Source organism: Bariatricus sp. SGI.161 (genome assembly GCF_050313695.1).
Taxonomy (GTDB): Bacteria; Bacillota; Clostridia; order Lachnospirales; family Lachnospiraceae; genus JAFBIX01.
In genome coordinates this window covers 1-57671 of the sequence record NZ_JBNPLX010000009.1, presented here as the reverse complement: position 1 = coordinate 57671, position 57671 = coordinate 1, and the positions used below count along the sequence as shown (strand labels likewise).

Below are 57671 nucleotides of genomic sequence, written 5' to 3'. Positions count from 1 at the left end.
CGGCCGCTGCGATCATAACAGCCAATGCTGCAATAATAATCTGGTTCTTCTTCAAAATTCGTTTCACTGTTCATCCTCCTACCATGCCACTTATTTTTTAACTTTTCTTCATTACCCTAATCTTATGCGTGTCTATTCCAAATAATGCTTGGACAGCTTCAGTAATATTCTGTTTCACGACTGCATTATCACCACCTTCCGCAAGAACAACTACTCCTTCTACCTGAGGGCTTAATTCTTTACTTATATAGGGCTCCTGACTCTGCGTATTGTCTCCGTTATATACAGTGGTTTCTCCATGCGTACTGTTCTGCGTTGTACGTGTCCCTCCCTGACTGTCTGTCTCCGTAACCGTCTCGCTGTCCGCCTCTATATCCTTTTCCACCACTTTCTCTGCAGAAGACTCCAAAGTAATCATAACCGTGACTTTGCCAGTTCCTTCCATCTGTGATAAGACATTTTCCAGCCGCCTTTCTAGTTTCGAAAGATACACATCCTGCTCGGTATCAATTCCGCTTCCTGCAGTTGAAACCGTTTCTTCTTCATAAGTATCCGATTGTTCTTTCTTTTGTTCTGTAGGAAGAGCAATGACAAGTAAAAGAACTCCCACCAAAAAAATAATCATTAGCTGATCTTTCTTTATATTTTTTATTGAGAAATCCTTTGGAATCTTAAACCACTTCTTCTTATCTTCCAATTCTTATCTCCTCCACATCAATTTCCATATTTTCTTCACTGCCTTCTTCATTTTCGTTATCATCCTGATATTCCTTCTGAACTTCATTCAGATATTCTTCCGGATTAATTGTTTCCAGATAATCTGTGGAATTCTCTATTTTTTCAATCTGAGTCAAATATTCATCATTCTCGTATAGATTCTCCCAACTGCTCTCCATTCCCAAGAGTTTCACTATCGGCGCAGCCAGCATAATAATCAGGACCAGCCCCGTAAAGAAACGCAGATATCGTTGATATCCCTTATCAGGAATAATATGCATAACCGCTGTAATCATAACCATATAAAACGCAAGATTTTCCATCCATTGATACAGATATTCAAACATCTCATCACCTTAGATATTTCCCGTTGTTGCTGCCACTACAACGATTGTAAGAAGGAACAAAACTCCTGTCGTAAATAAGACTTTTAATAAGAGATGGCATCCTTCACTGACTGTTTCTACACACCCCACCATTCGTTTATCAGAGATTGGCTGGATCAAAGCTGCCATTAATTTGTATAAAAAGATAATACATATAATCTGAAGCATTGGCACAACACAAAGGGCAATACAGATTACTGCTCCAGTCATGCCAATACCATTTTTTACTAAAACCGCTGTCCCTAGCACAACTTCTGTGATTCCGCCGATTGCATCTCCAACTCCAGGAATTGCCTCTGCACTGCGTGTAACGACACTTCGTTTTACCGTATCAATAGCCGGATTAATCAACCCCTGAACTACATTTAACCCTATAATACACGCTAATAAAGTTTTTAAGATCCAAGATACGCCCAGTTCAATAAGCTCCGAAAACTTACTGAGATAATCTTCCTCAGACAGATAATTTAGTACTTTTACCATCATGTAGATATGTATCAATGGAAGTAAAAAATTAGCCACCAGAAGTTCTACCAGATAAATCAGAAATAAAACCAGATTATAAAAAGCAACGGATGTAACACTACCTTTTGCAATTGCAACTGCCAAAAAATACAATGGACAAAACACTCCCATAAACGAAGTCAGATTTGTAATCCCACCGCTGACCCAGTCTACTACAGCTGCAAAAGAACTTAATGTCAATGCAATCACCAGAAGATATAAGACATAAAAACTGATTTCTGCAATTTGGCGGCTTTGAAAAACTCTGGAAAAATTCGTAAATACTGCTGCAATCACAGCGATCAGAAGAATATGAATCAGATTGTCTTTGCTGACTCGAAATGCATATCCGACCTGGTCTTCCAATAACCGATTCAGCAATTCTGCAGAGAAAGTCAGATCCCCAGAAAGAATCCCCAATAATGTTTCCTTAAAATCCATCTTTTCTTCTGGAAATAAATCTTTCAGGACATCGTTGATATCCTCAAAATCAAACTGGTCTATCATTTCTTCTTTCAGTCTGCTTTGTTCTTCCTCTGTTTCCGCTGCCGATACCTGACCTCCAATCCCAATCCACACAGCCATGATTTCAAATATCGTAAGCCATATAATCAGCCTTTTTCTCATGACAAAAACCCCTTGATCGTATCCAGAAGCGCCATAAGAATCGGCATGCTTAATAACATAACTGCCAGTTTGCCGAATATTTCAATCTGCGTGGCAATCGTCTGATATCCTGAATCTTTGCAGATGCTGGAAGAGAATTCTGCCACATAAGTAATTCCTAGCATTTTCATTAATGTGCCTATATAAGACTGATCCATCTTAATATAATTTCCAATTGTTTTCACGGCATCCAAGATGATATCCAGTTGTCCAAGAATGCAGGAAAAAATAATCAGACTCAACGCAGCGCTTATATAGATACCATATTCTGATTTTCCACTTTTGAATTGTATTGCCAGAAGTGTTCCCGCAACTCCCAGAATCCCAATCTGCAGCATATTCATATGTATCCCTTCTTTCCTATAACGAAAACAGCTGCCGGATGGAAGAAAACAATTCATATATATATGGTACAATCCAAAACAGCACCAGTATCAGACCTGCCAGACTTGTCAGAAATGCCTGTTCTTCTCTCCCACTGTGTTTTAAGACCTGGCACAGTACTGATACCAATATTCCAACCGCCGCAATCTTAAAAATTAGATTTATACTCATTTATGCCTCCTTTATATCAGCAGGATCGTAACAAAGATTCCACTCATGACACCCAGACAACGATATAATCTGATTCTTGAATTCATCGTTTCATGTTGTTCTTCCATAGACAGATTCAATTCTTCCAGATAAAGATCCAGCGTCCGGACCTGCATCTCAATATCTGCAATTCCAAATTGTCCGCCCAGTGCCGATAATCTATCCAGAACATCTTTCGGAAGTCCGGCATCTGCAAGATATTTTCGTGTGTTTTCTTCCCATATGATTGAAAATACCCCTCCGGTTCTTCTTTCTGTCTGTTCCGCCAGCTGCTTCATCCAACTCTTGTACGGCTCTTTGGATGATACTGCAATCTGCTGAAATGCTTCACCCAGATATGCTCTAGAATAAAAGATCTCACTACGGAGCCGGTAGATCAACTTCTGAAGATATCTCATCTGTCCATATTGATCCCGAATGTGCTCTGCAGCCACAATTCCTCCACAGGCAGATGTCATTATAACAATCAGACTTCCTATAACTTTCAACATCATGACACTTGTAACGTCTCCCGATACAAAAGAGTTCCTCTGCTGTCATAGATTCCTTCTACCTGTCCTACATGTTCCCGGTTTTCCAGCAATACATACCGTTCAAACCGTTTTTCAGCCACCATCTGATCAAACAAAGGCTTCTTCCGTAATTCTTCCATAGAATCTGCATGCACGGTTGCCAGCATCTTACATCCACAATGCATGGCATATTCAATAGCATGTACATCCTCTGCCGTTCCAATTTCATCCACCGCAATCACTTCCGGCCCCATGGAACGAATCAACATGATCATACCCTCTGCTTTCGGGCAGCAGTCCAATACATCCGTACGGATTCCAAGCTGAGTCTGTGCTACTCCCATATAACATCCGCCGAGTTCCGAGCGCTCATCTACTACTCCAACTGACATTCCGTTTATCCATCCATTTCCATTGGAAATTTGTCGGATCATATCCCTTAGCAGAGTTGTTTTTCCACACCGCGGCGGTGATACGATCAATGTATGGTACAATTTTTTGTTATACGTTATAAACGGAAATATCGGATCCGCACATCCAAGAATCTCATGAGACATTCTCAGATTAATTGACGAAATATATCTTAAATTCTTTACTTTTCCATTTTCAATGATTGCCTGTCCTGTCATTCCAACTCTATGTCCTCCTTCAATCGTAATATATCCTTGCTTCATTTCCTGCTCATATGCATATAAAGAATAATTACTGATATATTCCAGCATTTCTCTGATGTCTTCCCTGGTAACGATATAAGGCTTGCCCCGCTGATTGCCAGGTATTATCTCCTCTCCGCGGTAAACCAGAAGCAGCGGCTTCTCCACACGCAGTTTAATCTCCTGCAAATACTCATATTGCAGATGTTCTTTACCGATCAACACCCGAATGCTGCGGGGTAAAACACTTAATATTCGATTCTCTTGCATCATTGTCCACCTCTTTAACTCAATATATGTTCCAATCCAACATTTATGCCAAAATAAAAAAAGACATAGACTTTTCGTCTAAATCTTTTCATTTGGGTACACCGCATATTGCAAATGGGGACGTAGTATTTTGCAAAAATACTACGTCCCCATTTAACACTTTTTTATTCAGCTACGTCTTTCATACTAAATGACATTCTGCCCATCTTATCTTTTCCAAGGCATACAACTTTGACTACATCGCCTAATGTCAATACGTCTTCTACATGGTTGATTCTTTCTTTGGAAATCTTTGAAATGTGCACCATTCCTTCTTTTCCTGGTGCAAATTCCAGGAATGCGCCAAATTCTTTGATGCTGACTACTTTTCCTTCTAATACCTGTCCGGCCTCAAAGTCTGTTACAATAATGTGAATCAGTCTCTGGGCTTTTTGCATATTATCTGCGTCTGTTCCGCAGATGGATACTGCTCCGTCATCGGTAATGTCAATCTTTACGCCTGTCTGTTCAATAATCGCATTGATTGTCTTACCGCGCTGACCTACAACATCACCAATCTTCTGTGGATCGATCTGCATCTGGATGATCTTCGGTGCGTATGGGCCTACTTCTGGTCTTGGCTCGGCGATTGTCTTTGACATTACTTCATCCAGAATATAGGTTCTTGCCTTCTTTGTTGCAGCAATAGCTTCTTCAATAATTGGTCTTGTCAAGCCGTGGATCTTGATATCCATCTGGATTGCGGTAATACCTTTGTGTGTACCGGCTACTTTAAAGTCCATATCGCCGAAGAAGTCTTCCAGCCCCTGAATATCTGTCAACACCAGATAATCGTCATCCGTCTCTCCTGTTACCAATCCTGCAGAGATACCTGCAACTGCGGATTTGATTGGCACACCTGCAGCCATCAGTGACATAGAAGATGCACAGATACTTGCCTGAGAAGTTGAACCATTAGATTCAAATGTCTCAGATACGGTACGAATCGCATATGGGAATTCTGCTTCGCTTGGAAGTACCGGTACCAATGCTCTCTCAGCCAATGCACCATGTCCGATCTCACGACGACCAGGTCCTCTGGACGGTCTTGTCTCACCAACAGAGTAAGACGGGAAATTATAGTGGTGCATATATCTCTTAGAAGTCTCGGATTCATCCAGTCCATCCAGTCTCTGCGCTTCTGCAAGTGGCGCAAGTGTTGTAACTGTACAGATCTGAGTCTGTCCACGTGTAAACATTGCAGAACCATGAACTCTCGGAATCAGGTCGATCTCTGCAGCAAGTGGTCTGATCTGATCGATTGCTCTTCCATCCGGACGCTTGTGATCTTTCAAGATCATCTTACGAACCGTCTTTTTCTGATACTGATATACCGCTTCACCCAGCACAGCCAGCCATTCTTCATTGTCTGCAAATGCTTCCTCTAATTTTTCTGTAATCTGTCGGATATTTTCTTCTCTTACCTGCTTCTCATCAGTAAATACAGCTTCTTCCATCGCCTCAGGCGGAACGATTTCTTTGATTGCAACAAATAATTCTTCCGGTACTGCACAGCTTTCGTATTCATGTTTTGGCTTACCGCACTCTTCTACGATTGTTTCAATAAAAGCAATAACTTTCTGATTCACTTCATGTGCAGCAAAAATCGCCTCGATCATCTGCTGTTCCGGAACTTCATTTGCTCCGGCTTCAATCATGATAACCTTTTCTTTTGTAGAAGCAACTGTTAACGCAAGATCAGATACTTCTTTCTGCTCTGCTGTCGGATTAAATACAAATTCTCCATTAACCAGACCTACCTGAGTCGTAGAGATCGGTCCGTCAAACGGGATGTCTGAGATGCATGTTGCAATAGCAGCTCCCAACATTGCTGTTAATTCTGGAGAGCAATCCTGATCTACAGATAATACAAGGTTTTCTAAAGTAACATCATTGCGGTAATCCTTCGGGAATAACGGTCTCATCGGACGGTCAATTACACGACAGGTGAGGATGGCATTCTCAGATGCTTTTCCCTCTCTCTTATTGAATCCTCCCGGAATCTTTCCAACAGAATATAATCTTTCATTATATTCAACACTTAAAGGGAAGAAGTCAATTCCTTCTCTTGGTTTTTCAGATGCTGTTGCCGTACATAATACGGTAGTATCTCCATAATGCATTAAGACTGCACCATTGGCTTGCTTTGCAACTCTGTCAACATCAACGCGCAGAGTTCTTCCAGCTAATTCCATTTCAAACTTCTTATACATATGATTCTCCTTTATCATTCTTAGATATGCATTTCTTGCAAAACAGGAGCTGCCGAAACTACTGAAAAACACATTTATCAGGCAAATGTACTTTTCAGTGGTCTCGGTCTAGATATTCCTGTTCGCAATCTTAAATATTATATCATATAGGTTTTAAATATTCTACTACCAAATTACATATTCTCACAGATTTGAACAACTTTCGATTTTTCGATTTACTTCTTCACGGTATTTACGGCTGACCGGAATTTTCTCATTTCCTTTCATCACAATGCTGTTGCCATCCCAGTAGAGGACATGATGTATATTTACCAGATAGCTCTGATGACATCGAAAAAATCCTGCTGATTTCAATACTTCTTCTGCTTCTTGCATCTTCATATAAAATTCAATGGATTCGCAGGGATATTCAACGACTGCTTTAATTTTTCGTTTATCACTCATCAGATATTTAATTGCATTTAATAGGATAAACTCTTTCCTTTTCTGCCTTTTTATTAAAAAGAACTGTCCCTGAACCTTTCTTCGTTTTTCCAGATAAGACTGCAGTATTTCTTCCAGTTTTTCTACTGCCACAGGTTTTAGTAGATATGCATACGCCTGTACTTCATATCCCTGAAATACCATATCCTTTCTTGCAGTAATAAAAATTATTGCAGAATCCACATCATTTCTCCGTAAAATATGTGCTGTTTTCATTCCATCTAATCTGGGCATCGTAATATCCATGAAGATTAGATCTGCCCAGATATGTCCGCCTCTTTCCATCACTTCCACCAATTCAGATCCGTCTTCATAACACTCAAAAGTCACTTCCTCTCTGTCAAAAAGCAGATGACTGAGTGTCTGTTTTAATTCTTCACAATCATTTATATTATCTTCACAGATTATTATTTTTAACATATGTTCTCCCCCTTTGTCATTTTCCTATTCGTTTTAAAATCAAAAACGGGGACATATTATTTATTTTTTTGTAAAAAAAGAAGCCGATTATGAAGTCGACTTCTTTTCTTTCATTATTCTTGAAGTGTAATATCAAATAAAACTTCTTTCTTCAATACATATACCGGGCTATAAAATTGTACATTCAAAGATTCCGGTATATCCTCACTCTCTACAGATAACGCATAAAACTCCCGGTCATCGATATATGGAACACTGGCATTTACCGACTGCCCATTTGATGCAGTCCCTGTCGCCTTTGCGGTCACAAACTGGAGCTCCGTTTCAGGCGATCCAGAAACCGGTTCATATAATAGTTCATAATCCCAGCGGCGGCCCTCAATGATCTCGGCCTGTCCGTTCGAGAGATTATATTGATACGTAATGGTACAATGACGTCTGATCCCTGTGATATGAAGCCCTGTCCCATCATCAAATAAAACCGTCTGGTCACACCCCAGGTAATCATCTTCTTCCGTTGGAAGATTAATCTCTACCGGCTCTGTCATAGCTTCTTTTCTCAGGCATAACTGAGGGATCCGCAGTATATATTCTCCTGGCTCTATATTCCGAAAATAAATCTCAAATCCTCTTCTGTATCCTGTTTCCGTCTCTGTATCCTGCACATTTATCCGGCAGCGTTCATAAGAATTCCCAGCCGAGTCAATTAATACAGGATGCTCTATCTCCCCTTCCTGATACCAAAAGTAACCTCTGGTTATCAGATCATCTATTTTATATTCTTCCGGATTCTCCTGATAGAGATTAACAATGGCCATTCCTTCTTTTAACGCTGTAAGCCCTGTCTTCATATAGATTCCATTCACAACTGCTGAGTTCCGTTTTACCCCTTCTGAAGTATCTTCTGAAGATTCACTATATTCTTTTACATCCAGTTTTTTCATTGTCACAAAGAATTCATTCCCCTCAGGAAGCACGATTGAGACACCGATCTTGTCGGCTCCATCCTCTTCCGGTACCCATTTTCCATAATAACTGGCTATAAATATGTACTCCTCTCCGGGACTATTAATGTGTCCCTTTTGATATTCCAAGAAAAATTTCCTATCACCTGCCGACTGCAAATATGCCTTTTCCAGATAGTGTGCTTCATTATAGCTCCAGCCATTCGGCTTATTTTGGAATAGTTCCGCCTTTTCTTCTGGTGTCAGTTCTTCATAAGAATCTATATCATCATATACTCGCTCCATATCCGAACACGTTAATCTGATATCTATCTTCCATATTCCATTTTGATAAAATACATTATCCAGTTCATATGTCACATCATCCTTCACAAATTTCTGTGTATTTTTCACCATTTCATAGGACGGAATATCGGACCAGATCAAGCCGTCCATAAGAGAAAACTGGTACTTTTTCACACCACTTACTGCTTCTTTTATAGAATGAACTGCGCCAGCCACTCCTGACTGTTTTATTTCTTCTTCCTGATTGTCTTCCGATTCCTCTTCTTTTGAACGAGTTTTTATTGGATCTTCTCCTTTCCTTTTTTGCACAGTTTCATCTTGATCCGAAGATTCTTCCGACATAATCAAATCATAGAATGGGAACCAGGATGGAAGCCAGCCATGTCTCTTCATGATATTGACTGCACTGGTTGTAATGCCGAATATCAATATACTGATCAGGATAAAATACAACAATTTCTTTTTCCCTCTCGATCCTCTTTTCTTGACATTTTCATACTTCATATCCAGCTCTTCTGCAATTTCCCCATAACTTAAGCCATTATAATAATGCATGCTCAAAATCTGCTGGTCCAAAGGCGGAAGCTGTTCCATTGCTTCTTCCAATTGTTCCGCCTGCTTTGTCTGATTAATATGGATGTCCTTTTCTTCTTTATATCTTTCCAGGACCTCATTCTCTATTTTCTGTCTTCGACAGTTTTTCCGAAATCTGTCAACGGCTCTTCGTTCAGCAATAGTACACAGATAATTTCTGAGAGTTCCCTTTGATTTGTCAAAACGACTGTGATTCAGACAGAATTCTGCAAACACATCATTCACACATTCATCAATATCTTCCTGACTCCTAAGTTTTGAGGCACAAGTACTTCGAATCAAAGACGAATACTGTCCCATCAGCACTTTTGCCCCGTAATCTTTATCTTGCTCTAATAAATCTAAAATTTCTTCGTCTGTATACATCTCAATTCCTTTTTTCTATACGTATCTTAAGATTAGAATACCAGATATACAGTAGATTGTGTCTGTTTTCGTAATATCCAGCTTGATTTTTGTAATTTTTGTCACTGCATTTCAGGTAACAAAAAGAAAACCCTGCCTGTATCCAGGCAAGGTTCTTTCGCACACAAACTATGCAATTATTTTCTTAATCCAAGTCTTTCAATTAATGTACGATATCTCTCGATATCTGTCTTCTTAAGATAAGCAAGAAGTCCTCTTCTCTGACCAACCATTTTCAAAAGTCCTCTTCTTGAATGATGATCCTTTGGATTGTTCTTGAAATGCTCTGTCAGATCATTAATTCTTGCTGTCAGAATAGCAATCTGTACTTCTGGTGAACCTGTATCCCCAGGTGTTCTTCCATATTCTGCTACAATCTGTTCTTTCTGTTCTTTAGAAATCATTTTTATTTCCTCCTTAAACTTTTATAACGCCAGACATTAAGTAACGGTTGGAGATTCCATTTACCGAACATCGGCTCTCACAGTGATATAGTATATCATAACATACACCTAATGTAAAGAAAAATCTTATTCTTATTCTTCCTCTTCATCATCCTGTTCATTCATTGGTTCCAAAATTGCAAATGCAATATTGGTCGCATGATCAGCTACACGCTCCAGACCTGATATTGTATCAGAGAATATCATTCCCGCCTCCGGCGTACATTTATTCTTCGTCAATCTCTTTACATGTGCATTCTGCAGTTTCTTCTCCATCTCATCAATCTCTTCTTCCAAATGCAGAATTTCCCTCATATGTTCATAATTGCGGTTTGTAAACATTTCAAGAGAATATTCTAATATTTTCGTAGTCTTATCCATCATATCAAGAAGCTGCTTTTTTGCCTTATCGGTCAGTTCTATCCCGCGCTCAATTCTAGTCTTCGCAGAATCCACAAAATTCTCTGCATGATCTCCGATTCTTTCAATATCATTCACCACATGAAACAAACCACCGATCAATTTTTCATCCGCAATAGGGAGCGCGATCTCATTTGCTTTTACTAAATAATCCGTAATTTTACGGTTCAAGAAATCGATATATTCTTCTGTTTCATAGACTTCTTGTATCTCTTTTTCATTCAGATTACAAAGCGCATCCATTGATTTTTTTAAATTCATGACCGCAACTTTACCCATATGCTCAATTTCATGAATGCTGTCCATTACTGCTGTTGTAGGTGACATCATAGAACCATCGCCAATATAAAGCAATTCATACTGATCCTCTGCAGTTGTATCTTTACCCGGAACAATCTTATAAGTTAATTTCACAATCCATCCCATGAATGGGAACATCATGGCTACTTCCAATACTTTCATCAGAGTATGTACATTTGCAACGGAACGTGCCAGACTACCACCAGATATATACAAAATCGCATTTGTAAACGGTTCAACTGCAACAAGCAAAATACAGAAGAATATTGCAGAACCTATCACATTGAACAGGAAATGAATCAATGCGGCACGTTTTGCATCCTTTTTTCCGCTAAGGCTCGCTACTAATGCAGATACGCAAGAACCAATATTACAGCCCAAAATCATAAACGGGCAAATGGTAAATTCCAAAAGTTTCTGGGATACCATCAACAGAATGATACCTACCGTTGCAGAAGAGCTTTGTAGTACAGCAGTAATCAAAAAACCAACCAAAATCGCTGCAAACGGATTCGTCAATGAAGCCAGGAAATTCAAAATTCTCGGCGAATTTTTAACTGCTGACATGCTGTCTGACATGATACTCAGACCCATGAATAAAATACCAAATCCCAGTATTACTTCTCCGATTTTTTTGATACTCTGTTTCTTACAGAACATGATCATAATGACACCAATAATGACAATTAATGGTGCAATATCCGATAAATTAAATGCGATAAGCTGCCCTGTTATCGTGGTACCAATATTAGCACCCAAGATTACTCCTGATGCCTGCATCAAATTCATAAGTCCCGAATTCACAAAACTTACTACCATCACAGTTGTTGCATTGGATGATTGAATAATTGCGGTAAATATAATTCCTACCACCATTCCAATAAATCTGTTCTTGGTAAAAAATTCAAGAATACTTCTCATTTTGGCTCCAGCCGCTTTTTCAAGACCTTCGCTCATCATTTTCATACCATACAGGAAAAATCCCAATCCCCCAAACAACATAAAAATTGTTGTAATACTCATTTGTATTCTCCTTATCTCTCAAGCGCAAAAAAATGTTTGCCGAATTCAATGTCTCTATCGATACAAGTCTTCATCTCTTCAATATTTTCAAATTTCTGTTCCGGACGTCGAAATTCCAACAGTTCAATAGTCACTTCTTCTCCATAGGCATTTCCTTGAAAATCAAACAGAAAGCTTTCAATCAGCACCTTATTCTCATTGCTTACCGTTGGCTTCACTCCCACATTCGAAATACCATGATACCAACAGCCATCTATTCGGACATTGCTAAAATACACTCCTCGCGGAGGAACTATTTTATCATGTGGCCATACTACATTCAATGTTGGAAATCCCAATGTTCTTCCAAGCTGTTTGCCATGTTCCACTCTGCCGCTGACGCTATACGCATACCCAAGAAGTTTTTTTGCCAGTTCCATATCTCCCTGCTTTAAAACTTCTTTGATATAAGTACTACTGATAATCCGGTCTTTATAACGTTCCTTTTCCATCACAAGCAATTCATATCCATAACGTTTTGCATAATCCGCAAGCATATGAATGTCTCCATGCTTTTCATATCCAAACTGAAAATCTGTTCCTACCACAACATACTTCGCATGAAAAATACCATTTATGATATTTTTAATAAAATCTTCTGCATGAATCTGACGAAACTCCTGAGTAAATGGACATTCTACGAGATAATCCACTTTTCCTTCCAAGTGTTCCCTTCGTTCCTCCCCCGTCATTAATACTTGCGGGAGAATACCTTTACTCTCCCATAAAGGATGCATATCAAAGGAACACACAACACTGTTCATTTTTTCTTTTTCTCCCAGCTCACGTACTTTTTCTGCCAAAATCTGATGTCCTCTGTGAAGTCCATCAAATTTTCCAAAAGTAACTGCCGTTTCTCTGCTGTCATTATAATGTGACAGCAAACTGATATATTGCATTCTATTCCCTCTAATCGTTATTTATCTTCGCAAAAAAACATCTTTATGATCTGATATTCTTTCTTTTCATCGTTCCAACTATAAATTGCAACAAAATGTCCCTGTTCATCATATAACCGCATATAATCTCCATCCACTTTTTCTCTGGATTTTTCTTCGTGCTCAAAGTACACGGCATTCATCGGCAATGAATTTCCATTCTTCGCCAAAAAATCCCAGCTCTTTTTTACCGTAATCTTTTGATATTCCTGGAACATTGCATCAATTGGAATGACCACATCCATCAAACAATCTTTCATGCATTTTTGGGAAATCTCTTCCAGAGTCATACTGTCAGCAATCCGAAAGCTACTGACTCGTGTTCGTACTAAACTTTCCATACATCCACCACATCCAAGTGTTTCTCCAATGTCATGACATAAAGTTCGGATATACGTTCCTTTTGAGCAGGACACCTCCATTTTCACGCGCGGAAGCTCCATCTTAAGAATCCTGATCTGGTATATCACAACTCTTCTTGCCTTTCGCTCTACTACTTTTCCTTCTCTGGCAAGTTCATACAATTTCTTACCATTTACTTTCAAAGCAGAATACATCGGCGGTATCTGATCATACTCTCCCACATAACTTTCTATCACTTCTGTTACTTTTTCCTCTGTAAGAGCAGACGTATCCCGGGTTGTCAAGGTTGTTCCGCTAGTATCCTGCGTATCCGTAGAACGTCCCAACAGAAGAATTGCCTCATACGTCTTATCCTTATCGGTAAGCATATCGCATAATTTAGTTGCTTTTCCCAGACAGACAGGAAGAACACCAACCGCATCCGGATCTAACGTTCCCGTATGCCCAATCTTTTTCTGTCCAACAATTCCCCTTAGTTTCGCTACGACATCATGAGAAGTATATCCTTTTTCTTTATACACATTTAAAATACCGTGTATCATCGTTTTCTCCTGTCTTTTATTCTGCCAATTCCTTCATCTGTACTTCAATCTGCTCAGAAAGATTATTAATCACATCATGCGGCCTTCCAATCATCGTCAGTCCGGCAGCTTTCTTATGTCCTCCACCGCCAAAATACTGTGCAACCTTACTCACATCAATATAATTTTTAGAGCGAAGACTTACTTTGTATGTATTTGACTCTATCTCATACATAAAAATAGCGACTTCTACACCTTTCGTAATTCTAAGCTGACTTACGATTCCATCCAGATCTTTAGCATCAACTCTATAAAAATCCATGACTTTTTTGGTGACATAAGATGCAATACAAGTACCATTCATAAATAAAATACTCTCTAACAACGCTCTTCCCAAAATCTGATTCTGAGCATAACTCTTTTCATAATATGTATCCTGTATCATTCTCGGTGCATCCACACCTTTCTCTAACAATCTGGCTGCAATTCTGAAGGTCGACGGGGTCGCACATGAATATTGGAACACACCTGTATCATGAACAATGCCAAGATAGAGAGCATTGGCAGTATCCAGAGAAATCTTCTCATCTTCCAGTAAATTATATACTAACTCTGAGGTAGAACTTGCATCCGGCACCACATAACTTTCCTGTGCAAACCCAGTATTACTGATATGATGATCAATACAATAAGTATATTTCGCATTGTCAAACAACTCACCAGAGAATCCCAGACGTTCTTTATCACCACAGTCCAGGCAAAAGAACAGATCATATTGCACTTTCTCATCCGAAATCTCATGACAAATCTCTTTCGTAGCTTTCAGACATGTGAATGCTTCTGGAATCTCTTCCAGATAGACATCCACTTTTTTTTCTGTAAAATTCTCTTTAATATACTGGTATAAACCAATACAAGATCCTACACAATCGCCATCCGGACGCACATGTCCGCTAATTGCAATTGTCCTAACATCGCTTAAAATCTTATTCAGCATCTGCATCACCTTCCGTTGTCATGCCCTTGGTCACTTCATCGATTTTTTTTGACATATTGACACCATATTCAATCGACTGATCCAACACAAATTTAATTTCTGGTGTATTTCGCATATTCAATGTACGTGCCAGTTCTCGCCGGATATAGCCTTCCGCACTCTGCAGGCCCTTAATTGTCTCTGCCTGTGCATGCGCATCCCCCAACACACTGATATATGCTTTGCAGGTTTTCAAATCCGGGGCTACTTCCGCCGCGACCACAGAAGTCCATGGAGCTACTCGCGGATCCTTAATTCCTCCGCGAATTATATTACTAAGCTCCCGCTGTACTTCTGTATTGACTCTTGTATTTTTAATACTTCTTTTTCTCATTTTACTCCCTCTTTTCTGCAGGAAGAAACACCTGAGATTATCTAGGGATTTCTACCATCTTGAATGCTTCTACAAGGTCACCTTCCTTAATGTCATTAAAGTTGGCAAACACAAATCCACATTCATATCCTGCTTTTACTTCTTTTACATCATCTTTAAAACGTCTCAGAGACGCAAGAGGTCCTTCGAAGATAACGATTCCATCTCGTGTCAGACGCACAGAACAATCTCTTTCAAACATACCATCCAACACATAAGAACCTGCAATAGTTCCTACGCCAGATGCTTTGAATGTCTGACGTACTTCTGCATGGCCTAATACCTTTTCTTCAAAAATTGGATCCAGCATTCCTTTCATCGCTGCTTCAACATCTTCAATCGCATTGTAAATAACTCGATAGAGACGAATATCTACACCTTCGCGCTCTGCCGTCTCTTTTGCAGTTGCATCCGGGCGCACATTAAATCCTATGATAATCGCATTGGATGCAGATGCAAGACTGACGTCAGACTCATTGATTGCACCGACACCACCATGGATGATCTTTACAACAACTTCATCATTAGACAGCTTTAACAGACTCTGCTTCATTGCTTCAACAGAACCTTGTACATCTGCCTTTACAACAATACCAAGTTCCTTCAGATTACCTTCCTGAATCTGAGTAAACAGATCGTCCAGAGACAGTTTTGATTTTGTCTCTTCCAATAATTTCATCTTACTCTGAGAGATGAATGTCTCTGCAAAGCTTCTTGCTTCCTTATCATTTTCACATCCCACAAATACTTCACCGGCATTCGGAACATCATTCAATCCAAGAATCTCTACTGGCATAGATGGACCTGCTTCTTTCACACGTCTTCCTTTATCATCCATCATAGCTCTTACTTTACCATAAGCAGAGCCTGCCGCAATGGAATCACCAACACGCAGAGTTCCTTTCTGTACAAGAACCGTTGCTACAGAACCTCTTCCTTTATCCAATTGTGCCTCCAATACAAGACCTCTTGCACTTCGATCAGGATTGGCTTTTAATTCCATCACTTCTGAAGTCAGGATGATCATTTCCATCAAATCTTCCAGACCTTCTCCAGTCTTTGCAGATACAGGCACAAACACTGTACTTCCGCCCCAGTCTTCTGGGATCAGCTCATATTCTGTAAGCTCTTGCTTCACACGCTCGATATTGGCACTTGGTTTATCAATCTTATTGACAGCTACCACGATCTCAACACCTGCGGCCTTTGCGTGATTGATTGCTTCAACCGTCTGCGGCATAACACCATCATCTGCAGCCACCACAAGAATCGCAATATCTGTCGAACTTGCACCACGCATACGCATTGCAGTAAATGCTTCATGTCCTGGCGTGTCAAGGAATGTGATCTTCTCTCCATTTACATTTACTACATATGCACCGATGTGCTGAGTAATACCGCCCGCCTCTTTATCAATCACATTCGTATGGCGAATGGCATCCAGAAGAGAAGTCTTACCATGGTCAACGTGGCCCATGACGCAGACTACCGGCGGACGCTTCTTCATCTTAGATTCGTCTTCTTCATCTTCTTTCAAAAGCTCTTCAATAACATCTACAACCTCTTCTTTTTCACAGAGCACCTCAAATTCCAGTGCGATCTCTTCTGCTGTCTCGTAATCAATCTCCTGATTCACCGTTACAATCTTGCCTTGCATAAAAAGCTTCTTAACGATGACAGATGGTACGATCTTCATCTTATCTGCAAGCTCTTTAATTGTAAGTACTTCCGGAATTACGATAGACTTAATCTCTTCTTCCACCTTCTGTTGTTTCTGCTGAGGTTTTTGAAGCTGCTGTTTTGGCTCATTCTTTTTCTTGCCCTTTGGCATTCTGTCATCTTCATCCTCGCGGCGATAATCTTTCTTCTTATAGTCGTCTTTTCCCTTTCCTTTGCTACGCTGTGGCTTCTGTGTCTCTACAGCTGGTGTCGGAATGCTGGTATTATTTCTTCTGTCATTATTACGACGGTCATTTCTATCCCCGGATCTGCGGTTCTGATTTCTGTCCCTTTCTCTTCCATCCCTACTGTCTCTGTCTTTATTATCCCTATCATTCGAGAATCTATCCTGACGATTTCCCTGTGGGCGATCTCCACGCTGCGGACGCTGTCCTGATCCTCTGGAATCTTTGGAAGAATCCTGACGTCTGTCCCCGCCTTTTTCCTGACGCTGCTCCGGGCGTCTCTGAGACTGATTTCTATCGGAATTCCTCTCGGAATTTCTATCAAATGATCTTTCCGTTTTTTTCTCTGCCGGCTTCTCTACGTTCTGCACATTCTTTGGTTTTTCTGACACTGGCGCAGTCGGCTGTACCGATTGAGCTGCCACTTTTTCTACTGGTTTTTCGGGCGTCTTTACTTTCTGTGGTTTTTCTGCCGCCGGTGTTGCCGGACGTACTTGCTGTGTTGTCTGAGCAGCCTTCGATGGGCGACCGTTGTTAACCTGCATCGGTCTTCCCTGAGAAGCTTGAGGACGTCCTCCCTGCTGTGCCGGACGATTGCCAGGTCTTCTTCCCTGCTTTGCTCCATTTTGTGTATTCTGCGGACGGAATACATGAACGATATTCTTCTTCTTTGGAGCTTCCTGTTCTGTCTTTGCTTCTGGAGCTTTTCGTTTTGCCAGAGCCTTTCTTGTCATATCCGCTTCTGAATCCTCCAACGTACTCATATGATTCTTTACTTCAATATTCTTTTCAGTCAGAAATTCGATGACATCCTTGCTTGGGACATCTAATTCCTTTGCTAATTCATATATTTTAATTTTTGACATATTAACTACCTCCTCTATGCAATTGTGTTATCTTCTGTGTCCATATGCTTCCTGATTCCTTTTGCAAACCCCTCATCCAATACTGCAAGAGATGCGCGGAACTGTTTTCCCATTGCATGCCCCAAGGTATCTTTATCTTCATAAAAATAGATTGGCACGTGATAATAGTCACACATATTTTGAAACTTCTTCTTCGTATTATCAGACGCATCTGCCGCCACGATTACCAGTGCAGCTTTTCCAGCTTTCACTTCCCTCTCAGTACAGAATTCTCCGCTGACCGTCTTGCCTGCTTTGGTTGCCAGACCAATAAGCGCTAATACTTTACTCTGTTTCAAGTATCTCCATCTCCTTTTCCAATGCTTCGTACACTTCCCTCGGAATAGACTGCTTAAATGACCGTTCAAGGCCTTTATTCTTTACTGCCTTTTCCAGACAGTTCTTAGAAGGACAGATATACGCTCCACGCCCATTCTTTTTTCCGGTCGCATCCAGAAGAAATTCTCCTTCTGAAGTTCTAATCACACGAATCATCTCTTTTTTACTCTTCATTTCCTGACATCCCACACATTTACGCATAGGTATCTTTTTATTTGCGCTCAAACAATCACCTATTCCTCTGTATCGTCTACTTCCTCAAATGCAATTTCCTCTTCCGGTGCATATCCTTCTGATTCCTCATATGGCTCATCGTATTCTTCTTCAAATACTCCTTCGCTCAGTTCCATATAATTTTCAGGTAGTTCTCCAGATTCAATTGCCTGAGATTCACTCTTTATATCAATCTTATATCCTGTCAGTCTTGCAGCAAGTCTTGCATTCTGACCTTCCTTACCAATTGCCAGTGAAAGCTGATAATCTGGTACAATGACACTTGCGGTCTTCTCATCCGGATCAGCCATGACAGAAATCACTTTCGCCGGACTTAACGCATTCTCAATAAAAATGGCCGGGTTATCACTCCAGTTAATAATATCAATCTTCTCTTTACGCAGTTCCTCTACAATCGCATTCACTCTTGCTCCGTTCATACCGACACATGCGCCTACCGGATCAACGTCAGGATCATTAGACCATACCGCAATCTTCGTTCTACTTCCCGCCTCTCTTGCAATGCTCTTAATCTCTACGATTCCTTCTTTTACCTCTGTCACTTCTGATTCAAACAAACGTTTTACGAGTTCTGGATGTGTACGGGATACAAGAATCTTTGGTCCCTTTGTCGTATTCTTCACTTCAACGATATACAATTTGATTCGTTCTGTCGGTTTGAATACTTCTCCTTTTACCTGTTCATTCTCTGTAAGCATTGCATCAGCCTTTCCAAGGTTAATACTTACATTCTTTCCTACATAACGCTGAACAATACCCGTAACGATATCCTTTTCTTTTTCAAAATACTGATCATATACTACTTTACGCTCTTCTTCACGAATTTTCTGAAGAATCAGATTCTTTGCATTCTGAGTTGCAATACGTCCAAAAGATTTTGATTCAATTGGAATCTGGACAATATCTCCCAACTCATATTTACTGTCAATTTCTTTTGCATCTTCCAAACTGATCTGCTCTAACTTATCTTCTACTTCTTCTACAACCGTCTTCTCTGCGAACAAGCTATAATCACATGTCGATCTGTCCATGATCAATTTAATGTTGTCAGCCTTTCCAAAATGGTTCTTGCAGGCATTCAGCAGAGAATTTTCAATTGCATCCAACAAAGTCTCTTTGCTGATATCCTTTTCTTTTTCCAAAATATTCAATGCTTCTAATAATTCTGTATTCATTTACTATTCCTCCTTCTAATTTAAAAATCAAATGCCAGACGAATCAGAGCGATGTCACTTTTTTCAAATGTTTTTGTTGTATCATCATCCATCCCAATCGTAACCGTTTTTTCATCATAGTCTTTTAAAATTCCAGTAAATTCTTTCTGTTTATCTATCATACGATAAGTTCGAATCTCAACTTCTTCACCCAGGCTTCTTTTAAAATCTTTTTCTTTCTTTAACGGTCTTCCAAGCCCCGGCGAACTGACTTCCAGGATGTATGCATCATCGATATAATCTTTCTCATCCAAGATATCAGAAAGTCTGCGGCTTACTACTTCACAGTCATCAATATTGATACCTCCCGGTTTATCAATGTATGCTCGAAGATACCATGTACTTCCTTCTTTTACATACTCTACATCCACCAGCTCAAATCCATTTTCTTCCACAATCGGTAACAGAATCTCTTCGGTTTTTTGTTCGTAAAGTTCCCTTTTTGTCAATGTAAAATTCCTCCTTATCAACAAAGAAGAGTGAACTTTACGTTCACTCTTCTGCCGACTTCATTATGTAACTGTAAGCTAGTATAACACCATACTTCTGCAAAATCAAGGGTTTTTCTATATTTTCCCTTCTTTAAATACCATCATCATCTCATTCGTCAGGCTTAAATCTTCTGCTTTCACCGGTATATCCTCCCGTTCAAACCATTCTGCAAGAGCAAGTTCTTCCTTATCCAATGTAATCTCTGCTTCTCCATCCAGCTTGCAAAAAAATCCCATTAATAATGTATCGGTAAACGACCACGGCTGGCTTTTATAATAAGTAATATTTTTGACCTTTAATCCGACCTCTTCCATGACTTCCCGGCGGACCGTCTCTTCAATCGTCTCCCCGATTTCCGCAAATCCTGCCAGCAGTGCATATTTCTTATATGCCCTGCCTGCATATTTTGACATCAATATCTTATTTCCATGCGTAACAGCAATGATGACAGCCGGACAGATCTTTGGAAATTCCATAAGGCCACACTCTGGGCAGCGCATCATCCGTTCTTTTTCATCATGTACCATAGGTTTCCCACATCGTCCACAAAAACGGTGTGACTGATACCAGCGGTATAACTGCCATCCCGTCACACCCGCGAACTGCAGATGTTTTGGTCTTGCTGTACGAAGTATCTGTGTATCTTCCATTTCGAATTCTGGAATCTTATCATAAGAAATATGACTGCCCAGATAAAATCTCACATCATCAATGGAAAATAAATATATGTACTCTTGATAGAGTTTTGTAACATCAACATAAGCCTCTGCTTCTTCAAAAGTAAGAAAAGAAATCTCTCCTTCTTTTTGTTTCACCAATATATTTCGCCCTTCATAGCACAATAAGATGCTATGTTTTTCCGGCGGCATTGGCCGATATTCGTTTCGATATTGATATGGAGCAATTTCTTGTATCATATTTTTTCTCCTTTATCCTCGATTCTTTGTTCCAATCCCATCTCGTTTTGCAAGCTTTAGACGATTCAAGGTCACTTCACGATCCTTATATGGGATTTTTGTCTCTACCCCATCTTCAAATAAATATACCCTCTCCAGTTCATCCTTCTTTTGCAGTTTAATTCCACGGACTCCGATTGCACCTTTCTTCTTTTCAGAGACTTCTTCGGCTAAAAAGCGCAGGAAATATCCCTCTTTTGTCTGCAGTACAATATTTTGATTTTCATTGATCACCTGAACACTCATAACTTCATCATCCGCCTGAAGTTTCGTCGCTGCAATCGTTCTTTTCGCTACCTGAAATTCAGTTCCTTCCACCTTCTTAATCATGCCCTGCTTTGTAGCAAATAACAGCTTTGCATAACGCATCTGCTCTGCATCACAGATATATACGATTTCTTCCTGTGTACTGTCGTAATTGCTCACATTATCCACCGGCAATCCTTTATCGCGGAACTTTCCATATGGTAAATCCAATACTTTGATCTGATGCATTTTTCCGGTATTCGTAAATAGACAGATTCTTCCGGTATTCATACAGGAAATCACATATTTATTCTCCGTATCTGCCGCCTCTTTATTTCTTCCATAAGCATTGGTATCAATCGTCTTTGCATAACCAAAACGATCCATCAGGAAGACAACCTCTTGCTCTTCGATCTTATTCTCCTCATAAACCGCCTCTTCTGCATTCTCGATCTGCGTCCGGCGCTTTCTGGAAAATTCTGTTTTCAATTGTTCTAAATCTGCGATAATGACCTCTGCCATTGAATCATAATTATTTAGAATATCTTCATACCTGGCAATTTTTTTCAGGGTCTCATCATGTTCCTTCATCAGAGCTTCTATTTCCAGCCCAATCAATTTGTACAGGCGCATTTCAAGAATTGCTGTAGCCTGTCGTTCTGTAAACCGAAGCATAGCTGCCATTTTTTTAGAAATACTGGATTTGAACTTAATATTATCCGTAATACCGCTGGTCAGACATGCTTTTGCATCTTTGACCGACTGGCTGCCGCGAAGAATCTCAATGATCAGATCAATAACATCACATGCTTTGATCAGACCCTCTTGGATTTCTTTTTTCTCTTGTTCCTTTTTTAATAAATTCTTATATTTTCTGGTGGCCATCTCAAACTGAAAATCCACATGGTGTTCTATGATTTTCTTCAATCCCATGGTCTCAGGTCTGCCATCTGCAACTGCGAGCATATTCACACCAAAAGTATCTTCCAGACGAGTCTTTTTGTAGAGCATATTCGTCAGATTTTCGATATCTGCTCCACGTTTCAGTTCAATGACAATTCGAATACCTTCTTTCGATGACTGGTTGGAGATATCCACAATGTCACTGGTTTTTTTTGATTCCACCAGAGCACATACATCATTCAGGAACTTTCCGATTCCGGCACCTATCATGGTATAAGGGATCTCGGTGATAACAAGCCGTTTCTTGCCGCCCTTCATCTCCTCTACTTCTACTTTCCCGCGAATCTTAATCTTGCCGGTTCCCGTCTCATAGATATCCAGAAGATCATCTTTATTTACCACGATCCCCCCTGTTGGGAAATCAGGCCCTTTTACATACTTCATCAACTGCTTCGTGCTGATCTCATCATTTTTCATGTAGGCTTTGACCGCATCAATGACCTCCCCAAGATTATGGGTCGGAATACTGGTTGCCATACCTACAGCAATTCCCTCTGCTCCGTTGACCAGAAGATTCGGAATACGCACAGGAAGCACCTCCGGTTCCTTTTCTGTCTCATCAAAATTTGGTACAAAATCTACAATATCCTTATCCAGATCTCCCAGATAAGCTTCCTGCGTAATCTTTGCCAGACGAGCCTCCGTATAACGCATGGCAGCAGCTCCGTCACCTTCAATAGATCCAAAATTACCATGTCCGTCTACCAGAATCATGCCCTTTTTAAAATCCTGCGCCATCACCACCAGCGCTTCATAGATAGAACTGTCCCCATGCGGATGATACTTACCCATCGTATCTCCAACAATACGTGCACACTTTCGATATGGCCTGTCATATCGAATACCCAATTCATGCATATCATACAGCGTACGCCTCTGTACCGGTTTCAATCCATCCCTTACATCCGGAAGCGCTCTGGCAACAATAACACTCATAGCATAGTCAATATATGATTTCTTCATAACATCAGAATATTCCGTTCTGATGATCTGTGAATCTTGCATAATTACCTCCTTTGGGGACGTAGTATTTTAAAAAAACACTACGTCCCTAATTTAAAAATGGGGTGTACCCAATTTAAATATCCAGCTCTGCTTCTGTCGCATTTTCATAGATAAATGTCCTTCTTGGTGGTACTTCGGTTCCCATCAGCATCTCTGTCACACTGGATGCCATACGGGCATCTTCGATTTCTACCAGTTTCAGGATCCTTGTCTCGGGATTCAGGGTTGTCTCCCACAGTTGCTGGGCATCCATCTCTCCCAGACCTTTATAACGCTGGAGCGTAAAAGGACCATCATGGGTCTTACGATATCTCTCTAACGCCTTATCATCATATAGATATTCTTCTTCCCCTTTTTTCGGCATAGCTTTATACAATGGCGGCATAGCAATATAGACATGTCCTTCATAGATTAATTCTGGCATAAAACGATAGAATAGCGTCAGCAACAAGGTAGAGATATGTGCCCCATCCACATCGGCATCGGCCATGATAACAATCTTGTCATAACGCAGCTTGCTGATATCAAAATCATTGCCATATCCTTCTGAGAAGCCACAGCCAAATGCATTGATCATCGTTTTAATCTCTGCATTGGCCAGCACTTTATCTATACTAGCTTTCTCCACATTCAGAATCTTTCCTCGGATTGGAAGAATTGCCTGATACATACGATCTCTGGCCGTCTTTGCAGAGCCACCGGCAGAATCTCCCTCTACGATAAAGATTTCACATCGGCTCGCATCTCTGCTTTCGCAATTTGCAAGTTTCCCATTACTGTCAAAAGAATATTTTTGCTTTGTCAGAAGATTCGTCTTTGCGCGTTCTTCTGTCTTGCGAATCTTCGCAGCCTTTTCTGCACAGCCAATTACTTTTTTCAACGTCTCAAGATTACGGTCGAAAAATCGAATAATCTCATCATTCGTCACCTTGCTGCAAGCCTTTGCGGCATCAGGGTTGTCCAGCTTTGTCTTCGTCTGTCCTTCAAATCTGGGATCTGGATGCTTGATGGAAACAATTGCGGTCATTCCATTTCTTACATCTGCCCCTGTAAAATTCGCATCTTTTTCTTTTAGAATCCCAAGTTCCCTGGAATACTGATTCATAACAGTTGTAAATGTAGTCTTAAACCCAGTCAGATGTGTGCCACCCTCTGCATTATATATATTATTACAGAAGCCAAGGACATTTTCATGAAATTCATTCACATACTGAAACGCCACTTCAACTTCAATGCCTTCTGCTTCTCCTTTAAAATACACAGGTTCATGAACAACCTCTTTTTTGGAATTCAGATCCTGAATAAAGCCAAGAATCCCATCCGGTTCATGATATACAATACGCTCCGTCTCACTGCCTCTTTTATCTTCAAATACAATCGTCAGTGTCGGATTCAGATATGCCGTTTCGTGCATACGACTTTTTACTTCCTCTGCACGGAATTTTGTTTTTTCAAATATAGTATCGTCTGGCAGAAAATTAACCTTTGTTCCAGTCTTTCTTGTCTTTCCAAGCTTCGGCAGAAGTCCATCCTCCAGCTCAATTACCGGCTTTCCTCTCTCATACCGGTCATGATGGACATATCCATCCCGACTGATTTCAACATCCATATAAGTAGATAATGCATTGACAACAGAAGAGCCGACTCCATGAAGTCCGCCACTGGTCTTGTAAGCAGAATCATCAAACTTTCCACCGGCATGCAACGTTGTATATACAACACGGGCTGCTGATACACCAGTCGAATGCAGATCCACCGGTACTCCACGCCCATTGTCTGAGACAGTTGCAGAACCATCCTTTTCAAGTGTTACACGGATCTCTGAACAATATCCCGCCAGATGTTCATCTACAGCATTGTCAACAATCTCATAGATCAGATGATTCAGCCCTTTCGTAGATACACTACCAATATACATTCCCGGTCTTTTCCGTACCGCTTCCAGTCCCTCTAATATGGCAATACTATCTGCATCATATGTATTTTTTTTCGCCATTCCCATATATCCTTTCTATCATTTTACATACTTTTCCATACTGCCAATATCTTAGCACAAAATGTAGTCTGTTTCAAACATATTTTATTTCATAAGTACACTATCTAGTGTTGATGCCAGAATCTCCATAGCATTTCTCATTTCTTCCACAGTATTGGTCTGAGCCCCGGCCTCAATCAACAACGTTTTCGGTTTAAAGTGCATGTTATATCGATATCCTCTCAGATAAATATGTCTGGTAAATCCAGGATATTTTTTCGTAGCTGCAATCTGCATCTGAAGAGAAAACGCAAGATTATCTTCAATATAAGGATTGGGCAGATAACTGATATTTCCATTGGCTCTTGTTCGGCTCAGCCCATTAAAAAACATAATTTGTGCAGTCTGCTTACCATTAATCTCTGTCACAAGATGTGTTCCCTCCGCCACACCATCTCTATGAAGATCAATCACAACCTCTATCGTTGGATTATCCTGCAGAATCTTCTGGATCTCTGGTTCTGCCAGCTGATACGCCATACTTCTGTCAAGCTTCCCACTAACCAGATCATACACTCCTTCATGATGAATCGTCTCGATTCCATAGGTGTTGTTTAAAAGTTCTGCCAGATAAGCACCCATTCCCATTATCGTTGTACTGGTATCCCCTTCTACAGAATCTGCAAATGCTTCCTGGGAATGCGTATGATAAATCAGAACTTTTGGACCGGCAGCAGACTGATCAATTGTCATGTCCATTCCCATTAATTTTTCAACATTTAACAAATCCTGATCAATCATCGTATTAGAATCTACTGTATAAAAATTGCTGATCAGATACTCAAAATTCATCAATTTTTCCATAGATGTATCAATTGGTGTTCCTGAAGTCTGAACAGATTCTTCTTGTGAAGTCTGCTGAATCAGATTCCCGTTTTCATCTACCATATTTTCATCATTTGCCTGTTTTTCCAATATCATCTGATATGTTTCCTGATCCTCCACATCCGTAAACAACATCGTTTTTTCTTCCACATATGTCCCTAGTGGAATCATTTTCAACACACTCTCTGCCATCCAGTCTATCAATGAACTCCCCTGCTCATTTTCCAGATATGTGAATCCCGTAAGATACATTTTTTCCGCCTGTTCCAAACAAATACTCCCAATCCGTATCTGTTCATTCCAATTTATTTTATCAAATTCCATCATCTGCGCACAGACATATATGATTAAAATTCCGGTGATCACAAGTATTGCAATCCGACTGATCCGCCGTTTTATTTTCACAATATTCACTCCAGTCAAAGTAAAGCTGCCTGTCATTTTAGCAGCCACTTTTCGTACTTTATGTCTTAACACTATATGACCCACCTGGATTATTTATGTGCATGTCCTTTAGAAAACAACAGATTCAGCGCTTCCGATATCGTATAACTGATTCTCTTCACAGTCTCATCAATATCCTTAGGAGTCACAAATAAACCATTTAAATGTGGAGATATCAACTCCTTCACTAATTCATATTTTTCCGCTGCATTATAGCCTTGCATGACCACCCCGACCCCCCGCAATGTCTCAGAGCTTTCCAATGCAGAGATCAGGTTCTCCATGGTATCATTTACAATAGTCGCAGCATCCACCACAGTTGGAACCCCGATAGCAATTACTGGAATTCCAACGGTCTCTTTTGTAATAGCGTTTCTATGATTACCCACGCCTGACCCTGGATTAATACCTGTATCTGAGATCTGAATCGTGCGATTAAGTCTTCGAGAGCTTCTGGCAGCCAACGCATCAATAGCAATCACCATATCCGGATTCGTTTCCCGCGTGATTCCTTTGACAATCTCAAGAGTTTCCATTCCAGTCTGTGCCATAACTCCCGGTACAATCGCACTGGTAAGGCAGATTTCATCTTCTCCCATAGCATATTTTCCGTATTCCTTTGCGATATGCCGGGAAATATTCAGATTATCTACAACATATGGGCCTAACGCATCTGGTGTAACCTTACGATTTCCAAGCCCTACTACCAAAATAGAATAATCTTCTTTATCTTTTTTGACAAAATATTCCAGAAATCTTTTTAACTCTTCTGCTATCTCTTTATGATAATCTTCATCTGGAACAGCCATATTCGGTGCCTCCATTGTAATATAGGTACCCACCGGTTTTCCCATGATTTTTGCTCCATTTTCCGTCTCAATTTTAACAGTCGTTACTTTAATCTCACGTTCTTCATCATAATCTTCTTTTAACGATACTCCTTGAATTTCTACGTGATCCGATTCAAATCGTTCTTTTTCCTCCAGAGCCAGATCTGTTCTGATATTATATTTTTCAATCATCCCATTTATCCTCACTTTAGTCCTATTTATTTCCTAGTTTTTACAATATTTTCAGAAATATGTATTGACAGAACTCATTCCTTGCCCTAAAATAAGTTCGTATGTTTCGTTAGAACGTCCGTGTCCGGCTCTAACGAATGTAAAATCGATACAGAATCGAAATATAAGATATTGGAGGTGGACAAATTGGCTAATATCAAATCTGCAAAGAAGAGAATCTTAGTAAACGAAACAAAAGCTGCTAGAAACAAAGCAATCAAATCTAAAGTAAAAACTTGCGTAAAGAAAGTTGAAACAGCTGTAGCTAACAAAGATGCTGAAGCTGCTGCTGCAGCATTAAAAGTTGCAATCGTTGAAATCAACAAAGCAGGAAGCAAGGGTGTTTATCACAAGAACACATGCTCTAGAAAGATTTCCCGTTTAACAAAAGCTGTAAACGGAATTGCTTAATTATTATAGAAAAAATTGCATGCAATAAAAAAACAGCCATACCGTCAGTGGCTGTTTTTTATTTTTATCTTTTATAATCCAGAATACCCATAACTATTGACAATAGCATCTACCCACATACTGTGCCACCATAATATATCACTGTATTAATCGCCTGGATCATTGTCTTACCTGTATTAATTGAACCCGCAAGAATTAAAACATTCTGCCCTTCCACCATTCGCTTATTATTATTACAATTTTAGCACAATAAGTACGATAATTCACTCTAAATATGCGAATTTTCAGATTTTTTCGGTCAAAAATGACACCGACAGCTTTTTCTTCAGATCCATGGTAATCAAAAAACGCACATCTCAAATTCATGAGATGTGCGCTAATATAATTCTTATAATTATGTACAATAATTAGTTGTTAATCAACTTATCTTCGCCATTCCAGCTGTACAGCTGTCTGATCTCTTTACCAATCTTCTCAGATGGATGTTCAGCAGCAAGCTTTCTCATAGCCTTGAAATGTACCTGACGTCCTGCAGGTGACATATCAAGCAAGAAGTCTTTTGCAAATGTACCATCCTGGATATCTGCCAGAATCTGCTTCATAGCTTTCTTTGTATCAGCTGTGATAATCTTAGGTCCTGTAATATAATCACCATATTCAGCTGTATTAGAGATAGAATATCTCATTCCTTCAAATCCGCTCTGATAGATCAGGTCAACAATCAACTTCATCTCATGGATACATTCAAAATAAGCATTTCTTGGATCATATCCTGCTTCACAAAGTGTCTCAAAACCTGCCTGCATCAATGCACATACACCACCACAAAGAACAGCCTGCTCACCAAAAAGGTCTGTCTCTGTCTCTGTACGGAATGTTGTCTCAAGAAGTCCAGCTCTTGCTCCACCGATTCCAAGACCGTAAGCCATTGCTTTCTCCCATGCTTTTCCTGTGTAATCCTGTTCAACAGCGATCAAGCAAGGAGTTCCCTTTCCAGCCTGATATTCACTTCTTACTGTATGTCCTGGTGCCTTAGGTGCAATCATCGCAACATCAATATTCTTTGGTGGTTTAATACATCCAAAGTGAATGTTGAAACCATGTGCGAACATCAGCATATTGCCTTCCTCAAGGTTCGGCTCTACATCTTTCTTATACATATCAGCCTGTAATTCATCATTAATCAAGATCATGATGATATCAGCCTGTTTAGCTGCTTCTGCTGCTGTGAATACCTGTAATCCCTGTGCTTCAGCTTTTGCCCAAGATTTACTTCCTTCATAAAGACCAATGATAACGTCACATCCAGACTCTTTTAAGTTAAGGGCATGTGCATGTCCCTGGCTTCCGTAACCAATAATTGCAATCTTCTTTCCCTCTAATACTGATAAATTGCAATCTTCCTGATAAAAAATTCTTGCTGCCATTTTGACATTCCTCCTAATTATTATAAATCATTTAATTTTGTATTGTTAAACAAGGGCAGGTTTCTGAAGCCACCCTTATTTAAAGGCTTTGTCTTCTCTCGAACATTGTTATAATCGATTAATCAATAATCGTAACATCCTTGATTCCTCGAGATAATCCTGTAATTCCGGTTCTCGCCAATTCCAGGATCTCATATCCGTCGAGCAATTTCAAGAAAGCATCCAGTTTTGACTGATTACCTGTAAGCTCCACCATTAACGATTCCGTCTCAACGTCTACGATCTTAGCACGGAAAATATCTGCCACGGAGATAATCTCCGATCTTTCTGCTGCATTGGCACGAATCTTAACCATGATTAATTCACGATATACGGATTCATCTGGTTTTAACACTTTGATTTCAATGACATCTTCCAATTTCCGAACCTGCTTTTCAATCTGAGACAAAATCAACTCATCTCCAGATGCAACAATGGTAATCCTTGTAAATCTGGGATCCGCAGTCACACCAGCAGTAATACTGTCAATACTGTATCCACGTCTGCTGAAAAGTCCTGCGATGCGGCTTAATACACCCGGATTATTGTCAACCAATAATGAATAAACTCTTTGCATACTGCACCTCTTCCCCATCTTTATTTTAAAAACAGAGTGCGTTCTGTTTTTTTATAATAACAATATCTTCCTGTTTTGTCAAGCGAAACATCAACAATATTTCAAGATATCTTCCACAGATTCTTCAATATAATCTGCACCGGCTTCTTCCAACTCTTCTCTGTTACCAAATCCATAAAGGATTCCCAGGCAATCAATTCCTGCTGTCTTGGCGCCAAATACATCGTGCTCCCTGTCACCAATCATCAAAACAGAGGACTTATCTTTGATCTTACATGCCTCCAGCGCATACTGTATCACTTCTGCTTTCGTTTTTCTTCTGCCATCCAACTCCATTCCCGCCACATAATCAAAATACGGTGTCAGTCGAAAATAATCTATAATTTTTCTGGCATATGGCTCAGGTTTTGAAGTTGCCACTACCAATCTTACACCGGCATTTCTCAGTTTTTTCAGCACTTCTTCCAATCCATCATAGACACGATTCTCAAAGATGCCTTTTTCCTGATAATATTCCCGGAAATAACCAATGGCCTTCCAACACTGTTCGGTTGAAAATTCATAAAACTTATGGAACGATACATCCAAAGGCGGTCCTATAAACTCACATAGCTTTGTACGATCCTTTTCTTCAATTCCGAACTTATTCAACGCATATTTTACAGAATTTGTAATACCCTGCTCAGAATCTGTAATTGTCCCATCCAGATCAAAGAAAAAAGTATGATATCTTCTGTTCATATCTGCTCCTTCCAAAACTGTCATGATATCCAAACACCCAAGACTGATTATAATATTTTCCCTCGGTCTGCGCAAGACGTATCTTATATGCCTTCTCAGGTAGTTTCCACATTTCTTTTGAATTCAATATACGTTACAATAAAATAAAGAAAATAGATTCCAAAAAACAACACAAAAGCAATGCCAAAATATTGGAAAACAGATGTATGGACACCTGTATAGAAGATAAATTTGTCACTCATATAGACAGCCAGAACACCACTGATAAATGTTGCGAATAGCGCCGGGCACAGATAATATCCAAACAATTGTTTCAGAATGAGCCGATCTATCTTCTTTCGACTAAGTCCCATTTTAAATAATACTGAATACCGATATTTGTATTTTGCCGAATCACTTAATTGCTGTACTGATAATACAGTTAACGCAATGCACACAAATACTAATCCAACGTAAAAACATGGAAAAATAATACTGGACAGGATATATTTTACTTCTGGGATAATATTATCACGCACCAGATTCACCGCATTATATGTAACAATCGTATCGGAACCATAGCAATTATTGCCCTTCATCTCAGGATGCCCTGCAAAGTCATGATTGTCACTTAGATCATCCAGAAGATTGCCCAGATCTTGCGGTGCTTTTCCCTGAATGTCAACTGCCAGTTCAGAATAATATGGAATCATTCCGGATAATTCTTCATCTGGGACAATGATCAGATAGTCTCCTCCGTTATGTCCATCCTGTGAAAATGGCTCCGTATAATAATCCGTAAATTGCAGATTTCCATTGATTCCCTTGACAGAAATTTCACGTTCCATTCCTCTTACCTCATTTACGATACGCTCTTTTATATGTATCGCATACTCCCCATCCTCTAATTGTATTACCGGATACCCTAACATTTGACGAAGATGATTATAATCCGACAATCCCATGTAGGTATCATAATCACAAAAAATCCTTTCTTCATTTTCCTGAATCTTTTCTAGATTCGCAGTTCCATCATCTTTCTGATATGTTGTTGCGAATATTCTCAGATGTGTATACAGCCATGCATTTACCTGATTCGTTTCATTTTCATAAATATGATAAGAAAGAGAATCTTTTACCACAGTATTTTCCCGAATGACATTCCATTCATCAGCAAAGTCATCCTCCACAGAGCCGCTATATACTTGTATATCAAAAGGAAACTTATCTTTCAATATCTGATTCTGATAATCATTAAACATCATTGCAACCGTACATCCAAGAAATGCAATCGTAAAAAGAGATGTCAAAGTCCCCATCGTAAATCCCATGGTCTTCAATTTCGAAGAGAACTGGCGAAGCAAAAACAAATTCTGCCCCTTGTATATTGCTGCTCTTTTCTTCCGGACATATCGTCCGACCCAAGATGCAAATCCCAGATAAAAGAAATAAATCACCAAAATTAAGCCTACCAGGAATGAAGCAGCTGTTCCGACTCCCCGGATCATTCCACTCAACATGAATACCGCAAATAACACAAGAAAAATCACGGATATCGGAAACAAACAACTTTTTATTTTTTCATGGGATTCCCGAATCTCTTCATTCTCATTCTGTATACTCATCAGATCACGGATATTCATTTTCTTAAATCTTCTTCCGCACTGAAACAGTGCCAGAAGATAGCATCCTGCATAACATCCTGCCGTCATGAAAATACAATATTTGCTAAAAGTCAGATGAAGATGATAGTCCATCTGAATCATGCTGTATAGAATCGCCATCAAAATCTGCTGAATAAAAAAACCTATCCCCATCCCTAAGAAAAAGGCAATTACACCAAGGAAAATATTTTCCTGCATATACAGACGCGCAATCTTTTTCTTTTTCATTCCAATCAGCAGATAGATTCCAAACTCGCGACTGCGTTTTTCCAACATAAAACGAATCATATAATTAATCAGCCATGCGATGATCAGTACAATAAAAAAGGTCGCAAGACCAATCATTGCCGCCATGATTCCAGCCACCTCAAAAAGTGCTTGCACATCTTTGGAAAAAAGAATGCTGTTAAATGCAAACATTAATGCTGTCACGAATGTCATTGTAAAAAAATATACCAGATAGTCTCTGGCTGATCGTTTGATATTTCGAAAGGCAAGTTTACCGTACATCAGACAACTCACCTCCCGTCAATGCCAGTACATCTAAAATCTCATTTAAAAAATCCTTGCGATTCTTCTTCCCTTTGAGCAGTTCATGAAAAATCTTTCCATCTTTTAGAAAAAGAATCCGGCTGCAATAACTGGCAGAAAACGCATCATGTGTAACCATGAGAATCGTAGCCTGCATCTTTTGATTCATTTGGGCAAAAGTCTCTAACAGTGTCTGCGCTGACCGAGAATCCAAAGCACCTGTCGGTTCATCTGCCAAAATCAACTGTGGATGATTCACCAACGCTCTTGCGCAGGCACATCTCTGCTTCTGCCCACCCGACACCTGATATGGAAACATTCCACGAACCTCAGATATTCCGAGCAAACGCAAAATATGGTCGCATTCTTTTTGGATTTGTTTTTTGCCTTTCTGGTGCAGCGTCATTGCAAGGATAATATTTTCTTCAATAGTCAGCGTATCCAACAGATTATAATCCTGAAATACGAATCCCAAATTGTCCTTTCGAAATTCAGACAATCCATCCTCATTTAATTCTGTAATATCGGTATTCCCATACCAGATATGTCCTGCCGTTACGCGGTCAATCGTGGAAAGCATATTTAAAAGTGTGGTCTTGCCTGACCCAGATGCTCCCATCACGCCCACAAATTCCCCTTTATCTACCGCAAAGCTTACACGATCGACAGCTTTTGTCACATGATTCCCACTGCCATAGTATTTTTCAACATCACATACACGAATATAATCTTTCATCATACTGCATCTCCTTTGATTTTGATAGAATTACTATAACAGTATGCCAATCATCTTTGTATCGAACTGTCTTTATGCAATCTTACAATTTTGAAAGATAACTGCTGACAGGAAATTCCAGTGTCATCTTTGTGCCTTTTCCTTCTTCTGATTCAGCATAAATTCCAATCCCAAGATTCTGACATAGTTTTTTGCACAGATATAATCCCATTCCAGTAGATCGCTCCTGCATTCTTCCGTTACTTCCAGTAAATCCTTTTTCAAAGATTCTTGGCATATCTTCTTCACGGATTCCTATTCCGTCATCTATTACAAGCAAACGAATTCCGCCCGGATAACGCTTTGTTCGAATCTGGATATATCCTCCTTCTTCCTTTCGATATTTCGCACTATTCAAAATTAATTGATTCAGGATAAATGCTATCCACTTTTTATCCGTATAAGCAACATCCTTACAATCCACTTCTGCCTGAACACGATTTTGAATCAGATATTGCTTGTTTCTATTTAGTACCACTACGGCAATTTCCTGAAAATCTGTTTCTTGTATTACATAATCCTTATATACAGATTCTGATCTGGCATAATATAACGCCATATCTACATAATTTTCTATTTTTTGATTCTCCAGATGAATCTGGCGCGTCAGATTATCTTTGTGATTCTCACACATTAATGCAATGCTTGTAATTGGCGCTTTGATTTCATGAACCCAACTTTCAATATATTCCCGATAATCCTTTTGCTGATCCTCTACTACCCGTATCCTGTCGATGACTGATTTATTAGATCTACGAATCATGTCCCGATACAGACGATCTTCCAACCGATAAGATTCTGGCATCAATTCGCCCAGAAGATATCTCTGATCCACTTGATCTAATATCTCCTTCATTTTTTGGAAATAACATTTTCTATTAAAATATCCATACACGAACCAGCACCCAAGAATCCCCAGCCACCCTAAAAGTATCAGACAAATATATTCCTTCGAATATCCTGTTCCATGTAAAAATCCTGCCAAAAGTAACATGCACAACATATGCAATACAAGCAGCAGGATTTTGTCTTTTACATATTCTACCATTCTCATATCCGGTACCCCATTCCACGCTTCGTCTCAATCAAGCCATGAACACCGATTTCTTCCAGTTTACCACGGATTCTTGTCATATTAACACTTAACGCATTATCATCAATAAACACTTGTTGATCCCACAAGTATTCAACCATATCCGCTCTAGATACAATCTCTCCCTTCTTCAAAAAGAGAAGATGCAGAATCTTAATCTCATTTTTAGACAAGTCAATCCAACATCCTTCATACCCAAGCTTTCCTCTTGCTACGTCAAGCTCCACGCCCTTATGTTGCAGCTTTATCGATTCTTCCTTCACACTTCGCTTCGCTCTCTTTAATACCGCAGCAATCCGCGCAAGCAATATTGGCAGTTGAAACGGCTTCGTAATATAGTCATCCCCACCTTTTAGCATTCCCATCAATTCATCCATAGAATCCGTCCTGCTCGTCACGAATATAATCGGCACCTCGGACTTTGCACGAATTCTCGAACAGATATCATAGCCCGATTCCCCCGGAAGATTCACATCAAGCAACACAAGATCCGGATCCTTCTCTAATACAAAAAAAGCAACATCCTCAAACTCCTCTGGGGCTGTCACCTGATATAATGCATTCTCTAATAATTGCTTCAACTCCTGCCGGATGACCGGTTCATCCTCAATAATCATAATGTGCATTTTTCTCTCCTCGTTCAAAAAGGTACACCACATTTTTCAATTGGGGACGTAGTACTTTGCAAAAGTACTACGTCCCCAGTTAATTATTTCACAAGCAAGCTTTTTCCTGTCATTTCTTTTGGCTGTTCCATTCCCATTAGTTCAATAAGGGTCGGAGCGATGTCTGCCAGACATCCACCTTCTCTTAACTTATAAGCCGGATCAGCATTCACAAGAATAAATGGCACCGGATTGGTCGTATGGGCGGTAAATGGCTCACCTGTCTCATCATCAATTAATTGTTCTGCATTTCCGTGATCTGCACAGATGAACATCTGACCATCTACTTCCTTGACTGCGTTAACTGCTTTACCTACACATTCATCGACTGCTTCGATTGCCTGAATTGCAGCTGCTTCTACACCAGTATGTCCAACCATATCTGGGTTTGCGAAGTTGATGATAATTACATCATATTTATCAGATTTGATTGCATCTACCAATTTATCACACACTTCATATGCGCTCATTTCTGGTTTTAAATCATAAGTTGCTACCTTTGGAGATTTTACCAGAATTCTGTCTTCTCCTTCATTTGGCTCTTCCACTCCGCCATTAAAGAAGAATGTAACATGTGCATATTTCTCTGTCTCAGCGATACGCGCCTGTTTTTTGCCATGTGCAGCCAAAAACTGTCCAAAGGTATTCGTGATTTCTTCTTTTACGAAAGCAACCTGTTTATTTTCAATCGTAACATCGTATTCTGTGAAGCAGACAAAAGTTGTCTTGATTCTGTCTCCTCTTTCAAATCCCTGGAAATCCTCATCGCAGAAAGTTCTGGTGATTTCTCTTGCACGGTCAGGACGGAAATTGAAAAAGATAATGGAATCATCATTCTTGACAGTCGCTGTTGGAGCTCCATCTTTCATCACTACTGTTGGAAGCACGAACTCATCTGTTGTATCTTTGTCATAAGATGCCTGAATTCCTTCCGGTCCACTGACAGCAGTTTCACCTGTTCCATCTACCAAAGCGCGATATGCCTTTTCCACACGATCCCAGCGGTTATCTCTATCCATTGCATAATAACGTCCCATAACAGTTGCAACTTCACCAACACCTATTTCTTCCATCTTGGCAACCAGCTGTTCCACATACTCTTTACCAGATGCAGGAGGTGTATCACGTCCATCCAGGAAACAGTGAACATATACTTTTTTGATTCCTTGTCTCTTTGCCAACTCTAACAGTCCATAAATATGCTCATTATGACTGTGTACACCACCATCTGATACTAATCCCATCAAATGCAGTGAAGAATCATTGATCTTTACATTTTCACATGCTGCAAGAAGTGCAGGATTCTCAAAGAAATCGCCATCCTGAATTGCCTTTGTAATCTTAGTAAGATCCTGATACACAATACGTCCGGCACCCATATTCAGATGTCCAACTTCAGAATTTCCCATCTGTCCATCAGGAAGCCCTACAGCCATTCCACTGGCATATCCCTTTACAAATGGATACTCTGCCATTAATTTATCCATAACCGGAGTCTTTCCTTCTGCCACAGCATTTCCGGTAGTATTCTCATTCAGTCCATATCCGTCTAAAATCATAAGTACTGTTGGTTTTTTGTTCATTTTCTTTCTCCTTTATTCTTCGATTATAAATGTTTCAATCATCGGACATTACTTTACACATTTTCTCTAACCACACATCCGCAAGTTCTATCCAGCATGCACAGTCATTTTGCAAACCACTTCCATCTTCCCGCTCCACGAGTTTTGTTGCAAGACTCAATCCATGCTCTCCTTCTGGAAAAATATGCAATTCTACGGGAACGTCAGCCCTTCGAAGTGCCATTGTCATCAAAAGGGAATTTTCAACCGGCACCGTCTGATCTTCAGCCGTATGCCATATAAATGTGGGCGGCATTGTATGCGTCACCTGATTTTCCAGAGACATCTGTTCCCGACACAATACAAACTTATCTCCCAGCAAGTTTTGAAAACTTTCGATATGTCCATATCGAACATCTGAAGTAATCACTGGATAACTAAGCATAATTCCTCTAGGCTTTAATTCTTCTGTTGTAAGCCCGGATTTGGAAGCCATAAAATCCTGATTCCAGAAAATCCCATAACTTGCTGCCAGATGCCCTCCTGCTGAAGAACCCTGAACAAATATTCGTTCTGTATCAATACACCACTCCTTCGCATGTTCCCGCAATATCTTCATCACCTGACCCACTTCCAGAATCTGAGTCGGAAATTGTGCAGGTGCAACAGAATAACGAAGCACACAGGCATGATATCCCTGATTCAGAAAATGCATGGCCAAAGGCTCTCCTTCCCTATAGCTGGTCATTTGGTACGCCCCGCCAGGACATATAATAATCATCGGTCGCTTTTTTATCTTTATCTTATCAACCGGAGTATCCAAAATATATGTTTCAAGCTTTGCATAATTCAAAGACCCTTCCGCTCGTATCGGTATCTCTTTATAAATCATAAACGTAATCCTCGCAACCCAAAAATCGTAGGGAGCATATGCTGCCCCCTACGACTGATAATATTCTTACTTGTAATTTACGATCTTTCCAAAGTCAGCTTTTAAAGAAGCTCCACCAACAAGACCACCATCAATATCAGCCTGAGCAAATAATTCTGCCGCATTTCCTGCATTTACAGATCCGCCGTACTGGATACGAATTGCTTCAGCAGTAGCTTCGTCATAAATCTCTGCAATACATGCACGAATTCCAGCACAAACTTCTTCCGCCTGTTCTGTTGTAGCTGTCTTACCTGTTCCGATAGCCCAGATTGGCTCATAAGCGATAACTGCTGTCTTAGCCTGATCTGCTGTTACATTCAGGAATCCAACCTTAACCTGCTGACGGATGAAATCCATAGTTACGCCCTGCTCTCTCTGTTCTAATGTCTCGCCACAGCACATAATTGGTGTGATACCGTGCTCAAATGCTTTTAACATCTTTTTATTGACTGTCTCATTTGTCTCTGCAAAATATTCTCTTCTTTCAGAATGTCCAAGAACAACATACTTGACACCTGCATCTGTAAGCATTGCTGGAGCAATCTCTCCTGTGTATGCACCTTTTTCTTCAAAATACATATTCTCAGCACCGACCTGAATATTAGAACCTTTACAAGCCTCTACTACAGGGATAATATCAATTGCCGGTACACAAAATACCACATCAACATCTTCACTTGCTACTAATGGTTTTAACTCTTCAACTAATGCAACTGCCTCACTTGGAGTTTTGTTCATTTTCCAGTTGCCTGCTACAATTTTTCTTCTTGCCATTTTCATTCTTCCTCCGAAATTATAAAAATATACATATTCACTAAGTCGCCTTCGGCCTACTTATCATTTGCTGCTGCTACACCTGGCAATTCTTTTCCTTCCAGGAATTCAAGAGATGCACCACCGCCGGTAGAAATGTGGGTCATCTTATCACCATAACCAAGCTGATTAACTGCAGCTGCAGAATCACCGCCACCAATAATAGTCACTGCATCTGTCTCAGCAAGTGCTTTTGCAACTGCTTCTGTACCGTGTGCAAAATTCGGCATCTCAAAGCAGCCCATTGGTCCATTCCATACAACCGTCTTGGCATCATGTACAGCTTCACTGAAGATCTGCGCTGTCTCAGGTCCGATATCAAGACCTTCCCATCCGTCTGGGATTTCGCCACGTTGTACTACTTTAGTATTTGCATCATTGGAGAAATCATCAGCGATAATGTTGTCTACAGGAAGCAGCAATTTTACGCCTTTTTCTTCTGCTTTTTTCAACATATTCAATGCATAGTCACAATAATCTTCCTCAAGAAGAGAATTGCCTACATTTCCGCCTAATGCTTTGCTAAACGTATAGGACATTCCGCCACCGATGATCAATGTATCTACCTTATCAAGAAGGTTCTCGATAACTGAAATTTTGCTGGATACCTTAGCGCCGCCAAGTATGGCAACAAATGGTCTCTCCGGATTATTAACAGCATTTCCAAGGAAATCAATCTCTTTCTGCATTAAGTAACCTACAACTGCTGTATCCACAAACTTTGTAACACCTACATTAGAGCAGTGTGCACGATGTGCTGTACCGAATGCATCATTAACAAATACATCACAAAGAGAAGCCAGATCTTTGCTAAAAGCATCACCATTCTTTGTCTCTTCTGCTCTATAACGTGTATTTTCAAGAAGAATTACATCTCCGTCTTTCATAGCTTCAACTGCAGCTTTTGCATTAGGGCCGACAACTTCTGGATCTGCTGCAAATTTCACTTCCTGTCCGAGTAATTCAGACAAGCGGACAGCAACTGGTGCAAGAGATAATTCCGGTTTTGGCTCTCCCTTTGGCTTTCCAAGGTGAGAACAAAGAATAATCTTTCCACCGTCTGCGATTAACTTCTTAATTGTAGGAAGTGCGGCAACAAGACGATTCTCATCTGTAATCTTTCCATCAATAAGCGGTACGTTAAAGTCACATCTTACAAGTACTTTCTGTCCCTTTACATTAATATCGTCTACTGATTTTTTATTAAGCATATGATTTGCCTCCTCAGTTATATTTTAAGGTAACACACCTTAATATTTTCAAAACAACTATTGTAAAAAAGGGTCCGGTCCAATATAAGACCGGACCCTGTGTGAGTCTTAATATTCTGAAATTATGCTAATTCAGAGAAGTATTTGATTGTTCTTACCATCTGGCTTGTGTAAGAATTTTCATTGTCATACCAAGATACAACCTGAACTTCTGTTGTTCCATTGTCTAATGGGCATACCATTGTCTGAGTAGCATCGAATAAAGAACCAAATCTCATTCCTACGATATCACTGGATACGATTTCATCAGTATTGTATCCGAAAGATTCGTTAGATGCTGCTTTCATAGCTGCGTTGATCTCATCAACTGTTACATTTCCTTCAACAACTGCTGTTAAGATTGTTGTAGAACCTGTTGGAGTTGGAACACGCTGAGCAGATCCGATTAATTTACCATTTAATTCTGGGATAACTAATCCGATAGCTTTTGCTGCACCTGTGCTGTTTGGTACAATATTAACTGCTGCAGCACGAGATCTTCTTAAGTCACCTTTTCTCTGTGGTCCGTCAAGTGTCATCTGATCACCTGTGTAAGCATGAATTGTGCACATGATACCAGATTTGATTGGTGCAAGATCATTCAATGCTTTTGCCATTGGTGCAAGGCAGTTTGTTGTACAAGAAGCTGCAGAAATAACTGTATCTTCAGCTGTCAATGTATCATGGTTTACATTATATACAATTGTTGGCAGGTCATTTCCAGCTGGTGCGGAAATAACAACTTTTCTTGCTCCTGCTTTTACATGTGCAGAAGCTTTTTCTTTTGATGTATAGAATCCTGTACATTCAAGAACAACGTCTACTCCGATTTCTCCCCAAGGAAGTTCTTCAGCGTTAGCTTTTGCGTAGATCTTGATTTCTTTTCCATCAACGATGATAGAATCATCTGTTGCTTCTACCTTATCAGCCAAAGCATATTTACCCTGTGAAGAGTCATATTTTAATAAATGTGCAAGCATCTTAGGAGATGTTAAGTCGTTGATTGCTACAACTTCATATCCCTCTGCTCCAAACATCTGTCTGAATGCAAGACGTCCAATACGTCCGAATCCATTAATCGCTACTTTTACTGCCATGATTAATTCCTCCTAAAGTTTGTTTATTAACTGGTTACGCAGTCTAATATTGTGAACTCTTCAACATCTCATCCCAATGACTTTGTTAAAGATTCCTCAACTAGAAATAATTGTACTAAATCTGATACAAAAATTCAAGTGGTTTTCCTTCGCTTTTCCTATTTTTATGGAAGTTGCTTAAAATGAGGCTTTCGTTCAGAAAATTCTGTATAATATTTAAAACCACAATCTTTTAAAATACCAGAAACCTTATCAAAATCATAAGCAATATGTTCCGGCTTGTGTCCATCTGCACCCACGGTAATAATCTCTCCACCCAGTTCTCTGTATCTTTTTAGGATATCAGAATGTGGATGCGCAAACGGCAGACCATATTTTAACCCTGACGTGTTCAATTCAATTCCTTTTCCGTGTTCAATCAGATATTTTAAGATCATATCTATTTCATCTGAAAATTTCTGGTACGAATATTCTTTTTCCCTATTCTCTCCATAACGAATCACATAATCAACATGTCCCAGTACATCAAAATCCTGACACTTCTGGATATCTTCATAAGTCTCTTCAAATGTAATTCTATACGCTTCTTCATCTGTATGATTTTGAAATAATTTTCTTGTTGCCGGATCGGATGTTTCCACCCAATGGACGGATCCAATCACAAAATCAAATGGATAACCGGATACAAATTGACGGTAGTATTCTCCCAAATGAGGGCGCAATCCGAGTTCCACGCCAATTCGCACCTCAATCTGTTCACGATATTTTTCACGAAGCGGACGCAATGTTCTAAAGTACTCTTCTGGTTCAAAGATATCTTCTGGCCCCCATTCCATATTATCTTTATCAAAATGATCTGTGATACATATTGTATTCAATCCTTTGTCAATGGCTCCCTGTATCATTTCTTCTGGTTTCGCATCGGAATCATGTGAAAAATTCGTATGCAAGTGACAATCTGATATCATTACTTTCATTCCTCTCCTATAATTGTTCCACCGCCCAGCACATATTCGCCATCATACAGTACTACAGCCTGACCAGGAGTAATCGCCCTTTGTGGTTCTTCAAACCGGCATAATATCTCATCTTCTCCCGTCTTTTCTACAGTACACCAAGCCCCACGGTGATTGTATCGTATTTTTGCCCAGACTCTTTTTTTCTCAGGGAGATCTTCTTCCGACATGAAATTTATGCGATTGGCTCTTACATAATACGACATAGACTCTTCACTGGTCCCTACTACAACTTCATTCGTTTCTGGACGTATCTCTAAAACAAACACAGGATGTCCCAGCGACAAACCAAGTCCCTTTCTCTGCCCAACCGTATAATGAACAATCCCCTTATGCTGTCCCACTACAGTACCGTCAGACAGAACAAAATTGCCCGGTAAAATCTTCACCCCGGCATTCTCTTCAATATAAGATGCATAATCTCCATCCGGCACAAAACATATATCCTGACTGTCTGGTTTATTCGCAACCTGAAGCTGTAGTTTCTGTGCCATCTCGCGAATCTCACTCTTCGAATAAGCGCCTACCGGCATTAATGTATGCGACAGTTGTTCCTGCGTCAGATTATAAAGAGCATATGTCTGATCTTTTGCATCGGTCGTAGAAGTCTTTAATGCATACCGGCCATTTGGCAATTGATCAATCCTTGCATAATGTCCCGTTGCAATATAATCAGCCCCGATATCCAGACTCCTTTTCAGAAGTGCCTCCCATTTTACATAACGGTTACAGGCAATACAAGGATTCGGTGTTCTTCCATGCAAATATTCATCTACAAAGTAATCGATGACATTCTTTTTAAATTCTTGTCTAAAATTCATGACATAATAAGGAATTTCTAGAGAAGCCGCTACTCTTCGTGCGTCTTCTACCGCACTGAGCCCACAGCAGCCTCCTTGTTCTTCCTGCACACTCTGCTCTTCTTCCTGCCAGATCTGCATCGTCACTCCTATTACATCATACCCCTGTTCTTTTAACAGCCAGGCAGCCACAGAGGAATCGACTCCTCCAGACATTCCAACTACAACTTTTTTCTTTTCCATCATGCATCCTCAGTCTAATACTCCTCTTCTTCTGCTTCTTCGCCTTCATGAATGTCTGATTTTGGCTTTTTTAACCCTTCAATCTCAATTCCATTTTTTTGTGCATAGTCCCACAATGCAGCATGAATCGCTTCTTCTGCCAATAATGAACAATGAACTTTCACCGGCGGGAGGCCATCCAGAGCTTCCATAACTGCTTTATTCGTCACTTTCATTGCTTCCTGGACAGATTTACCTTTCACCATCTCAGTAGCCATACTGCTGGTTGCTACTGCGGCACCACAGCCAAATGTTTTGAATTTTACATCGCGAATAATCTGATTTTCATCAACATCAAGATAGATTCTCATGATATCTCCACATTTTGCATTTCCAACTGTGCCAACTCCGCTGGCATTTTCTATTTCACCCACATTTCTCGGGTGTTCAAAATGATCCATTACTTTTTCTGTATACATGACATTTCTTCCTCCTATGCCTGTTCCTTTTTGATAAAATCTTCATACAATGGAGACATCTCTCTTAGATGACTCACAATTCCTTTTAATGTGTCTACCACATAGTCGATATCTTCTTTTGTGATTTCTTCACTCAAAGTCAATCTCAGAGAACCATGTGCAATTTCATGCGGCAATCCAATTGCTAATAATACATGAGACGGATCCAGAGAACCCGAAGTGCATGCTGACCCACTGGAACCGCAGATTCCCTTCATATCCAGCATAATCAAAAGAGATTCTCCCTCTACGAACTGAAAACTAAAGTTTGCGTTATTTGGAAGGCGATCCGTTCTGTGTCCATTTAATCTACAATATGGGATTTCCTTTAATACACGATCGATCAGATAATCCCGAAGTTCTACTTCTTTGTCTGTTCTTTCCTGCATCGTTGCCACAGCACGTTTTACCGCTGTTCCCAGACCTACGATTCCCGGAACATTTTCTGTTCCGGCACGGCGCTTTCTCTCCTGCGCTCCGCCATGTACAAACGAACGAATCTTTACGCCTGTACGTATATATAAGAATCCGATTCCTTTCGGGCCATTTAATTTGTGTCCACTGGAGCTCAACATATCGATATGACATTCATCTACATTAATCGGAACCTGTCCAAACGCCTGAACTGCATCTGTATGGAACAAAATTCCATGTTCATGCGCAATCTCACCGATTTCTTTGATTGGCTGGATAGTTCCAATCTCATTGTTGGCAAACATAACCGATATTAAAATGGTTGTAGGGCGGATTGCTGCTTTCAGATCATCCAACTTGACTTTTCCATTCTCATCTACATCCAGATAGGTAACCTCAAATCCTCTTTTTTCGAGATATTCCCCTGTATGAAGAATTGCGTGATGCTCTATCTTTGTTGTAATGATATGATTGCCCTTTCCAGAATAAGCCTCTGCTGTTGCTTTTAACGCCCAGTTGTCTGATTCCGATCCGCCAGCGGTAAAATAAATCTCATTACTTTTTGCACCTAACGCCTCGGCAATAATATCTCTCTGTTGATTAATGACTTCCTTATTTCCTGCCGCAAAGCTATATACACTGGAAGGATTACCAAACTTTTCAGTAAAATATGGAAGCATTGCCTCTACTACCTCCGGTGCTGTTTTCGTTGTTGCTGCATTATCCAAATAGATTAATTTATCCATGGTTTTTCCTCCATTCATACTTATTATTTATCTTGATTACATTTCGAGCTGTCACACGCTCCTGCCGGATTCAAATTCTTACTCTCTCGCACCAATTCATCCAGCATCATCTGATTCACCGTTTCGTTAATACTATCGTTGATTTTCTGCCATACGTATTTGGTAACACACCCATCGGACGCCATACACCCTTCTTCTGAATAAAACGCTGCACATTTGACAGGCTCAAGGCTGCCTTCAAGCGCCCGCAGAATATCTCCTACAGAAATCTCTGCCGCATCTTTCGCAAGTATATATCCACCAGTAGCACCCCGGATACTTTTTACCAGCCCGGCTTTTCGCAGCAATGCCACTAATTGCTCCAAATATCTCTCGGAAATATTCTGCCTTGCCGCGATACTGTTAATGGATACCGGCTCTACTTCACTATATCTGGCAAGATCTATCATTGCCCGCAGACCATACCTACCCTTGGTCGAAAGTTTCATTTTCTTCTCACCTTCTTCTAATCCCTAGTATTTTGCTAGGATTTTCATTTGTAGAATACCACCACGTACTTGTTCTGTCAAGGCATTCTTTAGAATATATTATAACAATATCTTTCCGGGGGTCTGATATGACACACAAACAAGCAATCATGAAAGGAACTTTCATCTTAACACTGACAGGATTTGCCACCCGATTCATGGGATTTTTTTACCGCATTTTTCTAAGTCATACTTTTGGCGAAGAAGGCGTCGGACTATACCAACTGGTTTTTCCTATTTATACACTCTGCTTTTCACTTACCTCTGCCGGTATAGAATTAGCTTTGTCCCGCTGCGTTGCAACACGCATTGCACAAGGCCAGCCAAAAGAAGCGAGAAAGCTGCTGTACACCAGCCTCTTTCTCACCGTCACAGCTTCTTGCATTACAACATTGTTACTACAACAAAATGCAGTTTCAATTTCACAGACATTTTTACAAGAACCTCGATGCACAGACTTGTTAATCATTCTTTCCTATGTATTTCCATTTTCATCTATCCATAGTTGTATCTGCGGATATTATTTTGGTCTAAAACAGACGAAAATTCCAGCTGTTTCACAACTTATTGAACAGACTGCAAGAATCGCAAGCGTCTATTTTATTTATCTGTACGGGGAAAGAAATGGCATTCATTTTGGTATATCACTTGCAGTTGCAGGTCTTATTGCTGGGGAGATTACTTCTTCCCTCTTTTGTCTTCGCTCGATTTACGGAAATAAAGAATTTTCAAAACTTTCTTTATTCTCTCTACAAAAATATTTTAAATATGGACGTGAACTAATCACATTATCATTACCACTGACCGGCAACCGCGTACTTCTAAATATCCTCCAAAGCATCGAAGCTGTATCTATCCCTGTCAAACTACAAACATACGGAATGTCACTGAAAGACTCTTTAAGCGCCTATGGAGTTTTGACCGGAATGGCACTGCCTTGTATCCTGTTTCCTTCGGCAATCACGAACTCCATTTCCACCATGCTTCTTCCTACTGTTGCGGAAATTCAGGCATTAAACAATCGTAAGGAACTAACGAATCTTATCAAAAAAGTATCCTATTCTTGTATTTTTCTTGGTAGTATCTGCTGCGTTGCTTTACTAGCTTTCGGAAAATGGATCGGTATTTTTTTATTCGATAGTTCTATGGCTGGAGATTTCATTATTACTCTCGCTTGGATATGCCCTTTTCTATATACAAATAACACTTTTATCAGCATTATTAATGGAATCGGAAAGACAACTTTGTCTTTTGCAATCAATTCCGTAAGCCTTAGTATCCGTATCTTCTGTGTATTTTTCTTAATTCCTGTTCTCGGTATACAAGGTTATCTGTGGGGACTCCTTGCCAGCCAGCTAAGTACTTTTTTCTTCTGTCTGCTCTATCTCAGCCACTTTTTACATAAGTCACAGACTTAGTCTGTCGTACTGCATTCGGATACGGTTGTGTTTATAGGGTCCGTAAAAACAATTGCATGAGCATTGGATTCACATAACTTTCCAGTAAAATTCCTACTGCGACAAAAAGTATCATACAGATTGTCTTGGATGCATTCCATTTGGAAGCCGGATAAGAGAAAAAATACCACAAAAGAATCATATATCCTGCAATATAAAAGAAAAAATGTGGTGTCAGCGCTACAAGACATAATACCATCCCTTTTAATCCCATTTTCAGAACAGCAGCTGCCATGATCAGACCACCTGCAAAACTTGTCCATAACAAAAATATTATTGTAAGGATCTTCCGTAATCTTCCATATCCAATAGCTGCCATCAAAATAAGAGGTGTACATCTTACTCTTATGATATACCAAAGATATTCTGTAACTTCAATTTCATCCGTATTATATTGATTCAGAAAAAAATCATTTAGTATGCCCATACTTGTAATATATTCTTTTGGTACCAGATTCGCACACATAATTCCAATAAAAAAACCCAGCATACAAAGCAAGACCAAATACCTTTTGCTCTCTCGCATCTTTACAAACGTCCCTCCCTTTGCCAAGATACTTCATTATATGCCAGGTAAAAAATTATATTCTTATATACTTTGATTCATAAGCAAGAATTGCTGCAATTGTCTTAGAATCTTCAATCTTTCCTGTAAAAATCATCTCTTTTAACTCATCTAGAGTATATGCCTTCACATCAACATATTCATCTTCATCCAAATGCTGATGCGATGGTATCAAATCTTTTGCAACATAGATTTCAATCTTCTCATCACAAAATGCTACCGTTGTCCGTAATGTGAGCAGCCATTCAAGATGTTCAGACTTATATCCCGTCTCTTCTTCCAATTCCCTTTTTGAACACTCTATCCCAGGCTCATTCGGAGCATCTAACTTCCCCGCCGGGATCTCTAAAGTATATCTTTCCAAAGCATTTCTATACTGTGTTACCATTAAGATTCTTCCGTCAGGAAGGACAGGGACAACTGCAGCCGCTCCATCATGATGAATAAAATCCCAATCTGCCGAATTACCATTTGCAAACTCCATATGATCTTTATATATCTCCAGGATTGCTCCCTGATATACTAATTCACGCCCCGTACGTCTAACTTCTTCGCTCATTCTTGCTGCCACCTTTCTTTTATCAATAAAAATCTGTTTTCTGAGATAGAAAAAGGATCAGCCGAAACTGATCCTCTTTACATTTATCTTCTACTTGGCATAGTCAGTAACACGTGACTCACGAATCACATTGACCTTAATCTGTCCAGGATATTCCAATTCATACTCAATCTGTTTAGCAATATCTCTAGCCATCAATACCATGTCTGCGTCAGATACTTGTTCTGGAACTACCATAACACGAATCTCTCTACCTGCTTGAATCGCAAAAGATTTATCAACACCCTTGAACTGGTTGGTGATATCTTCTAATTGTTTTAACCTGTTTGTATATGTTTCTAATGTTTCTCTTCTCGCACCTGGTCTTGCAGCAGATATCGTATCGGCTGCCTGTACCACGCATGCAATCAAAGTTTCCGGCTCTACATCCCCATGATGTGCTTCTACTGCATTAATAACAGTCGCAGACTCTTTGTATTTTCTACAAAGATCTACACCAATCTGAATATGTGATCCCTCCACATCATGATCTATAGATTTTCCGATATCGTGTAAAAGTCCGGCACGTTTAGCAATTCTGACATCTAAACCGATCTCACCTGCCAAAAGTCCGGCAAGCTGTGCCACTTCTACAGAATGTTTTAAAGCATTCTGTCCATAGCTTGTTCTGAATTTCATACGTCCCAAAAGTCTGATCAACTCTGGATGAATTCCATGAACACCTACTTCTAACGCAGCTGCTTCACCTTCTTCACGTATCATAGCATCCACTTCTTTTTGCGCTTTTTCTACCATCTCTTCAATTCTGGCCGGATGAATACGTCCGTCAACAATCAGTTTCTCAAGCGCAATTCTTGCGACTTCTCGTCTTATTGGATCAAAGCCTGACAACACAACCGCTTCCGGAGTATCATCAATAATCAATTCTACACCCGTCATCGTCTCTAAAGTTCGAATATTACGGCCTTCACGTCCAATAATTCTTCCTTTCATTTCGTCACTCGGAAGCTGTACAACCGAAATTGTAGTCTCCGCAACATGATCTGCTGCACATCTCTGAATAGCAGTAACAACATATTCCTTTGCCTTTTTATCTGCTTCTTCCTTAGCCTGCGCTTCAAGTTCCTTGACCATCTTTGCAGTATCATGCTTTACATCTTCTTCAACAGTTTTTAACAAATATTCTTTTGCTTGTTCGGAGGTAAGTCCTGAGATTCTTTCTAGTTCCTGTACTCTTTGCCTGCTCAGCTCTTCCACTTTCGCTTCGCGCTGTCTCAGCTGTTCTTCTTTTGCTGTAAATCCTGCTTCTCGCTTTTCAATCGCATCCGCTTTTTTGTCTAAAGCCTCTTCTTTGGAAAGGACACGCTTTTCATAACGTTGTAACTCTGCTCTGCGTTCCTTAGTCTCCTTCTCAAGTTCATTCTTGTTCCTAATAGACTCTTCTTTAATTTCCAAAAGAGACTCCTTCTTTTTTGCCTCTGCGGTTTTCACTGCATCATCAATAATTTCTCTTGCTTTGCTTTCCGCATTTCCAATCTTCGATTCTGCATTTTTCTTCAGATTAGAAACAGTCAGAAAATGACTGATGACTGCTGTTGCAATAATCAATGCAATTACTACAGCAATTAATATTCCCATCGGCACAGGAGCACCTCCTTATTTAATTTTCATTGTACAAATACAACACTTAAATTTTATACTGTTTTCACAAAGATGTCAAGCATTCCACTCAGAAACTTGTATCACTTGCCGTATGTCGTCATATCGAAAGCCTTTTCTGACCAAATATCCCATCATTTTCTGCATTTCTCTATAATCTGTTGACTTGGGATCAAACTTTTTCTTCCTGACAATTGCTTCAATCGCTGCTATAGAATCATCATCTGCATAACGCTCCTCCAAAGCTGTTTCAATCAAATCTTTGGGGAGTCCTTTTTGACAAAGTGCAGCATATATTTCTTTTTTGCTCTTCTTTTCTTTACGGTTTTCGATAAAATTCCTGGCGTATTCTGCATCATTAATATACCCAAACGATTTTACATATGCTATTGCTTCCTCTACAATATCCGACGGATAATCGTTCCGTAATAATTTTGTCCGAAGCTGTGACTCCGTTCTTCCCATATCATTTAAAAGATGCATCGCTCTTAGTTTTGCACGTTTGAGGACGATCTCCTTACGTAGGTTTTGATAAATCTCTTCTTCCAGTTCACTATCTTCTGCAATATGATAGCGAGACAGTTCGCCTTTGTATAACACAAAAGCGAACTGTCCATCTACATACACTTTATATCTTGTCTTTGTAACCGGCTCAATCTTTGTAACAGTCATCTCTATTCTTCCTCTTTGGCCTTCTTTGTTCCGGTCTTTTTACTCTCTGCTGATGTCTCCGGTGTCTCCGAAGTCTCTCCTCCGATATTATAGTGAGCACGAATCTTACCTTCTAACTCATCCATAATCTCCGGGTGTTCACTGAGATAGATCTTAGCATTTTCCCTGCCCTGTCCAATCTTATCCCCATTATACGCAAACCATGCTCCACTCTTACTTACAAGATTAATGCCGACTGCAAGGTCAAGGATATCCCCTTCTTTTGAAATTCCTTTGCCGAACATAATATCAAACTCTGCCTCTTTGAATGGCGGTGCTATCTTATTCTTTACCACCTTCACTCTCGTTCTGTTTCCGACCATCTCACCACTCTGCTTCAACGTCTCTATTCTTCTTACATCCATACGGATAGAAGCATAGAACTTCAATGCACGTCCTCCAGTAGTCGTCTCTGGATTTCCGAACATAACACCTACTTTTTCACGCAACTGGTTGATAAAAATAACAACGCAATTTGATTTACTGATTACCGGAGTCAGCTTACGCAACGCCTGTGACATTAACCTTGCCTGAAGTCCTACATGGCTGTCGCCCATATCTCCTTCAATCTCCTGACGCGGCACAAGAGCAGCAACCGAGTCAACAACGATTATATCCATGGCACCGGAACGTACCATCGTCTCCGTAATCTCAAGCGCCTGGTCTCCACTGTCCGGCTGAGAAATATATAATTCATCAATATCAACGCCTATATTCTTGGCATAAACAGGATCTAATGCATGTTCTGCATCTATGAATCCGGCAATACCGCCTCTCTTCTGTACTTCTGCAATCATATGTAATGCTACCGTAGTCTTACCACTTGACTCTGGCCCATAGATCTCAATAATACGTCCCTTCGGAACGCCACCAAGTCCAAGTGCAAGATCCAGGCTCAAAGATCCAGTTGGAATCGTCTCCACCGCAACCTGAGCTGCAGGGTCTCCGAGCTTCATAACCGTACCTTTTCCAAAATCTTTCTCTAATTTCGCAATCGCGGCATCTAATGCCCGTTTCTTATCATCACTTGCCATAATATAATCTCCTTCTTATAGGCGAACGGATGTTCGCTTTCTGATTAATATAGTATTATAAATATCCCCAAATGTCAATATGAATTTCATGAAAACACTGGAATTAAATCTTACAGACATGTATTGATCTCATAGAACAAAAGTGCCAGACTCCCTCAGAAAACAATTTAAAAATATCACACTTCTCACAATTCGTCAACAGACAGCTGCACACAGCATAAAAGCTGCCACCGCTGCCTGTCCATACATACATTTATATACTTACCACCACTACTTCGCATGGCTTTAAAATCACTTTATTTTCATCAATTCCCGCCATTTTATCCTGATTAGACAACAAGACCTTTCTAATCTTTTTGTCCAGTTCTACGACCATCTCTTTCTCACCAAAATTTGCAAGAACAACCGCTGTCTTTTCCCCTGCTTTTCTTGCATACGCGAAAATCTGCTCATCTTTCTCGTACATAGGAAGAAAATTTCCATATACAAACACTTCTTTCCACTCAGAATCTTTTCGAAGGCGGATTAGTCTTTTATAATAATTCAAGACAGAATTTGGATCTTTTTCCTGATCCTCAACGTTGATCTCCCGATAATTCTCATTGACTGCAAGCCATGGTTTTCCCATAGTAAATCCCGCATTTTTCTCTGCATTCCATTGCATTGGTGTTCTGGCATTATCACGGCTGAATCGGTAACATGCATCTAATGCCTCTTCTTTTGACAGTCCTGCATCCAAGGCGACCTGATACTGATGATATGTATCAATGTCATCATAATCGTGAATATCTTCTCTTCGGCAGTTTGTCATCCCTATTTCCTGTCCCTGGTAGATAAACGGAATTCCGCGAAGCAAAATGCTTACTGTTCCCAGCATTTTCACTCCCTGTGGATTTCTTGCATGTTCCGGAAGATATCTGCTGGCTCCACGAGGTTCATCATGATTTTCAATAATATTTGCAAGAAAAACTCTGTCTTGACATTCCACCTGTGAAGAGAAAATTGCTGCTTTCCATTTTAGAAAATCAACTTCCCTGGTATCATACCATCCATTTTCACTGCTTGTCAGGATATGTGGCTGGAAATCGAACATCGTCGAGAAATATCCATCTTCCCCAACAAATTCTTCCAATTCTTCCTCTTTCATATTGAACACTTCTCCGACAGTGAAAGCATCATATTTTGCAAACGTCTCTCTCTTTAGTTCCCCAAGAAATTTGCCAATTCCATCAACCTCTTCTACCATCTTTGTCGCACGACACATACCGTCAGGTCCATCCGGTTCAAAATCTGGAAATGCAAGATCCTTTTTTATATTTATGATTGCATCAATTCGAAAGCCGCCGATTCCTTTATCCAACCACCAATTGACCATATCGAAAAGTTCTTTTCTCACCTTAGGATTCTCCCAGTTCAAATCTGGCTGTTCTTTGGCAAACATATGCAGATAATATTTGTCTGTTCCTGGAACCTTCTCCCAAGTACTTCCCCCAAAATATGAACGATAATTGCTCGGTGGATTTCCGTCTTTCCCTTTTACAAAATAAAAATATTCTGCATACTCTCCGGCCGGATCATCCAATGCTTTCTGAAACCATTCATGCTTGCTGGAACAATGATTAATAACCAGATCCATAACTATCTGAATTTCTCTTTTTTTTGCCTCTTCCAGAAGAAGATCAAATTCTTCCATCGTTCCAAATTCTTCTGCAATCTTGTAATAATCGGAAATATCATACCCCTGATCAATAAATGGAGACTGATAGATAGGAGAAATCCATATCATATCTATTCCAAGTTCTTTCAGATAATCCAATTTTCCAATAATTCCTCTTAAATCTCCTATACCATCTCCATTGCTGTCCATGAAACTTTTTGGATAAATCTGATATGCTACTTTATCATGCCACCATTTCTTCTGTATCATCACAACCTCCATCTGTACTACATCTCTTTGCAGACATCAATCCACTCTTTATAGTTACTGTATATTTCTAATTCTGGAATCGTCAATTCAATCATACTGTTACTGCTTCCTGCCGCAGGAAATACCGTTTCAAATCTTTGAAGCGCTACATCCAGATAGACTTCTACTCCTTCTTTTACAGCAAACGGACATACCCCGCCTATAGCATGTCCCACAAGAGGTTCTACCTCATCTGACTTTAGCATCTGTGCTTTACATCCAAATTGTCCTCGGTATTTTTTATTATCAATCTTACAATCTCCCGCAGTCACAATCAGAATAATCTTCTCTTTTGTCCGAAAAGACAAAGTTTTGGCAATCCTTTTGGGTTCACATCCCAGTGCCTCAGCCGCTTCTTCTACTGTTGCACTGGAATGATTTTCTTCTCTTACTCTCTCTTCCATTCCGAATTGTCGAAAATACTCTTTTACATTCTCTATTGACATCGTTCTTTCCTCTTTTGCATTTTATTTTTACATCTGTCGTCCATTATAACGCAAAGTATTTTTTCTGTACAGCCAAACTATTCTTTTACATGCTGGCGCACTTTAATATCCAACACATACACCATTTAAACGTTCTTTTCTCAATACTTTCATCTGCTATTACATCATAAGAGGCAATTTCCTCCCCTTCCAGAATATATCTGACAATCCCAAGTGTTTCCCCTTTTACCACAGGCGCTTCCACGGAAGATTCCACTTCTGTTTGAACTTTCACTTGTTCATCATCTCGTAATAAAACCGGAATATCTTCTTTTCCATCTACATGCGCTTCAATCTGTATATTTGATTCAAATGGACTCTGCTTTCTTACTCCATTCGTAACAAAAACATCCGGGATCGACACTTCCTGCCATACATTTCGATACTCATATTCATTCAGCCCATACTCCATAAGCGCTCTGGTATCCTCCCATTTATAACTTTTATGATTTGGCCATCCACATGCTAAAAGTGCTACAATAAAAGTTTTTCCATTTTGCCTGAGTCCTCCCACGTAGCAATATCCTGCATCCGCTGTAAATCCCGTCTTTCCGGTCAGTGCACCTTCCATCATATCTAGAAATGCATTGTGATTCGTACAGGTAAAATTACGTTTTCCATCTACATCAGTAAATTGATAACTCCTTGTCTGTGTAATCTCCAAAAACTCCTCTTTCATCGGTGACTGCATCATACAATATCTCATAATCATAGCCAGATCTCTGGCTGTTGTAGAATGTGTACCTTCCTCATCAGAATCATCCAGTCCATTTGGCGTCACAAAATATGTATGGTTACACCCTAATTCTTTTGCCTTTCGATTCATTCGATCAGCGAAAGACTCCACAGAGCCTGCTATTCCCTCCGCAATCGCTACAGCACTATCGTTATGTGATTCCAACATCAGTGAATATAAGAGATCTTTCAGATAGTATCTTTCCTGACTCTGCACTCCCAAATGAACTTTAGGCTGTTCGGCTGCATAATCTGATATCGTTACCATCTGATTTTTCTCCATCTCTTCCAGTGCCAATATACAAGTCATAATCTTCGTAGTACTTGCCATTGGACGAATCTGATTTTCTTCTTTTCCATACAAAACACGCCCACTGTCAGCATCCATAAGTACTGCTGACTGGGCGTGTAACTGTTTCGGCTCGTCCTTATCTTCTTCTGCTTTTGCTATAAGATTTCCAAACTGTAAAAACAAAAAAAATATCAAAAAACTACACACTAATGATTTCTTTTCCATCCATTACACCATACATTTCCATGTTATTGAAATATATGTGAACAGAAATAAGTCTATGCGCGCGATTATTAAATATCCAGTTTTAACTGAACCTCTTCTTCTGCCTCTTCCTTAAAATTCTCCATCTGTTCTGGATTCAGACTCGGCAAGTCCTCTACCGACTGAACACTGAACCTTCGCAAAAATTCTTCTGTTGTTCCAAATAAAATAGGTCTTCCAGGTGCATCCAATCTTCCACACTCACATACCAGATTATATTCCACCAGTTTATTCACCGCATGGTCTGACTTAACACCCCTGATTTTCTCAATCTCCAACTTTGTCACTGGCTGTTTATAAGCAATGATCGACAACGTTTCCAGCAAAACATCTGTCAAGACATACTTCTTTGGCTGTTTTGCGACACGGATCAGATATTCGTACATCTCTTTTTTTGTACACATCTGAAATGCATCTTCCAATTCGATAATACGTATTCCTCGGTCTTCGGATTCATATTTATCCATCATTCTATGTATGATCTTACGGGTTGTATCCTCATCATGCTCAATCGCAGACGCAATCTTACTCAATTCAACAGAATCCCCCATAACAAAAAGAACAGCCTCTATAATTCCCTCTAATTTATTAATCTCCACTTCTTCCATACTACCTTTCCACTCTTAACTTTCCACTCTGGAAGTAATCATAATCTCGTCAAAAGCTTGTTCCTGCTCAATGGAGATTACTCCTTCTTTCATTAACTGCAGAATTGCCAAAAATGTAACTACAATCTGTGTCTTAGAATTCTGCTTTTCTAGGAGTTGGCGAAATCCAAATTTTCGATGCAGCTTCGCATATTCCGTAACATATTCTAGTTTATCCGGAAGGGTTACCTCTTCCTTTTCAATCTTTCCAAACTTACTGCGGACTGGATCTATTTTATCTATCTGCCTTTTCATTACATCCTGAAAAATATAGTTCAATTGAGCCAATGTAACATCTTTCAATAACAGATCTAAATCTACAGGTTCAACATATTCCATCACTTCTTCAGGAACCGTCGGTTCTTTAAACATCAGCTGTTCACCTTCAACCTGACGGTCCCGCAATTCGTAAGACATATATTTATACATTTTGTATTCTAGCAACTGTTCTACCAGTTCCTGCCGCGGATCCTCTTCTTCGCCTTCTTCGTTCACTTCTTTCGGCAGAAGCATTCGGCATTTTATGTCAAGCAAGGTCGCTGCCATTACAAGGAATTCGCTCATTACATTTAGATCTTCCTTTTCCATGGCCTTAATATAATCCATATACTGATTGGTGATCTCTACGATTGGAATATCGTAGATATCGATTTTATTCTTATCTATCAAATGTAAGAGCAAGTCCAACGGTCCCTCAAAGACTTGCAGCTTTACTGGAATTCCCATAAATCTCCCTCACACTTCGATTTCATTTGTCACAATTGTAATATTATACAGGATTTTCTTCGTTTGTACAAGTATTCCGCTTACAGTTCTGTGTGAGGCTTGCCAAAATTCAAAACAATCATTTCCGCTGGATTCATAATACGAATTGGAATGGAATGAACTCCCAACCCTTTACTGACAACCGTCGTCACATCGTCTTCTTGATAGATTCCTCCAGAATATTTTGGAAATATATGGAAATTAGGTGCAATCACACCACCAATCCCTGGAATACGTACAATTCCTCCATGCAAATGCCCAGACAAAATCAAATCTGCCCCCCATTCTTTATACGTATTTACATAAGATGGGTTATGCGCCAAAAGAATCTGATATCCCTGACCAGCTCTCCCTATTCTATCTTCCAGCGCCTGTTTCGAGAGTGGCCTCGTTCCAAAATGTCGATATCCATACAACGGTATTTCCAATCCTGTAATGTGAATTTCTATCCCACACCAGCAGAATCGCACAGATTCATTTTCTAAAAACCGAATTCCCGCCTGTAAAAGCTGACTTTGATACTCTTCATAAGACTGTTCATATTCTTCAGGAAGTTCCTTCAACTTCTGTTCATGATTTCCATTGACATAATATACTTCACACAAATCTGGAAGCCGGGATAAGAATTCAACTGTATGCACATAAGAATTCCCATTTTTTCTCACCAGCATATCTCCACCAATCAGTATCAGATCCGGACGAGCGTTCTGAATTGCTGAAAAAAGCTTCTCATTATCCTTTCCATAACTGTAATTGTGAAGATCACTAAGAAATACAATTCTTTTTTCTTCAGAAAGTCCTTCAAGTTTAGGGTTCTCAATCGTGTATTCCGTAACTCGAAATGTATAAAGTTCACGGATATTTTCAACCAAGGCCAACAAAATAATCAGCCCAATAATCATCACTAATATCTTCAAATATTTCTCTCCTTTTTTATCTTGGATAA

The 57671-nt window shown here is 39.8% G+C and carries 57 protein-coding genes (1 of these 57 running past the window's edge); 2 read left to right on the top strand and 55 right to left on the bottom strand.

The window, feature by feature from the left end; genetic code table 11:
* The 27 genes from ACQRBH_RS07160 to gpr form a co-directional block, all read right to left on the bottom strand.
* Window positions 1-67 carry the 5' end (the start) of a SpoIIIAH-like family protein gene (locus tag ACQRBH_RS07160; protein ID WP_347376292.1) on the bottom strand. 569 nt of this gene lie to the left of the window's left edge, so 67 of the gene's 636 nt are visible here — the first part of the coding sequence; it begins with the start codon at window positions 65-67; its stop codon lies beyond the left edge, outside the window.
* A 30-nt stretch (window positions 68-97) separates the two neighbouring features.
* Window positions 98-697, bottom strand: a complete 600-nt coding sequence (locus ACQRBH_RS07155; RefSeq protein ID WP_347376293.1) for a stage III sporulation protein AG — start codon at window positions 695-697, stop codon at window positions 98-100.
* Window positions 687-1064: a stage III sporulation protein AF gene (locus ACQRBH_RS07150; RefSeq protein WP_347376294.1), complete on the bottom strand. Its 378-nt coding sequence runs from the start codon at window positions 1062-1064 to the stop codon at window positions 687-689. Before ACQRBH_RS07150 ends, ACQRBH_RS07155 begins: the two co-directional genes overlap by 11 nt.
* Before the next feature lie 9 nt (window positions 1065-1073).
* Window positions 1074-2234 carry a stage III sporulation protein AE gene (locus ACQRBH_RS07145; RefSeq protein ID WP_235231528.1) on the bottom strand — a complete coding sequence of 387 codons (1161 nt, stop codon included), beginning with the start codon at window positions 2232-2234 and terminating at the stop codon, window positions 1074-1076.
* A complete protein-coding gene (locus tag ACQRBH_RS07140; protein WP_427742070.1) occupies window positions 2231-2617 on the bottom strand; it encodes a SpoIIIAC/SpoIIIAD family protein in 387 nt (128 codons plus the stop codon). The genes ACQRBH_RS07145 and ACQRBH_RS07140 overlap by 4 nt, the downstream gene beginning before the upstream one ends.
* A 16-nt stretch (window positions 2618-2633) precedes the next feature.
* On the bottom strand, window positions 2634-2828 hold the full coding sequence (spoIIIAC, locus tag ACQRBH_RS07135) for a stage III sporulation protein AC (RefSeq protein WP_347376296.1): 195 nt from the start codon (window positions 2826-2828) through the stop codon (window positions 2634-2636).
* An 11-nt stretch (window positions 2829-2839) separates the two neighbouring features.
* Window positions 2840-3361 carry a stage III sporulation protein AB gene (locus ACQRBH_RS07130; protein ID WP_427761269.1) on the bottom strand — a complete coding sequence of 174 codons (522 nt, stop codon included), beginning with the start codon at window positions 3359-3361 and terminating at the stop codon, window positions 2840-2842.
* Window positions 3358-4302: a stage III sporulation protein AA gene (spoIIIAA, locus tag ACQRBH_RS07125; RefSeq protein ID WP_235231556.1), complete on the bottom strand. Its 945-nt coding sequence runs from the start codon at window positions 4300-4302 to the stop codon at window positions 3358-3360. Before spoIIIAA ends, ACQRBH_RS07130 begins: the two co-directional genes overlap by 4 nt.
* 164 nt (window positions 4303-4466) lie before the next feature.
* A complete protein-coding gene (locus tag ACQRBH_RS07120) occupies window positions 4467-6554 on the bottom strand; it encodes a polyribonucleotide nucleotidyltransferase (RefSeq protein WP_427761268.1) in 2088 nt (695 codons plus the stop codon).
* Between the two features lie 183 nt (window positions 6555-6737).
* Window positions 6738-7457, bottom strand: coding sequence for a LytR/AlgR family response regulator transcription factor (locus ACQRBH_RS07115; protein WP_427761267.1), 720 nt, complete (start codon window positions 7455-7457; stop codon window positions 6738-6740).
* Window positions 7458-7570: 113 nt separating this feature from the next.
* Window positions 7571-9667, bottom strand: a complete 2097-nt coding sequence (locus ACQRBH_RS07110) for an RNA polymerase sigma factor (RefSeq protein WP_427761266.1) — start codon at window positions 9665-9667, stop codon at window positions 7571-7573.
* A gap of 176 nt (window positions 9668-9843) precedes the next feature.
* Entirely contained in the window at window positions 9844-10110 is a 267-nt protein-coding gene (gene rpsO, locus ACQRBH_RS07105; protein WP_235231535.1) for a 30S ribosomal protein S15, read from the bottom strand.
* 132 nt (window positions 10111-10242) lie between these two features.
* A complete protein-coding gene (locus tag ACQRBH_RS07100; protein WP_427761265.1) occupies window positions 10243-11892 on the bottom strand; it encodes a Na/Pi cotransporter family protein in 1650 nt (549 codons plus the stop codon).
* Window positions 11893-11903: 11 nt separating this feature from the next.
* Window positions 11904-12830, bottom strand: coding sequence for a bifunctional riboflavin kinase/FAD synthetase (locus ACQRBH_RS07095; protein ID WP_427742078.1), 927 nt, complete (start codon window positions 12828-12830; stop codon window positions 11904-11906).
* A gap of 17 nt (window positions 12831-12847) precedes the next feature.
* Window positions 12848-13774 carry a tRNA pseudouridine(55) synthase TruB gene (truB, locus tag ACQRBH_RS07090; RefSeq protein WP_427761264.1) on the bottom strand — a complete coding sequence of 309 codons (927 nt, stop codon included), beginning with the start codon at window positions 13772-13774 and terminating at the stop codon, window positions 12848-12850.
* 16 nt (window positions 13775-13790) lie between these two features.
* Complete coding sequence (locus ACQRBH_RS07085) at window positions 13791-14750, bottom strand: DHH family phosphoesterase (protein WP_427761263.1); 960 nt, start codon at window positions 14748-14750, stop codon at window positions 13791-13793.
* The gene (rbfA, locus tag ACQRBH_RS07080) at window positions 14740-15123 is read right to left on the bottom strand and encodes a 30S ribosome-binding factor RbfA (protein ID WP_427742081.1); all 384 of its coding nucleotides are present in this window, start codon (window positions 15121-15123) and stop codon (window positions 14740-14742) included. Before rbfA ends, ACQRBH_RS07085 begins: the two co-directional genes overlap by 11 nt.
* Window positions 15124-15160: 37 nt before the next feature.
* A complete protein-coding gene (infB, locus tag ACQRBH_RS07075) occupies window positions 15161-17932 on the bottom strand; it encodes a translation initiation factor IF-2 (protein WP_427761262.1) in 2772 nt (923 codons plus the stop codon).
* A 14-nt stretch (window positions 17933-17946) separates the two neighbouring features.
* Window positions 17947-18270, bottom strand: coding sequence for a L7Ae/L30e/S12e/Gadd45 family ribosomal protein (locus ACQRBH_RS07070; protein ID WP_347376305.1), 324 nt, complete (start codon window positions 18268-18270; stop codon window positions 17947-17949).
* Window positions 18257-18511, bottom strand: a complete 255-nt coding sequence (rnpM, locus tag ACQRBH_RS07065) for an RNase P modulator RnpM (protein WP_328282582.1) — start codon at window positions 18509-18511, stop codon at window positions 18257-18259. The genes ACQRBH_RS07070 and rnpM overlap by 14 nt, the downstream gene beginning before the upstream one ends.
* Window positions 18512-18543: 32 nt before the next feature.
* Window positions 18544-19719, bottom strand: a complete 1176-nt coding sequence (gene nusA, locus ACQRBH_RS07060) for a transcription termination factor NusA (RefSeq protein WP_235231544.1) — start codon at window positions 19717-19719, stop codon at window positions 18544-18546.
* 20 nt (window positions 19720-19739) lie between these two features.
* Window positions 19740-20207 carry a ribosome maturation factor RimP gene (gene rimP, locus ACQRBH_RS07055; protein ID WP_427761261.1) on the bottom strand — a complete coding sequence of 156 codons (468 nt, stop codon included), beginning with the start codon at window positions 20205-20207 and terminating at the stop codon, window positions 19740-19742.
* 117 nt (window positions 20208-20324) lie between these two features.
* On the bottom strand, window positions 20325-21167 hold the full coding sequence (nudC, locus tag ACQRBH_RS07050; RefSeq protein WP_427761260.1) for an NAD(+) diphosphatase: 843 nt from the start codon (window positions 21165-21167) through the stop codon (window positions 20325-20327).
* Between the two features lie 12 nt (window positions 21168-21179).
* Window positions 21180-23420, bottom strand: a complete 2241-nt coding sequence (locus tag ACQRBH_RS07045; RefSeq protein ID WP_427761259.1) for a DNA gyrase/topoisomerase IV subunit A — start codon at window positions 23418-23420, stop codon at window positions 21180-21182.
* 73 nt (window positions 23421-23493) lie between these two features.
* Window positions 23494-25416, bottom strand: a complete 1923-nt coding sequence (locus ACQRBH_RS07040) for a DNA gyrase/topoisomerase IV subunit B (RefSeq protein ID WP_427761258.1) — start codon at window positions 25414-25416, stop codon at window positions 23494-23496.
* An 84-nt stretch (window positions 25417-25500) separates the two neighbouring features.
* Entirely contained in the window at window positions 25501-26757 is a 1257-nt protein-coding gene (locus tag ACQRBH_RS07035) for a stage II sporulation protein P (RefSeq protein ID WP_427761257.1), read from the bottom strand.
* A gap of 17 nt (window positions 26758-26774) precedes the next feature.
* A complete protein-coding gene (gpr, locus tag ACQRBH_RS07030) occupies window positions 26775-27746 on the bottom strand; it encodes a GPR endopeptidase (RefSeq protein ID WP_347376308.1) in 972 nt (323 codons plus the stop codon).
* 186 nt (window positions 27747-27932) lie between these two features.
* Between gpr and rpsT the strand changes: the two genes are divergently transcribed.
* Window positions 27933-28196, top strand: coding sequence for a 30S ribosomal protein S20 (rpsT, locus tag ACQRBH_RS07025; RefSeq protein ID WP_235231551.1), 264 nt, complete (start codon window positions 27933-27935; stop codon window positions 28194-28196).
* 407 nt (window positions 28197-28603) lie between these two features.
* Here the strand turns inward: rpsT and ilvC are convergent, their stop codons facing one another.
* The 17 genes from ilvC to ACQRBH_RS06940 all read right to left on the bottom strand — a co-directional run bounded on the left by ilvC (window position 28604) and on the right by ACQRBH_RS06940 (window position 45547).
* A complete protein-coding gene (gene ilvC / locus ACQRBH_RS07020; RefSeq protein WP_235233125.1) occupies window positions 28604-29623 on the bottom strand; it encodes a ketol-acid reductoisomerase in 1020 nt (339 codons plus the stop codon).
* Between the two features lie 118 nt (window positions 29624-29741).
* Window positions 29742-30239 (bottom strand): acetolactate synthase small subunit, encoded by a 498-nt coding sequence (gene ilvN / locus ACQRBH_RS07015; RefSeq protein WP_235233126.1) that lies wholly within the window; start codon window positions 30237-30239, stop codon window positions 29742-29744.
* A 90-nt stretch (window positions 30240-30329) separates the two neighbouring features.
* Window positions 30330-30980 carry an HAD family hydrolase gene (locus tag ACQRBH_RS07010; RefSeq protein ID WP_427742090.1) on the bottom strand — a complete coding sequence of 217 codons (651 nt, stop codon included), beginning with the start codon at window positions 30978-30980 and terminating at the stop codon, window positions 30330-30332.
* A 95-nt stretch (window positions 30981-31075) separates the two neighbouring features.
* Window positions 31076-33133, bottom strand: coding sequence for an ABC transporter permease (locus ACQRBH_RS07005; protein ID WP_427761256.1), 2058 nt, complete (start codon window positions 33131-33133; stop codon window positions 31076-31078).
* The gene (locus tag ACQRBH_RS07000; protein ID WP_427761279.1) at window positions 33123-33890 is read right to left on the bottom strand and encodes an ABC transporter ATP-binding protein; all 768 of its coding nucleotides are present in this window, start codon (window positions 33888-33890) and stop codon (window positions 33123-33125) included. Before ACQRBH_RS07000 ends, ACQRBH_RS07005 begins: the two co-directional genes overlap by 11 nt.
* A gap of 82 nt (window positions 33891-33972) precedes the next feature.
* Window positions 33973-34983: a sensor histidine kinase gene (locus ACQRBH_RS06995; RefSeq protein ID WP_427742092.1), complete on the bottom strand. Its 1011-nt coding sequence runs from the start codon at window positions 34981-34983 to the stop codon at window positions 33973-33975.
* Window positions 34980-35648 (bottom strand): response regulator transcription factor, encoded by a 669-nt coding sequence (locus tag ACQRBH_RS06990; protein ID WP_427761255.1) that lies wholly within the window; start codon window positions 35646-35648, stop codon window positions 34980-34982. The genes ACQRBH_RS06995 and ACQRBH_RS06990 overlap by 4 nt, the downstream gene beginning before the upstream one ends.
* 83 nt (window positions 35649-35731) lie before the next feature.
* Window positions 35732-37270: a 2,3-bisphosphoglycerate-independent phosphoglycerate mutase gene (gpmI, locus tag ACQRBH_RS06985; protein ID WP_427761254.1), complete on the bottom strand. Its 1539-nt coding sequence runs from the start codon at window positions 37268-37270 to the stop codon at window positions 35732-35734.
* A 34-nt stretch (window positions 37271-37304) separates the two neighbouring features.
* Entirely contained in the window at window positions 37305-38141 is an 837-nt protein-coding gene (locus ACQRBH_RS06980) for an alpha/beta hydrolase (RefSeq protein ID WP_427761253.1), read from the bottom strand.
* Between the two features lie 66 nt (window positions 38142-38207).
* Complete coding sequence (gene tpiA, locus ACQRBH_RS06975; protein ID WP_235233130.1) at window positions 38208-38957, bottom strand: triose-phosphate isomerase; 750 nt, start codon at window positions 38955-38957, stop codon at window positions 38208-38210.
* Between the two features lie 56 nt (window positions 38958-39013).
* Window positions 39014-40207: a phosphoglycerate kinase gene (locus ACQRBH_RS06970; RefSeq protein ID WP_427742100.1), complete on the bottom strand. Its 1194-nt coding sequence runs from the start codon at window positions 40205-40207 to the stop codon at window positions 39014-39016.
* Window positions 40208-40329: 122 nt separating this feature from the next.
* A complete protein-coding gene (gap, locus tag ACQRBH_RS06965; protein ID WP_235233132.1) occupies window positions 40330-41343 on the bottom strand; it encodes a type I glyceraldehyde-3-phosphate dehydrogenase in 1014 nt (337 codons plus the stop codon).
* A 164-nt stretch (window positions 41344-41507) separates the two neighbouring features.
* Window positions 41508-42311, bottom strand: coding sequence for a histidinol-phosphatase HisJ family protein (locus ACQRBH_RS06960; protein WP_427761278.1), 804 nt, complete (start codon window positions 42309-42311; stop codon window positions 41508-41510).
* Between the two features lie 5 nt (window positions 42312-42316).
* Window positions 42317-43402: a tRNA 2-thiouridine(34) synthase MnmA gene (gene mnmA / locus ACQRBH_RS06955; protein WP_235233133.1), complete on the bottom strand. Its 1086-nt coding sequence runs from the start codon at window positions 43400-43402 to the stop codon at window positions 42317-42319.
* 14 nt (window positions 43403-43416) lie between these two features.
* Entirely contained in the window at window positions 43417-43860 is a 444-nt protein-coding gene (gene nifU / locus ACQRBH_RS06950; protein ID WP_235233134.1) for a Fe-S cluster assembly scaffold protein NifU, read from the bottom strand.
* 14 nt (window positions 43861-43874) lie between these two features.
* A complete protein-coding gene (gene nifS / locus ACQRBH_RS06945; RefSeq protein WP_235233135.1) occupies window positions 43875-45059 on the bottom strand; it encodes a cysteine desulfurase NifS in 1185 nt (394 codons plus the stop codon).
* Window positions 45060-45082: 23 nt separating this feature from the next.
* A complete protein-coding gene (locus ACQRBH_RS06940) occupies window positions 45083-45547 on the bottom strand; it encodes an Rrf2 family transcriptional regulator (protein ID WP_347376311.1) in 465 nt (154 codons plus the stop codon).
* 128 nt (window positions 45548-45675) lie between these two features.
* Between ACQRBH_RS06940 and ACQRBH_RS06935 the strand changes: the two genes are divergently transcribed.
* On the top strand, window positions 45676-47004 hold the full coding sequence (locus ACQRBH_RS06935) for an oligosaccharide flippase family protein (RefSeq protein WP_427742102.1): 1329 nt from the start codon (window positions 45676-45678) through the stop codon (window positions 47002-47004).
* Between the two features lie 31 nt (window positions 47005-47035).
* On the opposite strand, the gene ACQRBH_RS06930 is transcribed toward ACQRBH_RS06935, so the two are convergent.
* The 11 genes from ACQRBH_RS06930 to ACQRBH_RS06880 form a co-directional block, all read right to left on the bottom strand.
* Window positions 47036-47569, bottom strand: a complete 534-nt coding sequence (locus ACQRBH_RS06930) for a stage II sporulation protein M (protein ID WP_427742103.1) — start codon at window positions 47567-47569, stop codon at window positions 47036-47038.
* A 55-nt stretch (window positions 47570-47624) separates the two neighbouring features.
* Entirely contained in the window at window positions 47625-48167 is a 543-nt protein-coding gene (locus ACQRBH_RS06925) for an NUDIX hydrolase (RefSeq protein ID WP_427742105.1), read from the bottom strand.
* A gap of 90 nt (window positions 48168-48257) precedes the next feature.
* Window positions 48258-49811 carry a ribonuclease Y gene (gene rny / locus ACQRBH_RS06920; RefSeq protein WP_347376312.1) on the bottom strand — a complete coding sequence of 518 codons (1554 nt, stop codon included), beginning with the start codon at window positions 49809-49811 and terminating at the stop codon, window positions 48258-48260.
* Between the two features lie 72 nt (window positions 49812-49883).
* Window positions 49884-50498 (bottom strand): regulatory protein RecX, encoded by a 615-nt coding sequence (locus tag ACQRBH_RS06915; RefSeq protein WP_427761252.1) that lies wholly within the window; start codon window positions 50496-50498, stop codon window positions 49884-49886.
* A gap of 2 nt (window positions 50499-50500) precedes the next feature.
* Window positions 50501-51571: a recombinase RecA gene (recA, locus tag ACQRBH_RS06910; RefSeq protein WP_427742107.1), complete on the bottom strand. Its 1071-nt coding sequence runs from the start codon at window positions 51569-51571 to the stop codon at window positions 50501-50503.
* 253 nt (window positions 51572-51824) lie between these two features.
* Entirely contained in the window at window positions 51825-53495 is a 1671-nt protein-coding gene (locus tag ACQRBH_RS06905) for an alpha-glucosidase (protein WP_347376316.1), read from the bottom strand.
* 20 nt (window positions 53496-53515) lie between these two features.
* Window positions 53516-53983 (bottom strand): YbaK/EbsC family protein, encoded by a 468-nt coding sequence (locus tag ACQRBH_RS06900; protein WP_235233143.1) that lies wholly within the window; start codon window positions 53981-53983, stop codon window positions 53516-53518.
* 85 nt (window positions 53984-54068) lie between these two features.
* A complete protein-coding gene (locus ACQRBH_RS06895; RefSeq protein WP_235233144.1) occupies window positions 54069-55274 on the bottom strand; it encodes a D-alanyl-D-alanine carboxypeptidase family protein in 1206 nt (401 codons plus the stop codon).
* A gap of 68 nt (window positions 55275-55342) precedes the next feature.
* The gene (gene scpB, locus ACQRBH_RS06890; protein WP_235233145.1) at window positions 55343-55921 is read right to left on the bottom strand and encodes an SMC-Scp complex subunit ScpB; all 579 of its coding nucleotides are present in this window, start codon (window positions 55919-55921) and stop codon (window positions 55343-55345) included.
* A gap of 15 nt (window positions 55922-55936) precedes the next feature.
* Complete coding sequence (locus tag ACQRBH_RS06885) at window positions 55937-56686, bottom strand: segregation and condensation protein A (protein WP_235233146.1); 750 nt, start codon at window positions 56684-56686, stop codon at window positions 55937-55939.
* Between the two features lie 80 nt (window positions 56687-56766).
* Window positions 56767-57669 carry a metallophosphoesterase gene (locus ACQRBH_RS06880; protein ID WP_427761251.1) on the bottom strand — a complete coding sequence of 301 codons (903 nt, stop codon included), beginning with the start codon at window positions 57667-57669 and terminating at the stop codon, window positions 56767-56769.
* Window positions 57670-57671: the final 2 nt, after the last annotated feature.

Bases quoted from the DNA above. Each gene is read 5' to 3' on its own strand.
- nudC (WP_427761260.1), bottom strand. From the start codon at position 21,167: ATGATACAAGAAATTGCTCCATATCAATATCGAAACGAATATCGGCCA.
- ACQRBH_RS06885 (WP_235233146.1), bottom strand. From the start codon at position 56,686: ATGGGAATTCCAGTAAAGCTGCAAGTCTTTGAGGGACCGTTGGACTTG.
- spoIIIAA (WP_235231556.1), bottom strand. From the start codon at position 4,302: ATGCAAGAGAATCGAATATTAAGTGTTTTACCCCGCAGCATTCGGGTG.
- ACQRBH_RS06940 (WP_347376311.1), bottom strand. From the start codon at position 45,547: ATGAAACTTTCGACCAAGGGTAGGTATGGTCTGCGGGCAATGATAGAT.
- truB (WP_427761264.1), bottom strand. From the start codon at position 13,774: ATGATACACGGTATTTTAAATGTGTATAAAGAAAAAGGATATACTTCT.
- ACQRBH_RS07115 (WP_427761267.1), bottom strand. From the start codon at position 7,457: ATGTTAAAAATAATAATCTGTGAAGATAATATAAATGATTGTGAAGAA.
- ACQRBH_RS07150 (WP_347376294.1), bottom strand. From the start codon at position 1,064: ATGTTTGAATATCTGTATCAATGGATGGAAAATCTTGCGTTTTATATG.
- ACQRBH_RS07100 (WP_427761265.1), bottom strand. From the start codon at position 11,892: ATGAGTATTACAACAATTTTTATGTTGTTTGGGGGATTGGGATTTTTC.
- ACQRBH_RS07095 (WP_427742078.1), bottom strand. From the start codon at position 12,830: ATGCAATATATCAGTTTGCTGTCACATTATAATGACAGCAGAGAAACG.
- ACQRBH_RS06980 (WP_427761253.1), bottom strand. From the start codon at position 38,141: ATGATTTATAAAGAGATACCGATACGAGCGGAAGGGTCTTTGAATTAT.
- ACQRBH_RS06895 (WP_235233144.1), bottom strand. From the start codon at position 55,274: ATGGAAAAGAAATCATTAGTGTGTAGTTTTTTGATATTTTTTTTGTTT.
- ACQRBH_RS07145 (WP_235231528.1), bottom strand. From the start codon at position 2,234: ATGAGAAAAAGGCTGATTATATGGCTTACGATATTTGAAATCATGGCT.
- ACQRBH_RS06935 (WP_427742102.1), top strand. From the start codon at position 45,676: ATGACACACAAACAAGCAATCATGAAAGGAACTTTCATCTTAACACTG.
- ACQRBH_RS06930 (WP_427742103.1), bottom strand. From the start codon at position 47,569: ATGCGAGAGAGCAAAAGGTATTTGGTCTTGCTTTGTATGCTGGGTTTT.
- ACQRBH_RS07005 (WP_427761256.1), bottom strand. From the start codon at position 33,133: ATGTACGGTAAACTTGCCTTTCGAAATATCAAACGATCAGCCAGAGAC.
- ACQRBH_RS07120 (WP_427761268.1), bottom strand. From the start codon at position 6,554: ATGTATAAGAAGTTTGAAATGGAATTAGCTGGAAGAACTCTGCGCGTT.
- infB (WP_427761262.1), bottom strand. From the start codon at position 17,932: ATGTCAAAAATTAAAATATATGAATTAGCAAAGGAATTAGATGTCCCA.
- ACQRBH_RS06960 (WP_427761278.1), bottom strand. From the start codon at position 42,311: ATGATATCAGATTGTCACTTGCATACGAATTTTTCACATGATTCCGAT.
- ACQRBH_RS07010 (WP_427742090.1), bottom strand. From the start codon at position 30,980: ATGAACAGAAGATATCATACTTTTTTCTTTGATCTGGATGGGACAATT.
- ilvC (WP_235233125.1), bottom strand. From the start codon at position 29,623: ATGGCAGCAAGAATTTTTTATCAGGAAGATTGCAATTTATCAGTATTA.
- nusA (WP_235231544.1), bottom strand. From the start codon at position 19,719: ATGAATACAGAATTATTAGAAGCATTGAATATTTTGGAAAAAGAAAAG.
- scpB (WP_235233145.1), bottom strand. From the start codon at position 55,921: ATGGAAGAAGTGGAGATTAATAAATTAGAGGGAATTATAGAGGCTGTT.
- gpmI (WP_427761254.1), bottom strand. From the start codon at position 37,270: ATGAACAAAAAACCAACAGTACTTATGATTTTAGACGGATATGGACTG.
- ACQRBH_RS07140 (WP_427742070.1), bottom strand. From the start codon at position 2,617: ATGAATATGCTGCAGATTGGGATTCTGGGAGTTGCGGGAACACTTCTG.
- nifU (WP_235233134.1), bottom strand. From the start codon at position 43,860: ATGTATACAGAAAAAGTAATGGATCATTTTGAACACCCGAGAAATGTG.
- spoIIIAC (WP_347376296.1), bottom strand. From the start codon at position 2,828: ATGAGTATAAATCTAATTTTTAAGATTGCGGCGGTTGGAATATTGGTA.
- ACQRBH_RS07000 (WP_427761279.1), bottom strand. From the start codon at position 33,890: ATGAAAGATTATATTCGTGTATGTGATGTTGAAAAATACTATGGCAGT.
- nifS (WP_235233135.1), bottom strand. From the start codon at position 45,059: ATGGATAAATTAATCTATTTGGATAATGCAGCAACAACGAAAACAGCA.
- ACQRBH_RS06900 (WP_235233143.1), bottom strand. From the start codon at position 53,983: ATGTCAATAGAGAATGTAAAAGAGTATTTTCGACAATTCGGAATGGAA.
- ACQRBH_RS06970 (WP_427742100.1), bottom strand. From the start codon at position 40,207: ATGCTTAATAAAAAATCAGTAGACGATATTAATGTAAAGGGACAGAAA.
- mnmA (WP_235233133.1), bottom strand. From the start codon at position 43,402: ATGGAAAAGAAAAAAGTTGTAGTTGGAATGTCTGGAGGAGTCGATTCC.
- ACQRBH_RS06915 (WP_427761252.1), bottom strand. From the start codon at position 50,498: ATGACTGTTACAAAGATTGAGCCGGTTACAAAGACAAGATATAAAGTG.
- rnpM (WP_328282582.1), bottom strand. From the start codon at position 18,511: ATGCGTAAATGTGTGGGATGTCAGGAAATGAAGAGTAAAAAAGAGATG.
- gpr (WP_347376308.1), bottom strand. From the start codon at position 27,746: ATGATTGAAAAATATAATATCAGAACAGATCTGGCTCTGGAGGAAAAA.
- ACQRBH_RS06995 (WP_427742092.1), bottom strand. From the start codon at position 34,983: ATGAGAATGGTAGAATATGTAAAAGACAAAATCCTGCTGCTTGTATTG.
- rbfA (WP_427742081.1), bottom strand. From the start codon at position 15,123: ATGAGAAAAAGAAGTATTAAAAATACAAGAGTCAATACAGAAGTACAG.
- ACQRBH_RS06990 (WP_427761255.1), bottom strand. From the start codon at position 35,648: ATGCACATTATGATTATTGAGGATGAACCGGTCATCCGGCAGGAGTTG.
- ACQRBH_RS07085 (WP_427761263.1), bottom strand. From the start codon at position 14,750: ATGCTGAATAAGATTTTAAGCGATGTTAGGACAATTGCAATTAGCGGA.
- ACQRBH_RS07045 (WP_427761259.1), bottom strand. From the start codon at position 23,420: ATGCAAGATTCACAGATCATCAGAACGGAATATTCTGATGTTATGAAG.
- rpsO (WP_235231535.1), bottom strand. From the start codon at position 10,110: ATGATTTCTAAAGAACAGAAAGAACAGATTGTAGCAGAATATGGAAGA.
- tpiA (WP_235233130.1), bottom strand. From the start codon at position 38,957: ATGGCAAGAAGAAAAATTGTAGCAGGCAACTGGAAAATGAACAAAACT.
- ACQRBH_RS07110 (WP_427761266.1), bottom strand. From the start codon at position 9,667: ATGTATACAGACGAAGAAATTTTAGATTTATTAGAGCAAGATAAAGAT.
- recA (WP_427742107.1), bottom strand. From the start codon at position 51,571: ATGGCAAGTGATGATAAGAAACGGGCATTAGATGCCGCGATTGCGAAA.
- gap (WP_235233132.1), bottom strand. From the start codon at position 41,343: ATGGCAGTAAAAGTAGCGATTAATGGATTCGGACGTATTGGACGTCTT.
- ACQRBH_RS07040 (WP_427761258.1), bottom strand. From the start codon at position 25,416: ATGGCGAAAAAAAATACATATGATGCAGATAGTATTGCCATATTAGAG.
- ACQRBH_RS07130 (WP_427761269.1), bottom strand. From the start codon at position 3,361: ATGATGTTGAAAGTTATAGGAAGTCTGATTGTTATAATGACATCTGCC.
- ilvN (WP_235233126.1), bottom strand. From the start codon at position 30,239: ATGCAAAGAGTTTATTCATTATTGGTTGACAATAATCCGGGTGTATTA.
- ACQRBH_RS06925 (WP_427742105.1), bottom strand. From the start codon at position 48,167: ATGAGCGAAGAAGTTAGACGTACGGGGCGTGAATTAGTATATCAGGGA.